The following is a 57,671-nucleotide window of genomic DNA, read 5'->3' as shown; positions in this document are numbered from 1 at the left end:
GCGCGCACAAGATCCATCGCACGGACGAGCCCGTCATCTGCCGGGAAGTCCTGTGCAACCGGGTAATCCGTCAGGTGCACGGAGCGCTCACCAGTCAGACCGCGCCAAATCACCTCTGTGGTCATCGGCAACAGTGGTGCAGCAACGCGACACAGGGTTTCCAACACGGTGTACAGGGTGTTGAATGCCTCCGGGTACTGGTCGTCACCAGCCCAGAAACGGTCGCGCGAGCGACGCACGTACCAGTTGGTGAGAACGTCGCAGAAGACGCGGATCTCGTCGCAGGCCGCGGAGATATCGCTAGCGGACAGTGAGGCATCGACAGCCTCGACGAGGTCCCTCGTCTTGGCCAGGATGAAGCGATCCAGGACGTCGTCGGAATCGACAGACCACGTGGCCTGCTTGGAGGAGTACAGACGCAGGAAGCTGTAGGCGTTCCACATCGGCAGCATCGCCTGGCGAACCCCCTCACGGATGCCCTGCTCCGTCACGATGAGGTTGCCACCGCGAAGAATTGGCGAACTCATGAGGAACCAGCGCATGGCATCAGAACCGTCTCGGTCGAAGACTTCCTTGACGTTCGGGTAGTTGCCCTTAGACTTACTCATCTTCAGGCCGTCGTTGCCGAGCACGATACCGTGGGCGACGACGCGCTTGTAGGCAGGGCGATCAAACAAGGCGGTTGCGAGCACGTGGAGGGTGTAGAACCAACCGCGGGACTGGCCGGAGTATTCCACAATAAAGTCGGCCGGCGAGTGAGTATCGAACCATTCCTTGTTCTCAAACGGGTAATGCTTCTGCGCGAACGGCATGGAGCCAGACTCAAACCAGCAGTCAAGAACCTCCGGCACGCGGCGCATCGTGGACTTTCCGGTCGGATCATCCGGGTTCGGGCGCGTGAGCTCATCGATGTACGGGCGGTGCAGGCTCGTCGGCCGGACACCAAAGTCCCGCTCCAGCTCATCCAGCGAACCGTAGACATCCACACGTGGGTACTCGTCATTATCGGAAACCCACACCGGGATCGGTGAACCCCAGTAGCGGTTACGCGAGATGTTCCAGTCGCGGGCTCCCTCCAGCCACTTGCCAAACTGGCCGTCGCGGATGTGCTCGGGGATCCACTCCACCTTCTCGTGGTTGAGCTCCACCATGCGATCGCGGAACTTCGTTACCTCAACAAACCAGCTGGGCAGAGCCATATAGATGAGCGGCTCGCCGGAACGCCAAGAGTGCGGGTAGCTGTGGACGATCGTCTGGTGACGGACAACACGGCCGATGTGCTTCAGGTCGCGGATGATGTTCTTGTTGGCATCAAAGATGAGCTGCCCCTGATACGGCGGCACCTGCTCCGTGAACTTACCGTCCATGTCGACGGGGATGACCAGTCCCACACCGTATTTCTTGCACGTATTCATATCGTCTTCACCGAAGGCGGGAGCCTGGTGGACGACACCGGTACCGTCCTCGGTGGTGACGTAGTCGGCCAGCAGTACGTGGAAGGCCTTCTCCGTATCCAGGAAGAAGTCGAAGAGCGGCTTATAGGTCAGCCCCTCGAGCTCCTTGCCCTCAAAGGTATCGACGACCTCCGCTGTACCGAGCTCCTTCTTGTAGGCAGACACGAGATCCTCAGCGAGGAGGAACTTCCGGCCGACGAATTCCTCTATTCCGTCTTTACCGACGGTGACGATAACGTAGCGGACGTCGGGATGCACGGCGAGGGCCAGGTTGGATGGAAGCGTCCAGGGGGTTGTCGTCCATGCGAGGAAGGAGACGTCGGAAAGCCGATCCAGAACCTGTGCGCCCGCGCTGCCTTCGTCAGCACCCGTGATCGGGAACGTGACGGTCAACGTGGGATCCTGGCGGTCCTTGTAGGAATCATCCAGGCGTGTCTCCTGGTTGGACAGTGGCGTGTGCTCGGCCCACGAGTACGGGAGAACACGGAAGCCCTGGTAAATGAGCCCTTTATCGTAAAGGGTCTTGAACGCCCACATGACGGACTCCATGAAGTTGAGGTCCATCGTCTTGTAGCCGTTATCGAAGTCGACCCAGCGGGCCTGGCGGGTGACGTATTCCTTCCACTCTTCCGTGTAGCGGAGGACAGACTCACCACAGTACTTGTTGAAGGCCTCGAGGCCCATGGCCTCGATCTCACCCTTGTCTTTGATGCCGAGCTGCTTTTCAGCCTCCAACTCAGCCGGCAGGCCGTGGCAGTCCCAGCCGAAGACACGACGGACAAGCTTGCCCTTCATTGTCTGGAAGCGGGGAACGATGTCTTTGACGTAGCCGGTGAGGAGGTGACCGTAGTGCGGCAGGCCGTTTGCAAAGGGCGGGCCGTCGTAGAAGACGTACTCCGGTGCGTCTTCACGGTTTTTGAGACTGGCTTGGAAGGTGTCGTCCTTGTCCCAGTACTCCAGAACATTTTCCTCCATGGTGGGGAAATTGCTGGTGCCCCCGGACAGGTCGACGCGCGGGTAAACATTTCCTACGTTGCTCTTCGCCGTCATAAGTGGATCACTCCTTAAAAACTGTCATTTTTTGTTAACGCAGGGACGCAACCTCGGTTGCGCGGTACCACCCTGCTTGAAGCGCATTGCACTTCCGCTCGAGTTTTTAAGGATCTGTATCGGCGATCTGATGTCCGCCCGGTTCTACTCAGTATCTCCCCCTGACGTTGCCGTGCTGGCGTGCCGTTACGGGGCGCTTTACTTTTCTTCCGGGAGCTCGCCGGTGATAGCCGGGTCATAGCCTTGGAACGAAACTATACCACCAAAACAGTTCCGCGCAGCAAAAAGTCCCCGCCCACAGAGTGGGAGGGGACGACGCTAACCGTTACCGGACACCACGCGACTCGCTTGACAGTCGCGCCACGTGGGGCGGAAAACACGCAACGAGCCAGATACGTATCACACCATCTGAATCACAACGGCACGCACGGTAGCGCGATGGCAGCGAGTACAGCATACTGCACTGGCTGCTGCAGCTAGAGGCTACTTATTGCCCTGCGGGTTACGCGGTGCGGAGGAGCCACGGCTCTGCAGCTCTTCCAGCTGGGATTCCAGGAGGGTCTTGAGGCGAGTGCGGTACTCGCGCTCGAAGGTACGCAGCTCTTCGATACGGTTCTCCAGAGCGGCCTGCTGGCTCTTGACAGTGGCCATGATCTCGGTGTGCTTACGCTCGGCATCGGCCTGGAGGGCGTTCGCCTTGTCCTGAGCCTTCCGGATCTGGTTTTCGGATTGAGTAGTGGCATCGCTGATGAGCCGGTCTGCCTTCTCCTGCGCCTCGCGAACCATCTTGTCGGAGCGCTGCTTGGCATCTGCCAGGGTGCGCTGCGAGGAGGAGTTCGCATCCGAGATGGTGGACTCTGCGGCGGCGCGGGCCTCGTCCAGCATGGACTGGCTTTCGGTGCGCGCGTCGTTGGTGAGGCGGTCGGCCATTTCCTGAGCAAGACCAAGAACGCGGGCTGCCTGCATGTGCGTCTCGGCGGATGCCTGACCCTCGACGGGAGCCTGCGTATCGGCGACTTTGGCGCTCTGCTGTGCGTTGCGTGCAGATGCTGCCTCGCGACGCGCCTTGTCCGCTTCCTCGCGGGCGCTTGCGGCCTGCTTCTGAGCCTGTTCGAGCTTTGCTTCGTACTCGGCGGCAACCTTGCGACGAATCTCTTCCTCGTCCACACGGGAGATAGAAGCGACGGAGGTGCTGCCAGCGGTGGCGGAGCCTGCTTCCTTCTGCAGGTCTTCTACGCGCTGGCGCAAAGCCTGATTTTCGTCCTGCAGGCGGGCGAGTTCGTCCTCAACGAGGTCGAGGAACTGATCAACCTCGTCTTCGTTGTAGCCGCGCTTGCCAATCGGCGGCTTGCTAAAGGCTATGTTGTGCACGTCAGCTGGAGTCAGCGGCATTGACGGATCCCTTCACTTACCTAGGTGGTTTCACCGGTTGCGGTGAGTGCAACCAACCGGGCTGCACATCAACTTGTACTTAATCTTAATTGTTTTTCTGTCACTAGTGTACCCATTTACCACGCAAGTCACACCTGAAACCCTCGGATTTTCTGGCGACCCACCTGCAGGGTTGACACAAAATACCAAGTCAGGGGGCGATTAAGCGACCGCAGCGGAGAGAAAGATTTCGATTACTTGGAGGATAAAAAATAGTACGAGAACGCTCATATCGAGGCCAATATTCCCCATCCGCAATGGCGGAATGAGTCGGCGAAGAGCCTTCACAGGCGGATCCGTCACGACAAAGAGCGGTTCGGATACAAGGGAAAACCAGCGTGGCGGACGGAAGTCGCGCGAGAATGAGCCAATCATTTCGATGATGATGCGGGCGACCAGAATCCACGTGTAGATCTGCACTACGAGAAGCAGTATGGAGGTAACAGTACTCACAGTTGTCCTACTCTATCTAAAACAGATGCCCCCGGCATGACCGGGGGCACGCAGCGTCAAAAGTGCTGGAAAGTGGATGACCGCCTAGCGGCGAGCGGCACGCTCCAAGTCCGCTACCGTAATATCCATTCCTTCAGGAATGATGGCGAACGTCTTCCGCCCGACTTTTTCCATCGTGCCGCGTGCGTTGAAGACGAGGCCGGCGGCGAAATCCACGATGCGACGTGCATCGGCGGTGTCCATGGCGGTCATGTCAAAAACGACGGCATCGCCATCGCGGAAAGGCTCACCAAGCTGCCGAGCTTCCTGGTACGAATTCAGGCGGACGGTGACAACGGAGGACTCATAGCGCGGCTGGCTGTAGCCACTGTAGGAACGCCCGTAGCGGCTCTCCTGCTTGTAATCCTCTCCGCCGCGGGGGGAGCCGTAATACTCGTCCTCAGCTACGTAATCTTCTGCGGGACCAAACCCGAAGAATTCCTTGAATTTCTGAACGTTTGTCATGTGTGTGATCCTTCCTTCGCGCACCTGACGTTGCTGTGTAAGTGTTGTGGTTTGTTGGTTTTTACGGTATTTGACGTGGCCCCAAAATGTCGGTTCCGACACGCACAAGAGTCGAGCCATTTTTGATTGCCACTTCAAGGTCAGCCGACATCCCAGCGGAGAACTCGAGGGGGTGTCCCGCACGGGCATCGAGATCCTGCTTGACGTCCAAAGCGGTGGCGAAAGCCTCGTCCGCATCGCTGGCGACAGGAGGCACGCACATCAACCCGACAAGTCTCAGGTGAGTACTACCCTCGATGGCTTCGACCAGGAACGGGACATCTGCGGCAATCACGCCACCACGGGATTCGTCGCCATCAAGCGACAGCTGCACATAGACATCGAGAGTCTCCGTTGTGCGATCGCCACGGTCCAGGGCGAGCTGCATTCCGCGATCGAGCGCTTGCACAAGAGTCAGACTGTCCACAGACTGAACGGCAGATGCCCAGCGGGCTACTGAATTAGCCTTCTTCGTCTGTACCTGTCCGAGCATATGGAAAGCCATGGACGGAAATTCCGCCGCCTTCTTTTTGGCCTCCTGGTCGCGGTTCTCCCCCACCGCTTCAATCCCCAGTGAATGGAGGATCTCGACATCGGAGGCAGGGTGGAATTTAGTCACGGGAAGGAGGCGAACCTCGTCGGTTCTACCCGCGGCTGCCTTTGCTTCCGCGATTCGCTGGCGCACCCGCTGGAGCCCAGCGGCTATCTCGTCTTCCCGAGCCATGTTCTCGTTCCTTCAACCTTTCATCCTATGGCGCGTACTCACCGTGTTGGCGTGCTCACCGTGTCGGCGGAATCACCGAGTGGCGCGCGCTATCCGTTGTTTCCTTCGCTATCTGCGGGGAGGAAGATGATGGAGGCCTGTCGGCCTGTCCGCCCGTCCCGTCGATAGCTGAAAAAGTCTGTGTCTTCAATGGTGCACCGCGGATCTGTGTTCACCGCGACGACTCCTAGGCCGTACAACTGGCGAACAATGCCGACTCGCAGATCCACGCTCGGCGTGTGATTCACTGTCGTCGAAGCGCTCCCTGGCAGGTGTTTCTCGACGTCTGCGACCATTTCTTGAGGAAGCTCGTAGTGCCTGCCCGAGGCAGCGGGCCCAATCCATGCGTGCATCGTCGCGGGAGTGGCTCCCAAGCTCACCATTTGCTCCACGGTTTTTTTGACGATCCCGTTGCGGGCACCAAGGCGACCCGCATGGACAGCAGCCACGATGCCGTGGTCGGCGTCTGACAGCAACACCGGCACACAATCCGCGGTGAGTACGACCAGAGCCAGATCCCGCTCAGTTGTGACGATGGCATCCGTCAGTTCAACGGGCGTAGGAGTGGTTGCCTCCACCACCGTGACGGTCGGCGAATGAACCTGCTCCATGTAGACGAAGCGTTCGAGGGGCAGACCGATGACATCGGCCACGTGGGCGCGGTTGCGCGCCACTAAGGTCGGGTCGTCGCCGACGTGGTCGCCGAGGTTGAGCCCCTCGTACGGCGCCTTCGAAAACCCTCCGCCTCGCGTCGTGAAGAAGATCCTCACAGGTCGCTCGGCTGTGTTCGTGTTCGCCATGTCCATACTGTCACCGGTTTTCTGTCTCTGGACTCTGCGCCATTGTTGCTTTTCGACGGCTACGCGTGAGCGATCACCGCTGTACCCGCTCCTCTAGCGGAGGAACCCCGGCACATCGAGGTCGTCGTCGCCGTCGTCGAGGTCATCGTAGCCACGGCCGCGGTAGCTGCGGGGGGCCTCGTCACGCCCGGTGAACAGACCACGGCTTTCACCATGCTCGGCGGGGCGCTCACGCTCCCGTTCATCAGCGAGACGGTGACGGGAGGTCTGGTCATCGTGGGTGTAGCGACCTCCGAACAGTGAATCCGAGTCGCTGGGGGCTGGGGTGACATCACCGGAATAGCTATGAGCCGAGCGCTCTTCCTCGCTCGCGGCAGAGCTGGAAGCCGCCTCCGCGTGGCCGCCGGGGATCTCCTCTGCCTTTTTCTTTGCATCGTCGGTATTGTTCTTGTTGTCAAAACCGGTGGCGATGACCGTGACGCGGATTTCGTCGCCGAGGTTGTCATCGATGATGGCACCGAAGATGGTCTGAACGTCTTCATCCGCCTTCTCCGCAATGAGTCGGCCAGCCTCATTCACCTCGTGGAGGCCCATGTCCGAGCCACCAGCGAAGGACACGACGAGGCCGTGCGCTCCCTCGATAGTGGACTCCAGGAGCGGGGACTCAATTGCTTGCATGGAGGCTGTGACCGCGCGGTTTTCGCCGCGTGCGGAGCCGATGCCCATGAGGGCGGAACCGGCATCGCTCATAACGGCGCGAACGTCGGCGAAGTCGACGTTGATGATGCCCGGGGTGGTAATGATGCGGGTGATGCCGTCAACACCATTGAAGAGCACCTCGTCTGCGGCGCGGAATGCGTCGAGCATGGAGAGGTTCTCGTCGCCGAGCTGCAGCAGCCGGTCATTCGGAATAACGATGAGCGTGTCACACACTTCACGCAGGGCCTCGATACCTTCCATCGCCTGCTTGGTGCGGGCGCGTCCCTCGAAGGTGAATGGGCGAGTAACCACGCCAACGGTGAGTGCGCCTTGCTTCTTTGCAATATTCGCCACGACAGGAGCCGCACCAGTACCGGTTCCACCACCCTCACCAGCGGTAACGAACACCATATCCGCACCTTTGAGAATCTCCTCGATGTCATTCTTGTGATCCTCAGCGGAGGTACGCCCCACTTCGGGGTTCGCACCAGCACCGAGGCCACGGGTAGCGGCGCGACCGATCTCGAGCTTGACATCGGCATCGGAGAACATGAGGGCTTGCGAGTCGGTGTTGATGGCAATGAATTCAACACCTTTCAACCCCTCCTCAATCATGCGGTTGACCGCGTTCACACCGCCGCCGCCGACACCGACGACCTTAATGACGGCGAGGTAGTTATCTGGTGAGGTCATAATGGGTAGCTCGCCTTTCTGTGACAAAAATTTCGTGTGCAAGGTCTTCTTTGGAGACCCCGGTTAAAGGTTCCTTCCAATTTTCAACCACAGCGACCAAAATGTGTTCTACCACGTACGCGGCGTGTCTCCACCCTCTACTTGAGGTTTAGGGTTTATGGTGGATTGTTATCCCCGCTCTCCTGCTCGTCGAAGCCGGTTTTGGCTCCCGATGAGGAGCTAGTCGACGGTTACAAGCTGCGGGTTCGAGACATTGAAGCGCTCGCCCGGACGAGCCAACACCAGTTCGGTAGCAACCGCCTTGTTGTGCGCCTGCTCGGCCGACCCCCAATAAACACTGCGACCGTCGAGAAGCTCCAGGGTGATTTCGTACTGGCTTGGGGCCTGCACGCGAGCAACCTCCTTCCGCACCCCCTCCGGAAGCGCCCCCACGACGGCGAGACACGCCGAGAACACCGCTGGATCATCTACCGATGCCCCGGAAATCTCCACCGTGCCGAGAGGTGCCTCGTCGATGACGAAGGGTACACCGTCCGCATTGACGAGCGTCGTACCCTCCGCAGTCTTGACATAGGCTACCGCCTGCTGCTCAATGACCGCGACGGAGACCGTGGATGGCCACTTCTTGCTCACTGTAGCGGTTTTCACCCACGGCAGAGCCACGACCTGGCGGGCCGCCGAGGGGGCATCCACAGACACCAGCTGCTCCCCCACCATCACACCCGAGGCCTGCTGAATTTCCTCCACGGACGCGTGCTCCGCACCGCGCACGTCGATGCTTTTTACCGCGAACCACGGCGCAAAGAAAACCAGCCCGCACACGATGGCCACCATAGCCACGATGGCCCCCAAGCCGATGAGTAGCTTCCGCACGCCGAATTGTCCTCGTTTCTTCTTAGTCAGCTAGTTCTTCCAGGCTGCGGATAATTTCCGCCCCTAGCATCGTCACAGATCCCGCACCCATCGTCAGGACGATATCGCCGGGCTTTGCCACCCGCGCCACTGCCGCCGGGGCATCGTTGAAGCCCGGAACATATTCACCGGTACTGTCAATCTTTTCTGCTACAAGCGCGCCGGTCACACCCTCCACAGGCTCTTCGCGGGCACCGTAAATGTCTAGAACGATCGCGTGATCAGCCAGCGACAGGGCTGCGCCGAATTCTTCGGCGAACTTCAGTGTCCGTGAGTACAGGTGCGGCTGGAAGCAGACGATCACGCGCGGACGCTCGTCATCTGGCTTTCCTGCAGCGCGAGCCTCCCCCACGGCCTTCGCTTTGCACGCACGAAGGACAGCAGCAACCTCCGTCGGGTGGTGGGCATAATCGTCGTACACCTTCACCCCGGCAAGAGGCCCACGTTCCACAGTCCCCTTCAGCTCGAAGCGACGGCGCACACCGGTGAAGTCACTGATACCAGCAGCAAGCTGGTTAAGAGTAGTCGCGTCGAAGGTACCGTTTTCCCGCTTGGAAGCAAGGAACGTGGCACCCAACGCTGCAGCTGCGTTTAGAACCATGTGCGTGCCTGGGGTACGGACGGTGACCTCAACGGGAACGACATCGCCTCCAGGCACATGCACGTGCATCGTCGCGACTGAACCGTAAGCAGTGAGCGTGACCTCGTCAACCGCAACGAGCGGGGTAATAGTCGGATTTTCCACAAGGGTTGCAGCAAAGCCGTACCCGTACACGGTCCCCGGCGCTGTGCGCGCCAGCGCCAAGGCATGCTCATCCTCCACGCACGCCACGAGCTCGCCTCCGTTTTCTGCTACGACAGCGGCGAACGAGTCGAAGACCTCGAAGTACTTTTCCGGTGTCTTGAAAAAATCGAGGTGGTCTGGCTCGATGTTCGTCACGACGGCTACATCGGGGGCATAGCTGAGGAGCGACGCATCCGATTCGTCTGCCTCCGCGACAAAGGCGCGTCCCGTGCCGTCGTGCGCATTCGTGCCTGCCTTGTTGAGCTGCCCACCAATCGCAAAACTCGGGTCGAGCCCGGCTTGTTGCATGGCGACAACAGCCATCGACGTCGTCGATGTCTTGCCATGCGTACCAGCCAGCAGCACCTGGATCCGGTCCTTCATCAACTCCGCCAACAAGTCACTCCGGCGAATGACGGGGATCCCGAGCTCACGCGCTGCGACGAGCTCGGGGTTGTCCTTCGGGATAGCTGCAAACGACGTGACGACAACGTTTGGACGTTCGCCGGAGAGGGTGAGGTTGTCGGCGGAGTGACCGTCGGCAATCACGGCTCCCATGGAACGCAGTGCGAGAACGACGCGGGAGGATTTAGCATCCGATCCCGTAACGACCGCTCCTCTCGACAGCAGGATGCGGGCGAGCCCACTCATTCCTGCACCGCCGATGCCGACCATGTGTACGCGGTGGAGATCCACTTATTTGCCCTTCCTAAAGCTCCGTGCCTTAGCGATTACCCGCTCGGCGATGTCATTGGAGGCATGGCCCAGAGTGCTCTGGCGCGTCGCCTCCTTCATAGATTCTAGAATCTCGGCGTCGTTAAGGATAGCGAGCACCTGCGATGCGAGCGTGTCACTAGTCAGTTCGGCATCAGCGATAATCGTGGCTCCTCCTGTGGCAACCACCGGGGCGGCGTTGAGCGCCTGTTCACCATTGCCGTGTGGAAGCGGGACGTAGATAGCGGGGATGCCCGCAGCGGTGACCTCAGCCACCGTCATCGCTCCCGCACGACATACGACGAGGTCTGCCAGCGCGTAGGCGAGGTCCATGTCCTTGATGAACGGAACGGAGGTATACGACTCGTGCTCGGCCGGCTCATCATTTTTCGGCCCGTAGGCGTGAAGCACCTGAATACCTTCGGCGGTGATGGCCTCCACTGCCCCGGCAAGAGCACGGTTCAGGCTCAGCGCGCCCTGCGATCCGCCGGTAACAAAGAGCGTGCGTTTGGCGGGATCCAGACCCCACTTCTCGCATGCCCGGGACTTCCGCTCAGCCTGGGTCTTCTCGTCCCCCGGGTACAGCCGGCGGGCAATCGGCACACCAACTACATCTCCCTTCACACCGGAACCGCTCACGGCCGTGAGCCCAATCCCGCCCAGGGCGATGCCCAGTTTGTTTGCCATGCCAGCACGGGCATTCGCCTCGTGGACAAAAAAGGGAATACTATTCAGGCGTGCGGCGATATACGCCGGTGCAGCGACATAACCCCCAAAGCCGATGAGGCAATCAGCCTCAACGTCAGCGAGAATCTTCTGCGTTTCCCGCACCGCGCGGACAACGTTGAAGGGAAGCTTGGCTAGCGTGGTGTTCACTTTGCGGGGAACGGGTACCGGCCGAATCATCCGCAGATCAAATCCACGTTCCGGGACAATATCCTTTTCCAGCCCTTTTTTCGACCCCAGCGCCGTCACGCGCGCCCCATGGTCATCGCGGAGTACCTCCGCCACGGCAAGAGCCGGTTCAATGTGTCCTGCTGTTCCGCCACCCGCGACCACGATTGACAGCGGATCGTGTGCTTTACTCACCTTGTTCTCCTTGAATCTCGTCCGTGCGCGCGGTATCGCTCCGTCGTATACGGGCGCTCTTGACGCCCGTCAGACGGCCGTTTTCTTTCCACTGGATGAAAGTCGTGTCTCAGCGCCGATGTCGATGCTCGCTCATGTGGGCGTGGCCGACGTGGTCTCGTCCCCGCCGGACGCTGTGCCACGGAACCTCGTTCACGCCGCTTTTCCAGCTGCTCTTCCGACGGCAGGGTGGCGCGCCGCGCTCCCAACATGCCGTCGTTCGGCGATGGCTCCGGCAAACGCAATAGACGGTCGATCGTCGGGAAGCCGTTGTACTGCATGGAGGAAATGGCCTCCGGTTCGTGGCGCGCACAGGAAACAACGAGGCCTAACGCCCCCAGCGTGATCACCGTCGCCGTACCTCCCGAAGACAACAGGGGTAACTGGACACCTGTCACAGGGAACATACCGATCACGTAGCCGATGTTAAAAAACGCCTGGAAGACGATACCAGCCACCAAGGTGGCGGACATGAGGGCCATGAACGGCTTCGTATTCCGCATTGCAGTGCGAAAACCGTAGACCGCGAGCACGGCGAACAAGCCGATGACAATGATGCCACCCCAGAGACCCAATTCCTCACCTATGACGGCGAAGACGAAGTCGTTTTTCGCCTCGGGGAGGTAGTACCACTTGGCGCGCGACTGTCCCAAGCCGAGCCCTAGGAGCCCACCGTCTCCAAGCGAAAGGAAACCCTGGTACGTCTGAAATGCACTCGTCCGAGTCTCGTCGAAATGCCCCGTCAGAGCATCCATGTAGGTACTAATGCGCTCCGCACGGTACCCCGACCCAAAAATGAGCAGCACAGCCAAGAGGAACATCGCAAGTCCGCCGCCTGCTGCGATCCACACCCAGCTCATCCCGGTGAAAAAGAGCAACGCGACAACAATCAGCACGGTTGTCGCCGTCATACCAAAGTCGCCCTGACTCATGATGAGAACGCACGTAATGAATGACACTCCGAGAAATACCCACTGCCGAACGTGGAGGTTTTTCCCTGGCGCAGTGCACCCGGCAAGGTAATGGGCGCCCCAAATGGCGATGGCCACACGTGCAAGCTCACTCGGCTGGAAGGACACCGGCCCCAGGCGCAACCACGACTGGGAGCCGACCTCTTCAGCACCCGTTCCCACGATGAGCACGGCGATGAGCAAAATGATCGAAACCACCATGAGCAGCGGAGAAAACCGCCGCACCCAATCGAGGGGCAGCTTCATGGCCAGCCACATCACGATGAGTCCCAGGATGACGTAAATGGTCTGGCGAACTGCAGAGCTCCACACGGTGGAGTCTTCAGCAACGACCGACCACGTAGTCGTCGTGGAGTATGCGACAACGAGACCAAGAGCAGTGAGCAGGCCAATAGTCACCATGAGCACTCCGTAGTCCATGAGTGGCTTGGCGTGTTGCGCACGCCACCAGGTCACCAGAGGCCCGTCCGAGGTCGCCCGCGTCGGTGCCGACCCATTACGATTCATCGCGGACTCCGTTGCTTTCGGTACGTGGGAAGTACTCCCTGGCTAATTCGGTGAAAATGTCCCCGCGCTCTGCCATCCCGGCATACATGTCAAGCGACGCAGCTGCGGGTGCGAGCATGACGGTGTCACCAGACTCGGCGACTCGAGTGACAAATTCGATCGCTTCGCGCATCGCGCCATACTTGTCTGTCGAATCAGAAACGAAGACAGGAAGATCCGGTCGTACCCGCGCTAGCCCGGCACGCAGAAGTTCTCGATCAAGTCCGAGTAACGCTGCAGCCTTCATATGCGGTGCGTTTTCGTTCAGGAAATCATCGATGTGCGCGCCTTTCAGCTGCCCACCGCCGATCCAGATGTAGCGGTCCACGCCCTTGAGCGCCATTGTGGCGGCGTGCGGGTTTGTTGCTTTTGAGTTGTCTACGAATGTCACGCCTGCACCCGTGTGCGTTACCGCACCCCGGTGAGCGGACACGGAGTATGTCGAGAGAGCCGTCGCAATGTGTTCCGGCGATGCCCCGAGGGCGCGGGCAATGGCTGTCGCTGCCAGCGCATCGGAAATTCCGGCGAGCCCTGGCGGAGAAATGCCTTCGGCGGGAGCGATGGGGATACCGTCGGCGAAGGCATGATCGACAATAAAGCCATCGCGAACTCCGACCTGCCCTTCGGCCGGTTCGTGAAGCGTGAAACTCACAGCATCCGGCGCAAGCGCTCGGACCACAGGATCATCAGCGTTAACGAGAGGAATTCGAGCATGCAGTGCTTTTGCCTTCGCAGCTGCGTAGGCTTCGAAGCTACCGTGCCAGTCGAGGTGATCGTCGGCCAAGTTAAGAACTATTCCCACCTCTGGATGTAGCGTTGACGAATAGTGCAGCTGAAAACTAGACAGCTCCGCTACGAGAATGTCCACCCGCGGTTCGTGAGCAAGGGCATCCCCCACGGCGACACCGATGTTTCCTACCGGCAGGGCCTGCGGGTGTGCAGGATCATCACCGGCAAGCATGGCAGCTGCCATCCCTGTCGTTGTCGTCTTCCCGTTAGTTCCCGTGATCGCGACCCACGTGTGGGGCTTGCCAAAAGCTTCGGCCTGATCAAGCCGCCACGCAACCTCTACGTCCCCGATGACAGGAATTCCACTCTCGGCTGCGCGGACAAAAAGCTCAGAGGTTGGACGCCAACCCGGCGATGTGACAACAGTGCAGAAAGTGCGCACGTTATCCACCGCATAGTCCAATGGAACGAACGAGCACCCGATCTCCTCTGCGACGCGTTCACCCGCCTTCACATTGGAATCAGCGAGAGTTACGTCTGCCCCGCATCCACATAGCAGGCGCGCAATGCCCGAACCGGACACTCCCGCACCAGCGATGACGAGCGGTCCTCTAAGCTGCTCTGGAAGCGAGCCGACCCGTTTACTCATATCCACTGCACTTTCTGTTGGTTCGCTGGCGGTAGTACTTTATGTGACCCCAGTTTATTCACTCAGTCAGGGCAAGCGGGGATGCACCTCCCAGGGGCCACATAATTTCTATGAAGTCACAATATTCACAATTTTACCGCGTGTTACGGAGAACTAGGTAATAAAAAAGCGGTGCCGGGTTCGGCACCGCGAGTTATGTGGACACTTACATTGGCGCTGAGGTCAGCCAGTCACCATAGAAGGCCGCGAGACCCGCAATGCTTGCCATCGCAGAAAGCAGCCAGAAGCGGATAACCACGGTGGTTTCCGCCCAACCACCTGCCTCGAAATGGTGGTGGAAAGGAGCCATCCTGAACACGCGCTTCTTCGTGGCTTTGTAGCTCGCCACCTGAATCACGACGGAGGCAGCCTCTACGACGAACAACGCACCAATGATGATCATGAGCAGTTCGGTACGCGAGGTGACCGACAGTCCAGCCACAAGGCCACCGAGCGCTAGCGACCCCGTATCACCCATAAAGATCTTTGCCGGTGCCGCGTTCCACCATAGGAACCCGAGACACGCACCAAGTCCGGCAGCAGCCAAGACAGCGAGATCCAACGGATCACGCACCCGGTAGCACGAGGCCTCCACTGCCACCGAGCAGGAGTTACGGAACTGCCAGAAGGTGATCAAGGTATATGCGCCCATGACCATTGCAGTAGAGCCCGCAGCAAGACCATCGAGACCATCTGTCAGATTGACCGCGTTCGACCAGGCTGAAATGAGGATATACATGAAGGCCAGGAATACGGCGAAGCCGAGAGCACCAATGATGCCGCCATCGCCGAACGACAGATTGATTGTGGGGATGTCTCGCAGGAAACTCAGACTCGTGGATCCGGGGGTGAGACCGGACTCGTCAGGGAACTGAACGACGAGGACACCGAACAGGATGGCAGCTACGAACTGCCCAACCAACTTCGCAGTCTTGTTCAGGCCGAGGTTACGGTTCTTGTACAACTTGATGAAGTCATCTGCGAATCCCAGGAGCCCCATAGCGAGGGTGAGCCCAAGAACCAACAAACCAGATGCCGTAAACCCGCCATAGCCCATAATCGAGGCGTAGATGGATGTCACGACATAGGCGACGATGATCCCCAAGAGGATGGCGATTCCTCCCATTGTGGGAGTACCTCTCTTTGCCAAATGCCATTTGGGGCCGTCCTCCCTGATCTCTTGCCCCAGGCCCTCTGAGGAAAACTTCCTAATGAGGAACGGGGTGAACAAAATGGAGAACAAAAAGGCAATGACGCCACTAATAATGATCTGGGTCATGCGCGCTACTTCACCTCACGCGAATTGCTACTGGAGCTATCGGATAAATCTTGTGCACCGGCGGCCGCCGGGTCTGCGAGGATCGTGTGGGCGACAGCCCACAGGCCACACGCGTTGGAGGCCTTCACCAGAACTACGTCTCCTGGTTTCAGGTGCCTTAAAACTATATCCGCAGCCTCTTGTGTGGTTGAAACCACCTCTGTATTAACACCGTATCGGCGAGCCTCTAATGCCAATGCGCCCATCGCGGTGTTATCTCCAACCGCGACGAGATTATCGACATGGCGGTTGTACAGAACCTCGGCTAGCGCCGCATGTTCAGTCAAAGAATCGTCACCGAGCTCCCCCATCGACCCGAGAACGGCCCAAGAGTGGCAGTCCTCGCGGCCAGACGCGGTAAACGCGAGTGCGTCAATACCAGCCCGCATGGAGTCCGGGTTGGCATTGTACGAATCATTGATCACTGTGACGCCGTCCGCGCGGGTACGCACATCCATGCGGTACTCCGAAGAGGAAACATGTTCGCTCAGTGCATCGGCGATCGACTCACAGTCGAGCCCAGCGGCGTGACCAACCGCAGCAGCAGCGAGGGCGTTGTACACCTGGTGACGGCCGAAGACTCGCAGCTGGATGCGCCGGGCCTTCTCCCCCTCGATGCACAGTGTAAATGCTGCACGAGCCACGGCATCCAATTCCACATCTTCGGCACGGACCGTCGCCGGATTATCCATGCCGAAAGTCACGATCCGTGCAGAAGTCCGATTGCGCATGCCGATAACGAGCGGATCGTCAGCATTTAGCACTGCGACTCCGCCGTCTGCCGCTGGTGGAAGAGCTTCAACGAGTTCACCCTTTGCTTGAGCGATATTCTCCTTGGACCCAAACTCTCCGATGTGCGCGGTACCCACATTGAGGACAGCACCAATCCGCGGCGGGGCGATCCGGGCAAGGTGAGCGATGTTCCCAATAGCACGCGCAGACAGCTCGCTCACGAGATATGTCGTGTGCTCGCCTACTTTGAGTGCGGTATAGGGATGCCCCAGTTCGTTGTTAAAAGAGCCGGGTGGCGCCACGGTCTCTCCGGCTTGTCGCAGGACGCTCGCGATGAGATCCTTCGTCGATGTCTTACCTGCCGAACCGGTCACACCAATGACGGTAAGTCCATTTTCCTCAACAGCCTTCTTCGTGTGTGCGCGGGCTAGCTTCGACAGGGCGGTGATAACGGCCTGGCCTTCACCTGTATTGTCTGCCTCCAAGACGTAAGATGTAGCAGAGTCGCTTAACTCGTCAGCGTCAGAATTATCCACGAGGATGCCTGGTTGGCCGGTACGATGCCCTTCGAGGCAGGCAACCGCTCCCTGATCGACAGCGATACCGGCAAAGTCGTGGCCGTCTACGCGGGCACCGGGCAGGCAGATGAATAAGGAACCGGCAGAAACATTGCGGGAGTCAAATTCTACGGGCCCTGTGACCATCGTGTCTGGCTCCGCGCCGTCTACTAGTTCACCGCCGGTGATGGCAGCGATGTCGCCAAGGCGAAGTGGAATCATGATCCGTCCTTTTTCGGTCGTGTCGTACCGGTATTGTTCCGGTTTACCCAAGTCAGATTAGTAGGTATAGAACGCGGTGCCAGCCAACTAGCTTTCCTGCGCGCCGGTATCCGCCGCGAGGGCGCGACGGAGTTCTATCCGGTCATCAAAATCTCTCATCTCGCCTCCGACTAGCTGCCCCTGTTCGTGTCCCTTGCCAGCGACAATGATTGCGTCCCCAGCCTGCGATTTATTCACTGCAAGAGCAATAGCCTGGCCACGATCACCCACGTTACAGATTTCAACGCTGCGACGGCTCGGGTGCGAGACAACGAATTCCTTCGCTCCGTCTTCGATGGCCTTGCGGATGGTAGCCGGATCTTCCGACCGAGGGTTGTCATCCGTGATAATGACGACATCGGCACCGGCCACTGCTGCGGACCCCATGATCGGGCGCTTGCCATGGTCGCGGTCGCCGCCAGCGCCAAATACAGCGATAACACGGCCTTCTACTTCGTCGCGAACCGCCTTGATCGCTGCTTCAAGTGCTGCTGGTTTGTGAGCGTAGTCCACGACAGCTAACACGCCTTTGTCATTGTCAATTTTTTCCATCCGGCCTGGAACTTGGATGTTCGCCAACCCGGCGATAAACGTACGGACATCGAGATCCGTGAACGCAGCAGCAGCGATGGCAAGGCTCGCGTTAGCAACGTTGAAGACACCGGGAATGTGCAACGTCACGCGCTGCTTCTTCCCCTTGTACGCGACAGTGAACTGGGAGGTTCCGTCCGGCTCAGTCTCGATATCTGTAGCCATAAAGTTCGCCGGAGCCCCCTTCGTGGACACCGTCGTAGCTGCAGGACCGGCAAGTCGGGTGAGATCCACACCCCATTTATCGTCGACGCAGATAATAGACTTCTTCGCGCGCAGCGGAGAGCCGGGAACAAAAAGCTTTGCCTTTGTGTGGAAATAGTCTTCCATCGTCGGATGGAAATCCAGATGGTCTTGGGACAGGTTGGTAAACAGGGCAATATCGAAATCAACACCACCGACGCGCCCGAGAGCGATCGCGTGGGAACTGACCTCCATGACAACGTGTGTGACACCTGCATCCCTCATGGTAAGGAATAGTTCCTGCAGCGTCGGAGCCTCCGGTGTGGTCAGAGACGTGGGAACCTTCTTGCCAGCGATGCGTGTGCCTGTTGTCCCAATGAGCCCGACGGTGGCGCCAGCGGCAGCAAGCCCCGCTTCCATCATGTAGCTCGTCGTGGTTTTACCCGAGGTTCCTGTGATACCGATGACGGTCATGCATGCCGACGGGTTTCCGCATACGAGAGCACTCACAGCGCCGAGATGTGCCCGCAGGTCGTCGAAAACTATGACCGGACGGGTTTCGCCGGCCGTCTTCAGGATTTCGTAGCCAGGCTTGTCGGTAACAATCGCCGCTGCCTGAGAGGAACCCGCAAACTTAGCCCCATGGCTGCGTGTACCTGCAACGGCGGCAAACAAACCATCGGGACGGGCATCGGCACCGTTGATAGCAATGTGGGACACCTCGAGGTCTGGAGACCCCTGGCGAAGGTGTAGTTCTCCAGCGCACTCGGTCGCAATGCGTTCGATTGTCACAGCCACTTGGTTTACGTTCCTTTTCTTACTACTTATCTCAGTCCGACGTACCAGTATGCCCCCTTGGCACGCGGATTAAAAACTACGTGCAACGGGCGTTCACTATTGCCCGTTACGGTACTTGCAATACGTGCGGCTCGCCCGGTGGAACGGGGGTGACGTTGTCTCGCTCAATGAGCCAGGAGGCGATGTCCTTGAAGAGTGGCGCGGCCGTCTGTCCACCACCACCGTGAACGCCTCGCTCTGGATCGTCCAACATCAACGCGATCACAAATCTCGGATCATTGGACGGTGCGATGCCGGCAAAAGTAATCCAATAGTCCGAGTTGGAGTACGCGTGGGTCACAGGGTCAACCTGCTGCGCAGTGCCAGTTTTTCCGGATACCTGATATCCGGGGATAGCCGCATCAGGTGCGGTACCCCGGTTGACACCCGTCGGGTCACTCTGCGTCACTGCCTGGAACATGTCCAGCACCGTTGCAGCGGTATGCTTACTCACAACCCGCGTGCGCGCTGGTTCGGGCTGGTCTATGACTGTTCCGTCTGGTGCCGTCACCGAATCGATGATTCGCGGCTCGATCCTTTCACCACCGTTAGCAATGGCTTGATACACACTCGCCATTTGCAACAGAGTCCAACTCATTCCCTGACCGATAGGCAGATTGGCGAAGGTACCTCCGCTCCACTGCTCGCGGGCGGGGAGCAGACCGGCTGATTCCGTTGGAAGCTCGATCCCCGTCGGTTTTCCGATGCCAAATTTATCAAGGTACTGTGCGTATGTATCCTCGCCCACAAGTTGGGCGATCATCAGGGTACCCACGTTGGAGGATTTACCGAAGATACCGGTTGTGGTGTAGTTCACGTTGCCGTGATCCCACGCGTCGCGGACGGTGACACCCGCCATGTTGATAGACCCAGGCACAGTATGCACTGTGTCCGGTTGCGTCACGCCTTCTTCAATCGCCGCTGCGGCGGTGATAATTTTGGCTACCGATCCGGGCTCGAAGGGGTTACTGATGGTCGTGTTGCCAAACGTGCGTTCCTTTTTCAGCTGCTTCTCGATGTCGCCGGTGGGGTCAATCGTGTCCGAATTTGCCATCGCCAAAACGTGGCCAGTCTTTACATCCAGAACGACAGCTTCCGCCCCCTTGGCTTTCGACATCTCCTTAGCCTGCTGCACCTGCGATTGCACATATGTCTGCAGATCCAGGTCGAGCGTCAGACTGATGTTCGCGCCGTCAGCGACGGGAGTGACATCTCGTAGTGTGCCCGGGATGGACTCGCCGGACACAGCGACGTCCTGGGTCTTCTTTCCGTCTTTTCCGCCAAGGACTGCGTCCTGGGATACCTCGAGGCCGAACTGTCCCGAGCCATCGGTATCCACCTTGCCAATCACGTTGGCTCCGATCGCGCCGTTGGGATACTGACGGATGTCCTGGTGGTCTGCGGCGATACCAAAGAAGGTATCGCGCACCTTCGCGGCGACGTCCGGATCAACATTCCGGACGAGAACTTCGTAGTTGGAGTCCGCCAGCAATTTCTTCTTGATGTCTTCTTCTTTGATATCAGTGGCATTGGCTGCGGATTCTTCCACCATTTTGGGGATTTCACGAGCCATCTCATCAATGCGTTCTTCCGCCTTCTGGACCGCGAGATCATGAAGTTGATCGTTGGTGTACTTTTCGTACTGACCGGACTCAATGAGTTTGCCACGCATATACACGGGCAATTCCTTGCGCAGGATGTTCGGCGAAACGGTGAGCGTGCTCGCTTTCATGGTGTACGCCAGTTCCTTGCCAGTCCGATCCACCACACTACCGCGCCGTGCAGGATCGATATACGTCCTCGTCCGTTGCTCCTCCGCCTGCATGGCAAGCCGTGGCCCCCACACAACCTGCACGAGTGCCAATCGACCGACGAGAGCGATCGCGAGGACAGCCGCGACAATGTTGATGATCTTCACGCGGGAGGTCAGCATTGCCGACGCACTTCTGGTTGCGCTTCGTTGGCTATTCGACGGCCTCGACTGCATCCTCACTCCTTTTGCGTGCCCTTAACTCCTAACTACCGCACAGCCTAGCTGTAGGCGGACGCGTTGGCTGTAGGCACGCACGACAATTACCTCTGATTGGGATCGTACGGTGCAAGACCTGCATTCGAACGAAGCAAGGGTTTGTTCGTCTCCTGGGGAACTTGAACCACCGAATCCGTGATCTCATCCATTCCTTCGGGCGAACTCGATGCCCTGCTGGAACGCACTGGCGCGTCGTTTACGTCGGTAAGCGGGCGGGATTCCGCCGGGTTAGCGGGACGCTGCTCGATGACAGCCCCCGCCTCATCGGTGGTCAAAATCCCCGGCTCGGTGGCTACTACAGCCCCGGTCGACTGCGCGTGGCGTGCGATTTCAGCACCGCTGCGGAGCTCCTCCAGGTTTCGGTTTGCCGTCTCTAACTCACGCGATAGCGTCGTATCCTGCTGTGCGAGACGGTTCAAATCGAAGGACTGCTGCGTTGCGATTCCCGACAACCACACCGAGATTGCTACGCCTACAGCGAGGAACACCGATAGCAACACTACGAAGCGGACGGTGTTGGTATCCGCCTTTTCGTGTACGATCCGGCGTCCCCGGTACGAGGTGATCTGCTTGGATCCCAGCCTCCGACCAAACGAGTGCTCCGGCTTGGTGACAGGCGAATGACCGAACCGACGCGCCGGCACGGGCTGCGTCGCCGGTCGGAACTTACTCGGCGATTTGGGAACTGCGGTGCGAGAGCGCAGCTCATCACGGTGATCTACCAGGGTTCCGGCGGGCCGCCGCGTTACACTACGCTGCTGGCGCGCCGTCGAGCGCCGACTTCTCGTGCTGGGTCGTGTGCGAAGCGTCATGACCTGTCTCCATTCAGAACACGTTGAGCTGCCCGTACCCTCACGGACGCGGCTCGCGGATTCTGGTCGATTTCTTTCTTGGATGCTTTCTCTGAACCCCGTGTCACAAGAGCGAAATGGGGTTCGGTGCCGGGAAGATCCACCGGCAACCCTGGCGGATTCGTGGACGTGGTCAGCTTGGCCAACGCTTTTTTGACTATTTTGTCTTCCAACGACTGATAACTCATGAACACCATTACTCCGCCGACATGCAAAGCATCGGCGGTGACGGGAATCACTTGTTCCAGCGCGCGAAGCTCTTGGTTCACCTCCACGCGCAGCGCTTGGAAGGTGCGCTTTGCGGGATGCCCGCCGTGACGGCGAGCTGGTGCGGGAATCGTGTCGTACAAGAGTTCAACGAGACGCCCGGAGCGCGTAAACGGTTCCTTTTCTCGCTCCCGAATCACTGCCGACGCAATCTTGCCGGCGAATTTCTCTTCGCCGTACGTTTTCAGTACTCGCGCCAAGTCTCCGTGTGAATAGGTGTTGAGTACGTCGGCCGCAGTGATGCCCCTGCTCGGGTCCATCCGCATGTCCAGTGGAGCATCTATCTTGTAAGCAAATCCACGTTCCTCTTGATCCAATTGCATGGAGCTGACACCCAAGTCAAAAAGCGCCCCGGAGATACCATCCGCCGCGGCCTCCTGGCACAGTGGATGGGAGGAGCATGAGGCCGCCTCCATCCATTCATCGAAGCGCACATTGAGACCAACAAAGCGGTCGCCGAAAGGCGCTAGACGTGCTGTAGCATCCTTGAGCGCCTGTGCATCCCGGTCGACTCCGATGACACGCGCGTTGGGATCGGTTGCCAGCAAGTGCTCCGTGTGTCCACCCGCGCCCAGCGTTCCGTCTACGGCGATTCCGGTTGCCCCATCCACTGCTATTCCGCGCCGAAGAAGCTCAACCATTCTGTCTCTCAGAACGGGAACATGACCGTGATTTTCTTGCAGATCGCGCTCGCGTTGATTCGTGGAAAGGATCGGCGTGGCACGCTCGGTATCCACGTCCGTGTGATTGTTCATGCGCCACTCCCCTCCTTCCAGTGAGCCCTTTATCCGTCGACGCGTGTTCATGGTTTTCCGGCGACGCACAATGCGTCACCAGTGAGTTGAGTGCGTACAGAGCCCTGCCCGAGTGCGGGCCCGCTCTGATATCGGGGAAGTACATCAGAACGAAGCCCCGCCCACTCGAGCAGAGTTCCTGCACGCGCTACGCGCTTACGGGAAGCCCCCTTGTTACAGAAGGCCACCCAAGACCTCATCTTCAGCAGCCGAGAAATCGGCTTCTGTTTCAGCCTGGTAGTCGACCCAGGACTGTGCATCCCAGATCTCGAGGAAGTCTACGGAGCCGATAACTACGCATTCCTTTGTCAGGCCCGCGTACTTCCGGTGTGCCGGAGACAGGGTGATTCGGCCTTGCCCGTCTGGACGTTGCTCGTCCGCACTCGCAGCCAGGTTACGAATGAACGCGCGCGCTTCTGGTTTCGTGCGCGACACTCGTGCCGCCTTACGAGCTCGTTGCTCGAACTCCTCCTTGGGGTAAATGGCCAAACTGTGATCCTGCCCTTTCGTCACCACAAGCCCGCCAGCCAAGTCATCTCTGAACTTTGCCGGTAGCGTGAGGCGACCTTTATCGTCCATCTTGGGGGTGTAAGTACCAAGAAACATCTCGGTTACTCCCTTCCCCACTCAGATGAGCGGTCAGTCAGTATCTCAGCTGTATCCGTTTTCCTCGCGGTAGATAAACAAGGGACACGTCCCTCCTTTCCCTACCAACACCGTCCACCCTACCCCACTTTCCCCCACTTTCAACCACCACGGACGATAAATTTTCCTCAGGAATAATATTTTCGCACGTCAAAGCCAATAAAAAAGGTGGTGACTTTTCCCTAGAGGCACTCACTTTCACCCCCTTTTCACCCCTCACCGTGATAACTTAAGCCCCCTCAAGCCGTCAATAACCCCATCAGTCACACGCGTAGAACCCGAAAATACTAAAAACCCCACGACACACCACCGCGTGGAGCGAAGTGGGGGTCGCCAGTGGGGCAAAGTGGGGGACACGAGTGGGGCGAAGTGGGGACATAAAGAAAGCCGGCACCCAACTGTAGGGGTTACCGGCTCTAGTTAGAGAGAAATCAGCGTTCGAACCTGCGACGGAAATTGTCTTCCATCTGGCTTCCGATTCCTCGGTCCGACTTCACAGCGCGGACTTTCTGGCGTGAACTCTTGAGGTTTTGTGTCTGGCCGCCAACCTTTCCGCCACCATTAAGCATCCACAGAGACGCACCAAACATCACGAGGAAGCCAACAATACTCAAGGCGATGAACCACATACTCTCCGAAGCGAGAGCAACGCCACCAACGAGAAGCACAATGCCCACCACAACGAGAGCAATGCCACGGAGGCTAAAACCCGGCTGACCAGAGCCCATACGGCCGGCAGAACGCATAGACGAACCAAACTTTGGGTCGTCAGCTTCGAGCAGGCGCTCCATTTCGCGGAGCGTTGCCTTTTCCTTATCTGTCAGTGCCACGTGTCCTCCCTTAGAAAAGTGGTATGTGACCTCAGCACGACAGCACCCACCGGGCGACGATCAACCCGGTAAACATCCCATCGAGCCTCTTCACTTTTTACTAACGAACATACATCGGAAAATGTTCCCTCAACATGGTCGCTAGCTACTTTCCATCTTACGGCGTTCTACGCTGCGGGGGAAAGCCACCCCCGCTCCCGCTCTGCGAAGTCAATAAACTCCGAAACATGTGCCAAAAGCCTTCGCACACAGATAGGAGAAACGTCCTTGTCAAGCCCGTTTAGCACTCTCGACCGAACGGCAGAATAAGGCTCAAAAATCTGCGCCTGAGCTTCCCCCGCCTCATCCACAGATGCAAGTTTTTCCCACACGCTCACCCCGGCGCGTTTCCGTTTCCGCTGAGACAGGGGGCTAATTCGGGAGCCGGCAATACGCAACGCCGCTTGATACCCCTGTTCAAGCGCATCCGAATAGCGACCATCCTGGTACGCTTTCTCCGCAGCAAGGAGCAAACCGTGCGCCTTCGCCATAAAGACCGCGGACGGATCTTGACGCTTTATTGCGCCAACGGTAGCCGATACAACATTTCCTGCCATCATGTTCCTCCTTACTTAACAACCAATGCTTAATGTATGCCTGCGAGACCACGACATAGCAACACCTTTAGAACAGTTGTTCTAATTAGACCCAATTCGCCAAACTCGCCCGCACAACGATCCAACCCGTGACAAACTGAAGAGGTACACCGTTTTCTCCGGGAAAGTAGCCACTGTCATGTCTTTTATAGGCAAGCCGTCTGCTGCACTGGTTTCCTGGCTCGTAGCTAATCTCGGCCCGGGCGCGTCTCCACAACCCCCTGCCAGACTCGATGGGCCAGACCCTGCTCAAGCCGTGGTCCGGCCCCTTTCTATCGAGAGATTCCTCAGCAAGGTGGAGGAATATGTGGCCATCTACATGGCCGCTATGCGGTACGATTCTCGTCTCCGTGCTTCACGTATTGCCGCTTGGGAGCACGACAGCACACTCGACGGTTTCCATGCATTTGAGGCCGTCGACCCCCGTTATCCTGATGTCCCACTCGGGGTGTGCTACGGCCATAATGCCGATTGGGACAGCTGGTGGCATCGGGAGATAGCACGGGGGGTACGTACCCGCCATCCCGTCGGCATCGACGCCTCGTGGCTGATGCACAACTACTTTGAGGTATCCGAGATTCATGTCCGGGACGAAGCGCAATCCGCCGGCATCGGGAGGAAACTCCTGCGCACACTCATCGACAGCACTGATCGTCCGTGCGTCGTTCTTTCCACTCCTGAGGTGCCACACGAAGCTAACCGAGCCTTCTCTTTATACCGCTCACCAGAGTTCGGCTTTCGAGACCTGCTCCGTCACTTTTACTTCTACGGCGATAACCGCCCCTTCGCTGTTTTGTACACGCAGCGGGAACCGTAACGGCTTTCGCTGGGAGGCGGCCGGTATCGTTGAAGTGCGCCCACAGCACAGGGCGCGAGGTTCGCTGATTTCGCGCGTAAGGAGATCCCGTGGCTTTTGAACTAGCATCCGTCCAGGCAGGCGTTACCAAAAACCTGCAGGAATTCTTGGCATCCCACCGGCCCCACGTCAGCGCCATAGGATCACACGTCGACGTGGCATCTGAAGCACTGAGTGACTTCGTGGTCTCCGGCGGCAAGCGTGTTCGCCCCCTCTATGCCTGGGCCGGGTACGTCGGCGGTGGTGGCGACGAATCTAACACCGCCGTTCAGCGCGCATGTTCTTCGCTCGAGTTCATCCAGGCGTGCGCTCTCATCCATGATGACATCATCGATGCCTCAGATACCCGTCGTGGCAATCCCACTGTTCATCGCCGGATGGAAACGTACCTCCGCGATTACCCTGGCTTCTCTGGCCCAACGGAGAGAGCCGCAGAGTTTGGAACCTCCGTAGCCATCCTCATTGGAGACTTAGCACTCGTCTGGGCAGAGGATATGTTCATGGAGTCCGGGGTCGAGCTCAGCGACCTTATGCGAGCCCGACCAGCATGGAACGCCATGCGAGCCGAGGTTATCGGTGGTCAGATCCTAGATATCAGTGCCGAGGCCGTGGGAGAAACAAGCGAGGACACGGCTCGCCGTGTCAACATCTACAAGACAGCCTCCTACACGATCACCCGGCCTCTTCAGATCGGTGGCCTCCTCGCTGGTGTTGATGACTCCACTCTGGAAGCGTTTGCAGGTTACGGTCGCAACTTGGGGATCGCTTTTCAGCTTCGCGATGATCTCCTCGGTGTTTTCGGTGATCCCTCGGTAACGGGAAAGCCAGCAGGCGATGACCTGCGCGAAGGAAAGCGCACGGAGTTGCTGGCTGTCGCCGTCGACAAGCTCAACGGAACCCCCGAGGCGCAGTACCTCCTCGATAATGTTGGCACAACATCCGACCCTGCGACGATAGCCCGACTCGCCGACATCATCCGCGCTTCCGGCGCGGCCGATGACATGGAACGCCGTATCGCTACGCTTCGTGACACTGGCCTTTCGTGCCTCGACACCGCTGCAATCTCGGATGATGCCACAACGATCCTCAAAGAACTCGCCATCAAGACCACGCAGCGTACCAAATGACCTCAGCCGAAAAGACGCTTACCAGTCTCAGCAACGCTGCGCCCAGCCCACTCCTGCTTGGTACAGCGGGATCCGTTCTCATTGCCCTCGGCAGTTTCGGTGCTGGTGCAATTCGCTACAAAGGTGGCATTCTCCGCGCGTTGCACCTCGACTTTTTGTCCTTTGGACATGGCGCATCCTTCTCCAACATTGTCCTGTGGTGTGGCCTCGTCCTATTCGTCCTCGCATGGTGCATCGCTGGGATGCGGCTGCACCATATTCGTCTCCGGCCGCTCCTTGTCTGGTGGACCGCACCACTGCTCCTCGCAGCCCCGATCCTTTCCCGCGATGTCTACTCCTACCTCATGCAGGGAGCTATGCTGCGCGATGGATTCAACCCCTACACCCAAGGTGCTGCCGTCAATCCCGGCCCCTTCCTCCTCGAGGTCTCCCACGATTGGCGAAACACAACCACGCCCTACGGGCCACTCCACCTGTGGATCGGTGAGGGCATCACTCGAATTGTGGGTGAAAATGTCACGCTCGGCGTAATCTGCTACAAGCTTCTCTCCCTCGGAGGGTTTGCGCTCATTGCCTGGTGCGTGCCACGTATCGCGCGTCGCATCGGTGGCGACCCGCGTCTCGCGGTCTGGCTCGGGGTGCTTAATCCCGTGATGGTTTTTCACATGGTCGGCGGGATGCACAACGAATCCGTCATGGTGGGCCTCGTCAGTCTCGGCATTTTGTGGGCAGTGACGGAACGCCCCTGGCACATTGTGGCAGCTGTTGCAGTGATTTCCGTCTCCGTTTCGCTTAAGGCTACTGCCGTCATCGCATTGCCATTCGTCGTCTGGATGGCAGTGCGGTGCCTGCACAACCGCTACGGCATTCATCCCGCTATCGCCTTCGTCGGCTCCGGCATTGTCCTTGCCGCAGAGACCGTTGGCACAGTCGCTCTCGTCACAATAGCTTCCGGTACTAGTTGGGAATGGGTCTCGCAGATCACCGGAAACGCGAAGGTCATCAACCCCCTTGCGCTCCCGTCCCTCTTGGCCGGCTTCGTCACTCCAATCGGGCGCCTCATCGACCCAGATTTTTCATACAACGCGGTTCTGGGAGGCATCCGCACCGTCACCAGCCTCCTCATGCTCATAGGCCTTGTCATCGCGTGGTGGTACTTCCGCAGGTCAACTCGTGACAATGTGCGGGGCACGGTTGCCGCCTATGCCTCCCTCATGGTGTTCAACTCCGTCACGCTGCCCTGGTATTACGCCAGTGCCCTCTCTCTTGTGGGGGCGATCAAGCCACCCCGTCGACTCATCCAGTTCACCATCGCTGCATCGCTAACCGTCAGTCTCTCATTCGCAGGTTCCGGAAACCATCATCTGTATAACGGCTGGATCATGGTCCCGGTCATCTTCTGCTCTGCGATCGTCGCAATCGTTATCGAAAGGGCGCAACGCAGTAACGCCTATGCGCGGACGAAACACTCCGCTGTTGCGGGGGTTAGGCGGGTGTAGTTGAGCTACTGGGCGTCCCCGGTTGACGTGCGCGGGGTATCACCGGTGGCTCGCTGGCTCCTTCGACGAGGCACGACACAGTTTTAGGAGCAGTGGTTTTTCCCCTCGGTTTTCCAGCACACAGTACGACTCCCCTACGAAGCCCCCTCTTTTGCAGCCCGCGATGGGGCGATGACCACCATCTTCCCCGCGTGGCTGCGCCTGCGGCTCTCTTATAGCCTCGCGGGTACGGCCCCGCATGTGGTGCGTGCGTCTGCGACTCTGACCCCACGGCTGTTCCTCCGCTCCAAGAATTCACAGAAAACACCGCATAGATACCGAATCGACACGGTATTAACATCGATTCGGAACCGGATCGATGCGTAACCGGATCGATTCGGAACCGGTTCGATGCGGTTACGGATCGAAACAGAGCCGGAGCGCACGAAATTGTCACGTTACCGGTACGGGGACAAAGTTATGTGGCTGCGCACGCGGTGACAGACCATCCCTTGTGCTGGCCACGAATGGGCTTCATACGTGTGTATAGAAGAGGTGGCCGTTCCTATTACGGCCACCGTCTATTCCCATGCATTGACGGGTGTCGCTCTCCCCCACAGGTTGTAGCGAGGGGGTTGACACCCCGTGTTCTTAAAAGGCCATGGCCTGCGCACGGCGAAGGACTTCGCGGGCGAGGTGACCATGGAAGGCATCGACAGGACGACCGGGAAGGGTCTCGTCTTCGGTGAAGAAGTAGCGGAGAATATCCTCATCGTTGTAGCCACCGTCTGCTAACACGGTGATTGCTCCGGTGACGTGCTTGTTAAGAGTGTCATCGCCGTTGAAGAAACGCTTGGGAATACACAGCTGTTTGCCGGACTTGACGGCGATCACCTTGTGATCTTTGAGCAGCTGCTTCACACGGCTGAAGGGGACATTGAGAAGGTCGGCTACCTCGTCAAGAGTGTAGAGGGGTTCGCCTTCCGGCAGGACGTTTTCAGAAACTGGTACTGAACTCACACCCCTAACGTACCTTATGTCCGCCCCTAAATGGCATGGGGGGACCGATATAAGCAATACTTGAGGCATGAATGGCCCTCGCAATGGAGAACTACTTGACGGTCGCTACCGCGTTGAACGCCCGATCGCACGTGGTGGAATGTCCACGGTCTACCGCTGCGTCGACACGCGCCTGGGGCGAAACGTGGCTGCAAAAGTGCTCTCCCCCGAGTTGTCCGCTGACCCGGCCGCCCGTTCGCACTTTAAGCGCGAGGCAAGGGCGATGGCACAGCTCAGTCACCCGTGCCTGGTCAACGTGTACGACACGGGCTCCGACGGGGCGTACGACTTCCTCATCATGGAGCTCATCACCGGAGGCACCCTCCGCGAGCTCACGGCTGAGCGCGGGCCAATGCCCCCGCATGCTGCCACCGCTGTCATGATTCCTGTGCTGACGGCCCTGTCCCTCGCCCACCGAGCCGGAATGGTGCACCGGGACATCAAACCCGACAACATCCTGATCAACGGCGACCACCAGGTCAAACTGTCGGATTTCGGGCTCGTCCGGGCAGCGTCGACAAGCGTCACGGGTTCCCACAAGATCACGGGGACGGTAGCCTACCTCAGCCCCGAACAAGTCACCGGTGAGCCGATCGGCCCGGCCTCCGACGTGTACTCCGCAGGCATCGTCTTGTTCGAGCTGCTCACCGGACGCACGCCTTTCTCCGGCGACGATGTATACGAGCATGCCCGAGCCCGCGTCACCGGGATCGTCCCGCCCCCGAGCACGCTTATCGACGGTGTCCCCCACCTCTTTGATCATCTCATCGCCACTGCGACGGCGAGGGAACCAGAAGAACGGTTCAGCGATGCGCAGGAGTTCCTCGATGCGCTCGAGGATGTCGCCCGCGAACTGCAACTACCTGAATACGAGGTGCCTGTCCCGCAGAACACCGCCGCCAAACGCGCAGGATCGAATCTCACGGTCGCCACCGATGTCCTCACCCGGACGGGTCATGAGACCGCAGTTCTCCCGACAGTCACTGCCCCGGCACAAAACCCCGAAACTGCTGTCATGCCCGCCAGCCAGGAGCACAATCAGCTTGCCGATTACGTGCAGGCCCCAGAGCCTGCCAGCCAACCCGAACCGGAGACGCAGCCGGAACCTGTAAGTAACCGCTCCACAGGCCGATTCATCGTGTGGTTTGTTGTCGTCGTGCTCATCGCCGCAGCCGTCGGCGTTGGTGGCTGGTGGTTCGGTTCGGGGCGCTATGGCGAGCTGCCGGACATTACGGGTCTCAACCAGGATGCGGCATACGCGCAGATCGATAACGCCGGCTTTGAGCCGGTCGTCATCGAGGTTTATGACAACAATGTGCCCAAAGGCCAAGCCACGGGAACTGACCCGCTCACAGGCGAACGGGAGGTTCGGGGTCGCTCCGTTGTCCTCTATGTATCGCTCGGCAAGCCCACGATTCCCGCGCTCCCGAGCTCGCAGAGCCCCGGGGAATACGAGCAGCAGCTGAAGAGCCGGACTCTGACACCTGTCATGGGCGAAGAGACCTACTCCGATACCGTACCCGAGGGACTCGTCGCTGCAGTTAATCCCCAGCCTGGCACGGAGGTAGCCGTCGGGTCGTCGGTGACCATCCACCTGTCCAAAGGCAAGAAGCCCGTCACTATCCCTGACCTCGTAGGAAAAAAGCTGGAGGATGCCATCGACGCTTTGAAGAAGGCTGGACTTGACCTCGGCGAGACAACGAAACAGTTTTCCGCAGATGTCGCCGGCGGCTCCGTCATCGCGTCCTCCCCGAAGGCTAACGAAACCACCGGCTCCGGCTCCTCCGTCGACCTCGTCGTGTCAAATGCCCTCACAGTCCCCGATGTCACGGGCAAGACCGTCGCGGAGGGGATTGAGACCCTCAAAAAGGCCGGATTTGAAGGAACCGCCGATTCTCAATCCGGCATCATTGAAGCGGTGTATCCCAAGCCAGGAACCCGAGTGGAGCAGCAGGACAACAAAGTCGACCTTGTCGTCTCCGACAAGGTGCGCGTCCCAGACCTGACGGGTCTGTCACGCGAAGAGATCGACAAGACACTGCGTTCCCTCGGGCTTTCCGCCAAGCTGTATGGGATCTCCGGCGGAAAAGCCTACAAACAAACACCAACGGAGGGTACAAGCGTCGAAAAGCAAGATACCCTCCGTGTGTGGTTGAAGTAGGCGTCAGCCAGCGATCCTACGTGTGGTTGCGAAGCATCTCCGCAACAAGGAAGGCGAGCTCGAGCGACTGCTGCGTATTCAGACGGGGGTCGCACGCCGACTCGTAGCGACCGGGGAGATCGACGTCCGTAATATCCTCCGCACCACCGAGGCACTCGGTCACGTCCTCGCCGGTCAGCTCGATGTGGATGCCACCTGGGTGCGTGCCCAACGAGCGGTGCACTTCGAAGAAGCCCTGAACCTCATCAATGACCTTGTCAAAGTGACGCGTCTTGTAGCCGTTGGAGGAGGTGAACGTGTTCCCGTGCATCGGGTCGGACTGCCAGATCACCTTGTGACCGCTTTCCTCGACAGCCTTCACGATCGGAGGAAGCACAGTACGGACGTTTTCGTAGCCCATGCGAGCGACCATCGTCAGGCGACCGGGCTCGAAGTTCGGATCAAGTCGCTCCGCGTAGGCCACGGCCTCCTCCGGGGTGCACCCGGGGCCGATCTTGATCCCAACGGGGTTAGCAATGAGGCGCGCGAAAGCGACGTGGAAATCCTCAAGCCCACGCGTGCGCTCGCCCACCCATAGCTGGTGTGCTGACAGATCGAACAGCTCCAGTTCGCCCGTTTCAGGGTTGTTACTCAGACGCAGCATTGCGCGCTCGTAATCCACCAGCAGCCCCTCGTGCGAACAGAAGATATCCGCAGCGTTCAGCGTCGAATCGGACACACCACAGGCATCCATGAAGTTCAGGCCGTGCTCAATTTCCATAGCGAGGGCCTCGTAGCGGGCACCTGCCGGGGAATTCTGCACAAACTCACGGTTCCACTCGTGCAAACGGTGCAGATCAGCCGTACCCGAGTGCGTCAGCGCACGGATGAGGTTCATCGCCGCCGATGCGTTGGCGTACGCACGGATCATGCGGGCGGGGTCGTGCTTGCGTGCCTCCGGTGTAGCTTCAATACCGTTGACGATATCGCCACGGTAGTTGGGCAGACCATTGGAATCCAGGTCTTGGGAACGGGGCTTGGCGTACTGACCGGCAATACGGCCCATCTTCACCACGGGCGTGGAGGCTCCGTAGGTGAGCACCACGGCCATCTGAAGGAGGGTCTTAATATTTGCCTTGATGTGCGGTTCCGTGTTCGTTTCGAACGTCTCCGCACAATCACCGCCTTGCAGCAGGAAAGCGCGACCAAGCGCGACATCACGCAATTGCTTCTTCAGTGTGCGAATTTCCGGCGCCACGACAACGGGAGGCACCGACTCCAAAATCTTCCTCACGTGGGAGGCAACACGACTATCCCAGGTCGGTTGCTGTTTGGCGGGGCGCGAAATGACATCCTCAAACTGTTCCCTAATGCCGTCTGGCAGCGGGGGAAGATCTGGCAACTCGTCTACTGGGAGGTCTACAGTCCAACTCATTCATTAATTCCTAGCACGTCCGAAGAATTACTACCACTTCCGCCCCATTTTGTCCCACTGGGCGGACTAAACTGCGGAGTTTCGGGCAGACAACGGGAGAACTGCCATGCACGCGTTGAATTTCGCGAGATTGTGGCGCGCGTCCACGAGAGCATCGTGGTTGCCCTGTGGCACCTCGGGCAGGCGCGGACGGCCAGCCATTTCCCAATACTGCTTCAGCTCGTACGTAAACCGCGGCATGTCCCCCGGCAGGTCTTTCATCTCACCGAATAATTGAGCCAAGACAATGTGATCGTAATCCCCCACCCACGCCCACATCTGCGGACGGGACCCATCGGAATGAACAAAGCGATAAACCTCATCAGTAATTTGGGCAAGTGGTTTCCACGCAGCATCATCCTGTGGTGGGAGCTTGGGAAGCACCTGGGCACGCACAAAATGACCAGCTCGATCCGCATTGAACTCGGTTGAGACGGCGTAATATTCACGGCCATCTTCGGCGACAATGCCGATTGAGATCAATTCGATGGTCGAGCCATCTTCTATAAATTCTGTGTCATAAAAGTAGCGCACGCAGGCTTTGTCCAGATTCTACAACGGCGACACCAACAGGTTTTCATGGGGAAAACCCCTAGGTGGCCTAGGTAAACATTCCAACCCCCAATGTAATCCCCCCAATGCCATGCGTGCGCGATATGTGATTCACAACACACGGTAATCGGGGGTACTGCCTAGCGACGCGATCCGTTTTTCCGCAGTGGCATACTGCTTCGCACTGCCGTGGGCGCTCCTTCCCCACAGCCGTCAGCACGACCCGGAAAACCGCACACCGCGCCCTACGCGCGGGGCTCTGCCCCCTCCGGGTACCCCTTGCCCGCTGCGAGGGATTTCTTCACATCAGCTGCGTACACATCCACATAATCGGTGCCCACTGCTTCTGCAAGAACATGCATGACGTGATCCACGACGGCACGCTGCGCCTCGTAGCTACCCGGCTCGAGCCCCTTGGCGGACGCGAATGCATCTGCATCGATGGGCTCACACACAACAACCTCGACCTTTGCCGGGCGGAGGAACCAGGATCCGATGGGGTTAGCGCGACCAGAGCCTCGCATCGCGATGGGAATGATCGTCTCGCCTGTCTCGAAAGCGATCTTCGCAACACCACGCTTACCCTTATAGACCCGGCCGTCAGGGCTGCGGGTTCCCTCCGGGTAGATGCCGAAGAGATCACCTTTCGCCAGCACGTTCCGCGCGGCCTCGACAGCGGCGTCGCTAGCTGCAGAGGAGTTCCTGTCCACAGGAATCTGACCAACCGAGGTGAAGAACCACTTCTGGATCTTCCCAACCAGTCCCTCGCCAACAAAGTACTCCTTCTTCGCCAGGAAAGTGATCTGACGGGGGCACAACAACGGCAGGAAGAACGAGTCCACCACAGACTGGTGCGAGGAGGCTAAAATCGCGGGCCCTGTAGCGGGGATACGCTCAGCATGGTAAATCTTCGGACGGTTGTACACGTACAAAAACGGCCCAAGAATAGATTTAAACAGCGAATACCACTTGTTATGCATGAAACAATCCTAAATTAGATGGGATCTACGGTTACACAACGGCCTCGCGGGCGAGGTCGGATACACCGATCATACCCGCCGCAGAGCCCAATTCCGCGGTCTTCAGTCTCGCAAGTCTCCTAAAACCGGCACCGACAATGGACTCCGAGTACACTTCCTGCGCCTTATCCAGGTACAACGTGGCCTCGTCTGCGACGCCCCCGGCGATAACGATGAGTTCCGGATCGAGGACATCAGAGACGATGCTCAACCCATGCCCCAACCACATTGCGAAGTTGTTCACCACGGCGAGAGCCGCCGGATCGCCTCGTTTCGCTGCCGCCATAATGACGCGACCGCTGAGTTTTTCAGGCTCGTCACGGTAGGCCCTAGCGAGCTCCGACTCCTCAAACTGCGCACATCCAATCACCTCACGCGCAGTTTCCTCCAAGGCCGTACCAGAGCAGTAACGTTCCAGGCACCCGTTCTTGCCACAGGAACATGAACGCCCACCGGGCACCACAACGAGGTGCCCGAACTCCGGAGCAACACCGAACGCACCGCGGTAAATGTTCCCGTCAACCATCAAGGTGGCACCGATTCCCGTTCCGATGGCGAACAGTACCCATGTGCGCGCCTGCATAGCGGCACCGAATCGATATTCTCCCCACGCCGCAGAGTTTGCATCGTGCTCGATGCGCACGGGGATGCCAAGCTTGCTTTCAAGCCGCTCACGCACGGGGGCGTTGCGCCACGGGACGTGCGGGCCGTAGGAGACTGTTTCTAGATCCGGGTCGATAAAGCCGGCGATAGCCAAACCACACGCCTCGATATCCCACGATGCTCGCAGTTTGTTGGCAACATGCACGATTCCTCTCTCCATCATGTCCTCGGACGAAGGTGTGGGAATCTGCGCTGAATCGAGGATAGTGCCGTTGCGATCTACCACTGCCCCTCTAAGATTCGTTCCTCCAATGTCAAACCCCAGAGTGAGGGGAGCTTTCGTACTCATCATTGGTAGGTGAACCTCCAGAGTTTCCTCTTTGCGCGAATGTAAAAGTCGATTATAGCGCCAAGACGTGCTGAGCTATTTTTCCTATCTTCTCCCAACTCCATTCTCGTTCCACATATTCCCGGCCGGCTCGCCCCAGCCGCGCACGGAGTTCCGAATCACCTAATAGCTCCTTCAATTGCGCCGTGAGCTCCTCTGGTGAGTGGGCAACGAATCCGGTGTCTTCAGTGATCGTTTCGGGTGCACCACCGGACGCACCCGCAATGACAGGTATCCCGCACGCCTGCGCCTCCAGGTAGACGATCCCAAGGCCTTCCACATCGAGGCCGCCAAGCCGTGTGCGGGCAGGCATAGCGAAGACATCAGCGGAGCGAATGTACTCGACCATGGCAGAACGATCTACCCGCCCAGTAAAGGTCACTGGAAGCCCGTCGGCGAGTCGTTCGAGACGATTCGAGTCCGGCCCTTCCCCAACGATGATGAGGCGCACGGGAAAAATATGAGCGAGAGAGGAGACCGATCGGATGAGCCAATCCTGCCCCTTTCGCTGCACGAGACGCGAAACACAAACAACCCACAGCTCGCCTGCGTGGTCATACCCCAGCCCCGGGGTGAACCGGTGGATGTCAACGCCTGACGGCATGCGAACGTAGCGCGTGGATGACGAAAGAGCTGGTTCCAACTGAGCCCGGGTGTACTCGGAAATGTAGGTGACAACATCGACATCGGCGGAAATTTTCCGCACGAGCTGACGGGCACCTGGGATGAGCGTCCACCCGACTTCGTGGCCATGGGTAGAGGCGACGATTTTCTTGGCACCCGCCGTGCGTGCAACGTTGGCTAGCAGGCCTAGTGGCGCTGCTGCTCCGAACCACACCACGTCGATTCTGTACGCCGTGATGATGCGCGCCATCGAACGGACGACAGACGGAGTGGGAAGCAAGACCGTTTGCCTCATTCGGTGAACGGTGTAGGGCACACTCGAGTCGTATTTTCTCGCTTCTCTCTCATCCTGTGTAGAGGTCAACACATGGACAGTCGAGGGATCAAGAAGCGACACGAAATCCCGCACATAGCTCTGAATCCCGCCGACTGTGGGCGGGAAATCGTTCGTGACAACGAGAACGTTAGACATGCGCTAGTAGCGCCGGTAGCCGTAAATCGGCGCGTTATCGATCGGCACAACTTGGACGGGGATACCGTAATCGGATGCATGGACGATCATGCCATTGCCGGCGTACATCCCTACGTGGCTCGCGCCCGCGTAATACCCAACGATGTCGCCGGGCTGCAATTCCTCGCGAGAGATTGGTGTCCCGCCAGCCATCTGCGCGCTTGAGGTCCTGGGAATCGTGATTCCCTGCTGCTGATAAGCCCAGTACATAAGTCCCGAGCAGTCAAAGGCACCTGGTCCGATCCCACCCCACTCGTAAGGCGAACCGATTTTGCTCATTGCGGCCTCAAGGGCCGCCATTCCCACCGGGTTAGTGCCGGTAATGCCGTCAAGCGAATAGGCCACTGGCCCGTCCTTCTCAATCCACACCTGGCGGTCCACAGGACTCAGAGCGTCGACGCGAGCCCGAATTTCATCAGTGCGGACTTTGAGAGCTTCGCGTTCCTTTTCCAGATCCTGTTGCTTCTTACGCAGCTGCTCGATCTCGAAGCGAGCAGTGGCCTCAGCCGATTCGACGTCAGCAAACTGATCTGCCGCGAGGCGGGTCTGGCGCGCAGCATCCTTCGCTTGATTTTCTGCTTTATCGCGCAAGGCGTTGAGATAGGAACGCTTCTCGATAACTTCTTGGGGGTTGTCCGAGAACCAGAGTTTGGCAACGATGTCCCCGTTTCCCACCTTGTAGCGCGTCAGCGCCACCTGGTTGACGGATTCGCGCTTGCGGTCAGCCTCGGCTTTCAAGGCTTCAGCGTGTGCACGAGCTTCGGCGCGACGAGCTTGGTGCTCCTCAACACGCCGTTCCTCATCTTCAAGGGTTACCTGCGTCGCTTCAATCTGCTCGTTATGGGCTTCAACATCCCGGGAGGTGGCTTCCAGGTCGTCGATGATCTGCTGCACATCCGCTGGATCCGCCGCTGCACGCGGGGCATCCATTGGTGGCACAACGAGAAATCCCCCAAGTACCATGGCCGTTACGCGGGTGGGTAGTGAAAGCTGGCGATGCGAACGCGCGCGATGTTTCCCCTTGCGTCGTCCGCTTCCTGTGCTGCACCTAAGGTCATCCACGAAGTTCACCGCACTCTTTCTTCCCTCGAGTAACCACTGCTCGAGAAGATTCTAGCTATGTTTTCTCTAATCCCGCATAACGCGACGTTGTAGCACGTATACAGGATGAACTATATACGTTTCCGCACTTAGCCAGCCGGGGCGAAAGAGAATTGAGATACCTAAAGTTACAGTTGTGACGTGCGTGAATATCTTCACAGGCAACAGAAAGGCGCGTTCAAACCATCGATTGACCACGACCCCACCATCACCCAAAATACAAAAGAAAGAGATCCCCCAAAAGCCCCCTGCTACCCGAAGGCAACAGGGGGCTCCTAAAAGCTTTTTTAGAACCGAACTGCAGAGTGGAACGGCATGTAGTCAATAGACGTCTCAGAAAGCGGGGTGCCATAGTTGAGAGCGTGTATGACGGTCCCGTGACCGGTGTAGATACCGACATGGGATGCACCGGCATAGAAGGCGATAATATCGCCGGGCTGAAGCTGGTCACGGGACACCGGGGTGCCCTGAGCAGCCTGCGCATAAGAGGTGCGCGGAATTTGCTTGCCCACCTGCGCATACGCCCAGGTAGTCAGGCCCGAGCAGTCGAAAGCATTGGGGCCAGTTGCACCGTACTGGTACGGCGAACCAAGCTTGGTTGCTGCAGCATCGACGATCTGATTGCCCACAGGCTTTGCCGGCGGAGCAGCAGGAGCGTTGACAGTGGCGGAGTAGTCAACAGTGGCAGCCTGCTGGTTCAGGGAAGGAACCCAATCGGTGATTCCGGGCACCTGGTTGATGTTCGGAACGTTCTCCAGACCCTGCACCTCGAAGGTGATGTTGCTGTTCGGTACGGTAACCTGAGCGGCAGTTGCAGGCTGGGTGATGACGGCCGTCGCACCGACGGCGAGCGCCGAAGCAGCTGAACCGTAACGTACAGCTTTATTCGATGCCTTAGTGTGCTTACCCACGGATGTTTTCTCCAAATTTCTCTTGGGCCCACTGAAAGCCGATTCAATCAGCTTCCAGCTTGCGACGGTCATCCTGGCGGATGACATCCTTCAGGATCCCGTAGCGGGGCTTCGGTTCGTTTGGCGCAAGTGGAAAGGGCATACCCAAACCCACAAAACGCTTTGGTCTCAATTAGGTTACAAAATGGTCACAAACTAACGCAACCCGAAACGCCAACGGCGATGATTTTTACAAACACCCGGCAATAAAAACACTCCTCCAACCACCAAGTAACACTAACCACTTCCACCCCACCACACCCCTAGCCCATGCCCTGAACTGGCATTTACCAGAATTAGCACCGTAGATCCGGTTATGACAACCAACCCTCTTTTATGTGTCATTCCTCACTTTATGGACATCGTGCGGAATATCCCACACACCGCATTCTTGTTAACATTCTCGTTACCTTAGGGCCTCCCACGGCAGTCTCCCCTGCCGTTTGTCTAGGTTTCCCCTTAGCCTCCTGCGTACCATCCACCTGTCCCCTCAGCCACTTCTGCCTCCTAGCCGGCAACCGTAGGCCTGATTCGGCAACCGCCCGCCCAATCCGGCAGCCCTCCCCTTTAGTCAGCGGCTATCCCCTTAGTCGGCTGACTTAGCCGTCCACCTATCGTTCATTGCCCCCGTTGCTTCCTGCAGACCCCGGGGGCAGCCTGAAGGCACCTGTGCCTGAAGGATTTCAATTTGTCGCAGAGTCACCTTTGTCTAGGAGGCTTCTATTCTCGAGGAGCCTTTCAAAATACGAGACTCTTCGTGCTCTATATATATACAGTGGCGGTATGTGTTTTCCGCCGTGGACTAGATGGGATCATCCGTTACAGACATAAAAAGGAGCCCTCGTCACAGAGTGACGAGGGCTCTGGCCTTAGTAGCGAACTACTGGCAGTGTGCCAAGCGCTGAGTGCTACTTAGAGTCGCCGCGACGAAGCACGTTGCGGGAGTCGCCTTCCTCGGCGGCCCTACGGTTGAGCTCAGACAGAGTCTCGAACCGCTCGCGATCGTTCGCTTCCTCGATCTCCTTAGCCTTCGCTGCGATCTCCGGGCTGTCAGCCTTGAGCCAGGAGCCACGACCCGGGCGACCGGAGTAGCCCAGCTGGCTGGCGCGCTTCGGCACAGCAGCACCCTGGTACTCCAGCGGGATCTGGTGACCGTGCTCATCGGTCGGGCCAAGCGGCTGGTGCAGCTCAACGAAGCTGCCCTCAGGCGTCTGGTAAATGACACCAGTCTCCACGCCGTGCTCCAGAACCTTGCGGTCGGAGCGCTGCAGGCCGATGCAGATACGGTAGGTGACGAAGTAGATCACCGGGGGCAGAACCACGAAGCCGATGCGACCAAACCAGGTCATGGCGTTCAGCGAAATCTGCGCGAAGTGAGCGAAGAGGTCGTTGGCACCAGACAGGGTCATAAGGAACCACGCGGCGATTGCGACAACACCGAGCGAGGTGCGCACAGGCACATCGCGGGGGCGCTGCAGGATGTTGTGGTGTGCATCGTCGCCGGTGAATGCCTTCTCAATCCAGGGGTAGCTGAACAGAACGACAACCAGGATGCCAGCAACGAGAGCGACCCAGAACACAGCCGGAATGGTATAGGAACCAAGATACAGCTCCCACGGCGGCATGATACGAGCCAAACCATCTGTCCACAGCATGTAAATATCAGGCTGCGAACCGGCGGAAACCTGTGACGGGTTGTACGGCCCCAGGTTCCAAATCGGGTTAATGGTGAAGATACCGGCGAACAGGGCGAGAACACCGAAGGTGAACAGGCCCATGGAGATAGCCTTGGTACCGAATACGGGCAGAATACGGACGCCGATGACGTTGTTCTCCGTGCGGCCGGGGCCCGGGTACTGCGTGTGCTTCTGGAACCATACAAGTGCAACGTGAGCTGCGATCAGGGCAAGGATAATGCCAGGAACGAGCAGGACGTGTGCGATGTAGAAGCGGTCCAGCATCAGATCAGATGGGAAGTCTCCACCGAAGATGAACCAGTGTGTCCACGTACCGATGATCGGGATGGACAGAATAATCGCGGACATGATTCGCAGGCCGACACCGGAGAGCAGATCGTCCGGGAGGGAGTAACCCATGAAGCCCTCAACCATGCAGAGGAGGAGCAGGGTCACACCGATGAGCCAGTTGGCCTCACGGGGACGACGGAATGCACCGGTGAAGAAGATGCGGAACATGTGGACGAAGATGGCAACGCTGAAGAGCAGAGCAGCCCAGTGGTGCATCTGGCGGATGAAGAGGCCGCCACGAACCTCGAAGGAGAGGTTCAGCGCTGTCTCGTAGGCGCGAGACATCTCGACACCGTTAAGCGGTGCATAAGCACCGTCGTAGATGACCTTCGTAATGGAAGGATCGAAGAACAGTGCGAGGTAGATACCGGTCAGCAGCAGGACGATGAAAGCGTACAGCGCAATCTCGCCGAGCATGAATGACCAGTGGGTGGGGAACACCTTATTGATGTTCGTGCGGATAAACCCGGCGGCACCGTAGCGTTCGTCGACGTTACGAGCACGGGTAGCTAGCTTGTTACTCATGACTCACGCTCCCAGAAGGCCGGGCCAACCGGCTCGCTGAAGTTCCTCGTAGCAACGAGGTAGCCTTCCTCGTCCACCGTGATCGGCAGCTGAGGCAGGGCACGTGCGGCAGGACCAAACACAGGCTTGCCGTAGTGCAAGGCATCGAATTGTGACTGGTGGCACGGGCACAGGATGCGGTTTGTCTGAGCCTCGTAGAGGGAGGTCGGGCAACCGATGTGCGTGCAGATCTTGGAGTAGGCGTAGTAATCACCGAAGTGGTAATCCTCCTGCCCTTCACGCTCGACGACGCGGTTGGCATCTTCGCTACGAAGGCGAATCAGCATAACTGCGTTACGCGGGCCGTGGATCGAGTGCATGTGCTCCTCGTACACGTCCTTGGTCTTGTCGCCGTGGCGGATAACTGCCTCCGGCAGGAGCGGGAAGACCGTCTCCATGCCACCAGCAGCGAGATCCTCCGGACGAACGCGAACCAGGCGAGCCAGGCCGTTGGTGTGGTAGTTGCCGTGCTCATCCTTCTCGGCCGCGATACCAGTGTCGCGACCCAGGTAGATCTTCTCTACCTCGGGGGTGTCGAGCAGGGACCAACCAGAGGTCCACAGCGTGCCGTCACCCTGAATGCCAAGCTTGCCGGGCTTCCACGGATTCTTGATCATGCCACCGAGCGGAGCAATGATCGAAATACCCGCGAGGACTGCTCCGGTGCCGAAGAGGCCCTTGAGTACCTTTCGACGGCCGAGGGAGGAGGTCTCCCACGAATCGTTAAGCAGGGCGGTCAGGGTGCGCTGGTCAACTTCATCTGACGGACCATCGTGGCGCTCCTGCACCGCGATTTCCTCGGGGATGAAACGCTTAATGTACAGCGCGGTGGCGATAGCCAGGGAAATGATGGACAGACCCATCGTTACACCGAGCAACGGTGTGTAGAAGGTGTACCACCACATACCCTCCTGACCGAGGCCCTTGTACTCCCACGGCCAGAAGAGGTAGATCGCGAGGAAAGCAAGTGCGCAAATAATGCCGAGCACCAGCCAGAAACCGACGGTGCGCGATGCGCGCTTCTCAGCCGGATCATTCGTGATCGGGAAGCGTTCCTTGCGGTATGCAATGGTGACGCCATCCATCTCCGTGCCCAGGCGAGCCAGGTCTTCCTGCGACATGTTCTTCAGATCTTCAGAACTGTACTGATTATTTACTGTGTGACTCATGAGCGGCTTCCAATCCACATCGTGAAGCAGACAAGAACTGTGATGCCGACGATCCACATAACCATGCCCTCAGTTACCGGGCCGAGACCACCAATGGTCCAACCACCGGGATTCGGGGTTTCCTTAGCTGCCTTAATGTAAGCGATGATGTCCTTCTTCTCGTTCTCACTCAGCTGGCGATCAGAGAATTTGGGCATATTCTGCGGGCCGGTCAGCATGGCCTGGTAGAGCTCCTGCTCGTTGGCAGGGTCAAGACCAGGTGCGTACTTACCGGAGGAAAGCGCTCCGCCACGACCAGTGAAGTTGTGGCAGGAGGCACAGTTCATACGGAACAGTTCCGAACCGCGGGCGACATCCTCGGGGTGGATCTCACCCTCGGTGGTCGAAGCGCCACGGAGAGATTCCATAGCGATCGAGCCGTCCTCGTTGCGCTTCAGCTCGGGGCCACCACCGTTAGCGGCCACGAAAGCAGCGAGAGCCATCGTCTGAGATTCGTTAAATTTAGCGGGCTTGCGGGCAGCCTGTGCCTCGTTGCGGAGCATCGGCATGCGGCCAGAGTGAACCTGGAAATAGGCTGCACCCTCGCCAACACCGATCAGTGAAGGTCCGCGATCCGCGACACCCTGGAGGTTAGCTCCGTGGCAGTAGACGCAGGAGGTCTCGTAGAGGGACTTACCCTCTACGATGAGGGCCTGCTGATCCTGCTTAGCGGTAGCAACCTGAGCATCGGGAGTCAGGGCACTGGCGAGCAAGCCAGCGCTGGAGAGACCGACGGTAAGGGCAAGGCCACCAGCGGCGGTGCGCCTCATCTTCCGACGGCCCCTAACCTTTTTCGCCTTCTCGGCAGCAGCCGAGTCGGCGTTTCGTGGTGTGGTATCCATCATTTCCCTTTTAACTCGTATGGAAAGTGAATGGCTGTAGGCCGAAATCGCGTCTACGGTTGGCGAGCCTCCCGCAGACCTCAAACGACCAATACGGCCTACTGAATGAAGTAAATAGTGGTGAACAGACCAATCCAGACAACGTCAACGAAGTGCCAGTAGTAGGACACCACCATTGCGGCCGTTGCCTGGGCCGGAGTGAACTTGGCTAGCGATACACGCGTCAAAACCACTACGAAGGCGAGGACGCCAGCCAACACGTGAGCTGCGTGGAAGCCCGTGGTGATGAAGAACACCGAGCCGTAAACGCTGCTCTGGATGGTGAGTCCGTGGCCAACGAGCGTTATGTACTCTTTCATCTGGCCAACAAGGAAGATCGTTCCCATGAGAGCCGAGAGAAGGTACCAACGACGAAGACCAAAGACGTCTCCTCGTTCAGCGGCGAACACGCCCATCTGCGCGGTGAACGAACTTGCCACCAGGATGACCGTGATTGACAGGGCAAACGGCACGTTCAGGTGAGCCGGGCCGTAATCCCATGTACCGCTCTTAAGGCCGTTTGCTCGCGAGACGAAGTACATCGCGAACAAACCAGCAAAGAACATTAACTCTTGAGACAGGAACACAACGGTGCCGACGCTGACCATATTCGGACGGTTCAGCGCCGCAACACGCCGTGGTGCTGCCGTATTATTTCCAACTGCGCTTGTCACAACCATTAGTATTGTCGATTCCGGCCCCTAATTCGACCCGCTCCACCCTCCCATATCGGGCCAATCACAACGAAAGTTGCATACCTGGTTGACGCGCAGGACTCCTCCCCTTCATCTTTTTCGGCGGGGAACTTTTTCCTCCCGTCTCCGACCTCTATATTCCCCCTGCTAGACGGAAGAAGTGGAATCTTATTTTTCTCCACCCCACCGCTCTCCCCATCCACCGAGCAAAAAGTCTGCCAAAAACGCCGGGAATTCTCCCAATTTCACTGTGACATTTCTCACACCGTCGAAACCGGCCAAAAGCCGCCTCTCAAACTTTTGTTTACCCCACACCGACCTGCAGTTTTCCCTGGAAAAGCAAGCCGGTTCACCCCCATATAAATTTTTTCGCGCCACGGGGAACTATTTCCTTTTTCATACGACAAAACCCCCGCCGGAGGGCGGGGGTCTGAAACCTAAGGAGTTCGTCCGCTTTTGCGGATTGTACCTAGCCTTCGCTAAGAGGGACTAGTGGCTTTCCTTCGGGATGCCGTACTGCAGGTTCAACTTGAACACCGTGAAGATCAGGAGCACGGCACCAAGAACGATGAGCCAGTAGTGCATGTAGATGATGCCAAGTCCGAGAACGAGGATCGAACCAGACATTGCGATCGGCCAGATGGAGCTCGTGGAGAAGAAGCCGTACAGGCCGGCACCGTCTTCCGTCTCTGCGTCCTCCCAATCCTCCGGGAGAACGTCCTGGCGAGCTTCCGTGAAGTGGAAGTAGGCGCCAAGCATAAGAGTCATCAGTGCGGATACGACCAGAGCAGTGCCACCACCCCATTCGATTCCGGTGTGGTAGCCGGCGTCCTCAACGTACATAACGGCGAGGAAGTAGATGATGGACATAACCACCAGGAAGATGGTCAAACCGTAGAAAATACGTGCTGTGCTTTTCATTTCTTCTACAGACCTTTCCTATTTGTTTGCCGCGTAATCGAAAGTGTTGGACTCAATGCCACGGGTTCCATCGCGCTCAGTGAGGAACGGGCGGGTACTGGTGGAGTACGGATCTTCACCAATCGCCTTAAGAGCCTCGGAGTTCGGAGCCTCGGGGTTCGCAGTGCGGTACTCAAGGTACTGCTTGAACTTCTCGGGACTGACAACGCGAACCTCAAAGTTCATCATGGCGTGGTAGGTACCACACATCTCAGCGCAGCGACCAACGAATGCGCCCTCCTCCTCGATCTTTTCGATCTGGAAGCGGTTCACCGAGTTGTTAGCCTCGGGGTTAGCGTAGACGTCGCGTTTGAACAGGAACTCAGGAACCCAGAAGGAGTGCGATACGTCCGCAGAAGCGAGACGGAACTCGAGCGGGGTCTGGCTCGGGAGCACGAGAACCGGAACCTCGTTGGATGCACCAACGGTCTCGATCTTGTTGAAGTGGAGGTAGGAGCGATCATCGCGGGACTTGCCGTGAACCGGGCCACCCCACTGGTACTCTTCGCCGTTCGGAAGGTGCTTCGTCTTGATGTTGCCGTCGGCGTCGCGCTCGTAAGCGGACTCCTCAGCTGCCTTCGTCCTAGCCTCATCGGTTCCGACGTAGTCCTGACCGGTCGGGGAAAGGTCAGCTGCAACGTTGGCGTAGCCGAACTTCCAGTTCCACTGGAAGCCAGTGATATCCACCGTCACCTTCGGGTTTTTATCCAGAGCGTTGACCTGATCCTGAGCCTGCACCGTGAAGAAGAACAGCACAGAGACGATGGTGATCGGGATAATTGTCAGGACGATTTCCAGCGGGATATTGTACTGCAGCTGCTTCGGGAGCTCACCCTTACCGGCCTTCTTTGCGCGCTTGGCGGTGTTAAAGAAAACGTTCCACAACATCAACGCCCACATAATGATGCCGATCGTCCAGGCGGTTACCCAAACCCAGACCCAGAAGTTTCCGACCTCGGTCGCCTCCGGCGTAATGCCCTCTGGCCAGCCCATGCGCAGGAATTTTCCTACAGCGCCACCAGGAGGAGTTACATCACAACCAGCGAGCGCAAGGCCGCTGGCACCGAGCATTCCAGCCAGCAGCATGTTGCGGCCAAAACCGCGCTTCTTTCGCTGTTCCACGTGTGTCTGCCTTCCTATGTACAAAACTCATAGAACTCTCAAAGGTTCATTTCTATCTATGCAGCGTATCGCAAATGGAAACAGAATCCACACCGTTTACAGGGTGGATTCGGTATCAATCGAAAGTACGTTTTCGCTCTTCACACGGCACGGCGCTGCATGTTTACCGCCTCCGCCACGGCTACCCGAGCCTCAACCGTGACCCAGGTCACAAATGTCTCGCCGATCGTCTACCCATGAACGGGTGTAGCCCAAAGGTTGAAGGTGTAGCCCCAAGGTTGGTTTTGGCTACCTACAAGCAATTCTGCACCATTCCAACCCCACATTCCAGACATCTGACCCCACTTCGATTCCGCAGCGCCCCCTCCCTCGCGCCGATATCCGGGCACCGTCCCACAGGATCCTTGCCCCTACCTCCCGTAGGCAGAGATCCGTGAGGAGAACCTCGTGGTGCGTAATGTGACGGCGCGGCGTGTGACGGCACGACACGTGACGGCGCGACACTGGCGGCGCGACACTGGCGGCGCGCGTGTAAGGGAATAGTCAGTTGCACGGACGAGCCGGACGCTGAGGAGAGGGAAGCTAAAGCCTCTCCCGCGTCACGGGTAGACTTTCCCTACAGTTCGGCAGCCGGTCCCACAACGTACCGCTGCCACCCCCCTCGCCGGTAAATAGGTGAGGTAAGAAAGCTTCGATTAATTGTTAAAGGAGATCTCAACCGCATGTGTGGACTTTTGGGTTTACTTGTCCCGTCTGGGAACTCAAGCGAGTTAGTGCCGGCGGTAGAGCGGGCGCTTCCCTGCATGTATCACCGTGGGCCCGACGCAGTCGGAACCTGGAACGACGACCACGTGGTATTCGGATTCAACCGGCTCTCCATCATCGATCTCGCACACTCGCACCAGCCGCTGCAGTGGGGCCCAGAAGATAACCCGACGCGGTACACAATGACCTTCAACGGCGAGATCTACAACTACATCGAGTTGCGGGAAGAGCTCTCTGCTTTGGGTTATACCTTTAATACTGAAGGTGACGGAGAACCGATTGTCGTCGGCTACCACCACTGGGGTGAAGATGTTGTCACTCATCTGCGTGGCATGTTCGCCATCGTCATCTGGGATTCGGAAAAGCAGACCGTGTTCGCTGCCCGCGACCAGTTTGGCATCAAGCCGCTGTACATCGCACAGACTGAAGTCGGCACTGTCTTTTCATCTGAGAAGAAATCCATCCTCGAGATGGCTCCGGAGCTGGGACTCGATCTTTCCCTCGATCGGCGAGCCCTGGAACACTACGTTGACCTCCAGTACGTGCCGGAGCCCGAAAGCCTCCATGCCAATATCCGTCGCGTGGAGTCGGGTTGTTCCGTCACCTTGTCGGTTACTGATTCCGCTATCAACCAACAGCGCCACTTCGAGCCGAAGTTCAACGTCACTCCTGTGCCTGCCGGTGAAGAGCAGAAACTTTTTGATTCGATCGCGAAGGCGCTGGAAGACAGTGTCGAGAAGCACATGCGCGCTGACGTTACTGTCGGGTCTTTCCTCTCCGGTGGCATCGACTCCACCGCGATCGCTGCTCTTGCAAAGCGCCACAACCCGAACCTGCTCACCTTTACCACCGGGTTCGAACGGGAAGGCTATTCAGAAGTTGATGTTGCTGCGGAATCTGCCGAAGCGATTGGCGTTGAGCATATCGTCAAGATTGTTTCGCCGGAAGAGTACGCAGAGGCCTTCCCGCGCATCATCTGGTACCTCGATGACCCTGTCGCCGACCCCTCGCTCGTGCCGCTGTATTTTGTTGCAGCCGAGGCTCGCAAGCACGTTAAAGTGGTCCTGTCAGGCGAAGGCTCGGACGAGTTGTTCGGTGGCTACACCATCTACAAGGAGCCCCTTTCTCTCAAGCCATTCGAGTACGTCCCGGGTCCTCTCCTTAAGGGTCTGCGCGCAGTGGGTAAAGCGTTGCCGGATGGAGTCCGTGGCAAGTCACTCCTTCTCCGTGGCACCCAGCCGATGGAGACGCGCTACTACGGCAACGCGCGCTCCTTTAACTTCGAACAGATCAAGCGCGTCATGCCCTGGGCGAAGCCGGAGTGGGATCACCGCGAGGTGACCGCGCCGATTTACGCCAAGTCCCGTGACATGGATCCGGTAGCCCGGATGCAGCACCTTGATTTGTTCACGTGGCTGCGGGGCGACATCCTTGTTAAGGCCGACAAGATCACGATGGCCAATTCGCTGGAGTTGCGTGTCCCGTTCCTTGACCGGGAGGTGTTCCGCGTTGCCGAGCACATTCCGCACACGCTGAAGGTCTCGCACGGAACGACGAAGTATGCGTTGCGCCAGGCACTCAAACAGATCGTTCCTGCGCACGTTCTCAACAGGAAGAAGCTGGGCTTCCCGGTACCGATGAAGTACTGGCTGGCAGGCGACGAGCTGTACGGGTGGGCAAAGGAACAGATCACGGCATCGCAAACCGATCATCTCTTTGATAAGTCTGCGGTTCTTGCCATGTTGGAGGAGCACCGGCGTGGCGAGGCCGAACACTCCCGCCGTCTCTGGACGATCATTTCATTCATGATCTGGCACGGAATTTTCGTCGAAAAGCGAATCGACCCAGGTGTAGAGCGCCGCGAGTACCCCGTAGAACTCTAAACAGAATGGAAAATGCCCCTGGTGGACGTACACCAGGGGCATTGTGTTTGGCTACGCGTAACGAGTGGTTTCGTTACCAGAGCGTGGAGTTAGTGGAAGGAGTCACCACATGCACACGTCGAGGTTGCGTTTGGGTTATCGATGGTGAACCCCTGCGCCTCAATCGTATCGGCGTAATCGATAGTGGAACCGGCAAGGTACGGGGCGCTCATACGATCAACAGCAAGCTTCACACCGCCGAACTCGTCGACAGTATCACCATCGAGCTCGCGGTCGTCGAAGAACAGCTGGTAGCGAAGACCCGAGCAGCCACCGGGCTGAACTGCGATGCGGAGGCGGAGATCGTCACGACCTTCCTGGTCGATGAGTGCTTTTGCCTTAGCAGCGGCAGCGTCGGTGAGGGTAACCCCCGTGGTAGACGGTGCAGTCATAGTTTTTCTCCTCTTTAAAAGTCTTGGACTACAGAGCCTGAGCAGCCATAGTGCCGGGCACCAATGTGGCAGGCCCGCAAACCCAAACGTTTTCGTGTCACCTACCGTAACACGTCCGTCAATCCCCCTATTCCGCGCCGTCGGCAATAGAGGCCCTGGAAGACTACCACCGGTACGAGCCCACGTTAGCCCGGACAGGTGTGACCTAGTAGCCTTATGTTTCGTGAGTTCATCGAAGTACCTAAACCTCCTCCGGAACAAGAAGACCAACACGGAGGCTCAGACCGATCTGCCCGCCGACGCGGATAAGCAGAAAGATTCTGCCCCCTCGGATACACCCGCCAAGCCGAAGAAGAAGGGGAAACAGGCCCCGAACCCCAAGGCTTTCACCCCGAAGAAGGGGCACGCAACGCCGAAGCGCAAGGACGTTGAGCGTGAGCGTGGCATCAATACCGGCCCCGTGGACGCGCCTGCCTCCTACTCCGAAATGCGACGCCGCCGTAAGGAAATGAAGGCCTCCATGACTAAGGAGGAGTACAAGGCGTACAAGCAGAAGGAGCGCGCTCAGCGCAACGCTCGCAACAAGGAAATCCAGGACAAGATGGATGCCGGCGAGGAACAGTATCTGCTCGAGCGCGACCGCGGCCCCGAGCGTCGTTTCCTGCGCGATTGGGTTGATTCCCGGCATATGCTGAGCTCTTGGCTCATGCCTGTGATGCTCGTTCTCCTGGTATTCATGTTTATCGGCCTGCGCCAGCCGATGATCTCCAACACCGCATCGATCGTTGGCATGATCATCATGCTGATCTTCCTCATCGAGGGCATCTACCAGGGGCGCAAGGCCACCCGCGCGGTGCGGGAGCACTTCCCCAACTCCACGCTGAAGGGCTGGACGCTGGGGTTCTACGCCTGGACTCGCGCCTCGCAGCCTCGCCGCCTACGCACCCCGAAGCCGCAGGTTGAGGCCGGGACCAACATCGACTAATGATCACGCTGGTGCTTGGTGGGGCGCGTTCGGGAAAGTCCGTCTTCGCTGAACGGCTTGCCGCGCAGCGCGCTTCGCGCCCTGACACGGTGACATACGTGGCCACAGCGCGCCCGCTCATCTCGCCGGACCCCGATTTTGACGAGCGAATCCGTGCGCATCGCGCCCGCCGCCCGAGCCCGTGGCACACGGAGGACGAGGAGGATCTCGTCCCCTATCTTGCGCACCCCTCCGGGCTGTCGCTTGTCGACGATCTGGGGACCTGGCTTACTCACCGCTTTGACGTCACCTCGTGGGACGAGCCTCCGCAGCAGGCGATCGATGAACTTATTGCTGCGCTGACGGCTCTGCCCTCCACTTCGGATATCATTCTCGTTTCCCCAGAGGTGGGGCTGTCGGTTGTGCCGGAGCATCGCTCAGCACGATTGTTCCGCGATACCTGCGGGCTGATGAATTCCCGGGTAGCAGAGTGCGCGCACGAGGTTTTCTTCGTTGCTGCCGGTCTGCCGCTCAAACTCAAACCGGCCACCCCACTGACTTAGGATTGATTGCATGGAATCAACGGATTTCTTTTCTCACGTGCCTGATCTGTCCGCCGCTGCCCGCGCGAAGGCGTGGAAAGTACAGAGCCAGCTGACCAAACCACCGGGCTCGCTCGGCCGCCTGGAAGAGATCGGTGCCTGGATGGCCTCAGTACAGGACGCGGTTCCTCCCCGCGCCATTAAGAAGCCCCGCGTCGTGGTGTTTGCTGGTGATCATGGCATTGCCGCTCGCGGTGTGAGCAATTTTGACCCGATCGTGTCGATCCAGACATTCGACAATATCGCGGAGGGCGGTGCCGGCGTGTGCGCGCTGGCTGCAACACACGGGGTGGAAATCCGCCTGGTCGATATCTCCCTCGACCGGGAATCCACGGACCCGCACCACGTACGCCGGTCCAGCGGGGCGATCGACGTGGAGGATGCGATGAGCGAGGACGAACTCGCCGCAGCGTTGAACGCCGGAATAGACATCGCCAACGAGGAAATAGACGGGGGCGCCGACATCCTCATCCCCGGCGATCTCGGCATCGGCAACACGACCATCGCCGCCGCCCTCATCGGCGCGTACACACGAACCGAGCCGGTAAAGGTCACCGGGCGCGGCTCAGGAATTGACGACGCGACCTGGAAGCCCAAGGTCGCCGCCGTCCGCGATGCCATGTTCCGCGCCCGCCCCTTCGGGCGTGATCCGTTTAAGGTGCTGGCGGCCATCGGCTCCCCTGACATCGCTGCTATGGCAGCCTTTATGGCCCAGGCTGCTTCTCGACGCATTCCTGTCATCCTCGACGGTGCAATCGTTACGGCCGCTGGCCTGTGGGCAAACCGCCTGGCTCCCGGCGCGTCATCGTTCTGGATTGCCGGCCACCGCTCTCCCGAACCCGCCCACGGCTACGCACTGCGAGAGCTCGAACTCACGCCCATCCTCGATCTGGGGATGCGCCTGGGCGAGGGTTCCGGTGCAGTGGAGGCACTCCCCCATATTCGCGCCGCAGTCAACATTTTCCACCACATGGCAACGTTCGCCGACGCTGGTGTGAACACGGCCTTCCACAGCTAGGAGGCGTGCATAAAAGGTGAGTGGCAAAGCAGGTCCCGGCGATAACCCCGCGCGTTCAGGTCACGTGTCTGTTGTGTGGGAGGCTATCTCTACGGCACTCAGCTGGATGACGGTCTTCCCCTTCGCTGGGGCGCGGACCTTCGATCGCACGACGGGTGCGCGCGCCATGGCGGCGCTCCCCGTCGCCGGAATCGTTATCGGCGTATGCAGCGCTGTCCTCTTTTTTGCGCTGCGTCACTCACCACTTCTTGCCGCGGCACTTGCGCTTGCCGTTGCTGAGCTCTGCACTCGCTTCATGCATGCCGACGCGCTTGCCGATGTTGCCGACGCACTGGGCTCCTACGCCCAGCCGGACAAGGCTCGCGAGATCCTTCACGATTCGCGTTCTGGTGCCTTCGCCATCGGAGCGCTCGCCATGGTGTACATCGTGCAATTCGCCGCCTTCGCATCCGTGCCGTCGCCGTGGTTCGTCTTCTTCTCGTTATGGGCCGGTCGCATCGCAGGCCAGGTTCCAGCGACCGGTGGCTTTGCACCGTTTTCAGAATCCGGATTCGGTGGCCTCATCATCGGCACAGTCCACTGGTGGTGGATCGCCGTATGGTGGGCGATTCTCAGTGGCTTTTCGCTCGCCGTTGCGGGTCCATGGATTGCTCTGGCATCCGCCATTGCGCTCGCTTTAAGCTACTGGTTCAGTACGCACATGTCCCGGCGTTTCGACGGTCTCAACGGCGACTGCGTGGGCTCCTGTGTTCTCCTTGGCACCACGGCTACTGCCGCCCTCGCTGCTATTTTCAGCTCTCTGTAACACATACATCCCGCCTTCGCTTCCTCCTGGACGCCTACAGGCACACTCCGACCCGCATTTTCGGTGTCGGCACAGATGGCAACTACACTCTGGCACGTGCGATGGTTAGTGGTTGCACCGCTTTCGGTGCTCTTGGGGTACGTGTTGAGCCGCGCATCGGTGCCGGCAGCGTGGATCATTGGACCGCTGGTAGTGTCAGCGGCCTGCGCTTTGCTGACTAAAAAGGAGCTTCCCCTTAACCGCTATCTGTTTCGGTTTTCCCGCGGCACGATCGGAATCCTCGCTGCTCTTCCCCTCGTCACCGTCGGCTGGCGGGAGTTCGTGACGTACCTGCTGCCAGGGCTATTTACCGCTACCTTTACCATCCTGTTGGCCATTATTGGCGGAACCATCATGGGAAAAACGCACAAGCAAATCGGGCTTGAATCCGGCATTATGTCGATGCTCGCAGGGGGTGCATCCGTCATGCCCATCATCGCCAAAGAAGTAGGAGCTGACTACCGCTACGTCGCGCTCAACCAGTACCTCCGCTTGCTTACCGTGTCTGTCTCTTTGCCGCTCGTGGCGGGCTGGCTCATGACAACGGAGAGCGCCCCCGCTGGACACCCTGCTCCACCCGAGCCCGCAGGTTGGGTCGGCCTCGCGATCATTATTGCCGTGGCGATGGGTGCGGAGTCCGTTGCTCGTTTCCTCCATATCCCTTCCCCCTCGATCATTGGGCCGATCCTCGTGATGATCATCGTCGCGTCTGCGATCCCGGATTCGGTCTCCTTGTATCCACCAGAAGTGATGCGGATCATCGCTTTCCTCGTCGTCGGATGGATGTGCGGAGGCTCCCTCTCCCTCACCTCCCTGAAGACGTTCTCTGCTCTCCTCCCGATTACGCTCACATTCGTCGGTGTCCTCATTGGTGCATGTGCTCTCATCGCGTGGCCCCTCACGGAATGGCTAGACATCACGTACTTTGAAGCCTATCTCGCAACCACCCCGGGGGCTCTAGACACGGTTCTGGCGCTTACATCAGAGAGCGGATCCGGTGCGGTCGTCGTCACTATGCAGGTGATTCGGCTGCTCTGCATTGTGGTTTTTGCCGGCTACCTGCCCCAATTTCTCCGTCTCTACCGGCGTTTTGTGCGATAAAAAAGTGGTACCCAAAAACGGGTACCACTTTCATCGCTCTTCGCGTGCAACTAGCTCACTCTCTCCCGGCCAGATCGAACGAGATCGTGTGAGTGGGTGCAACTGCTAGGCGAGCTGATCCATCCATCCGTGGGTATCGTCAATATCGCCATGCTGGATTCCGGTCAGGTGCTCGCGAAGCTGCATCGTGACCTTGCCTGCCTCTCCGTTGTTGACGGTAAAGGAGCCGTGGGCGCTCTTGACCTCGCCGACGGGCGTGATGACAGCAGCCGTGCCGCAGGCGAAGGACTCCACCATGGCACCGGACTTCACGTCGTTTTCCCAATCGTCTTTGGAGATCCGTCGCTCATCGGTGTCGTAGCCAAGGTCGCGGGCGACCTGCAACAGCGAGTCGCGTGTCACGCCGGGCAGCAGCGAACCGGAAAGAGCGGGGGTGACAACGGAGGTCTTGTCGCCATCGGAGTACACGAACATGAGGTTCATGCCGCCCATTTCTTCGATGTATGTACGTTCGGTCGCATCCAACCACACAACCTGATCGCAGCCCTTCTCTTCTGCCTGCGATTGTGCGAGCAGGGAGCCTGCGTAGTTGCCAGCAAACTTGGCGGCTCCAGTCCCGCCGGGGGCGGCGCGGACGTAGTCCTCGCAGAGCCACACGGAGACAGGCTTAACGCCACCGGAGAAGTAGGCGCCAGCGGGTGAGGCGATGAGCACATAGCGGTATGCGTTGGCCGGGTGGACGCCGAGGGAGTTTTGCGTGGAGATCATGAAGGGGCGCAGGTAGAGGGATTCTTCGCCACCTGCGGCGGGTACCCAGCGCTTGTCGATTTCGACGATTTGGCGCAGGGACTCGATGAATACGTCCTCCGGCAGCTCCGGCATGGCCAAACGCTGTGCGGATCGCTGGAACCTGCGTGCGTTCTGCTCAGGACGGAAGGTGTAGACGTGGCCGTCAGCGTGACGGTAGGCCTTGAGGCCCTCAAAGATCGCCTGCCCGTAGTGGAAAACGGTGCAGGCAGGCTCGAGGGAAATCGGCTCGTACGGGCGGACCTGAGCATCGTGCCAACCTTTGTCTTCCGACCAGTCGATGGTGACCATATGATCGGTGAAGAAGTTACCAAATCCGGGCTTTTCCAAGACCTTAGCGATCTCTTCGTCGGTTGCCGGATGAGGGTTCTGGTGAATTGTAAAGGAAAGTGAAGCCATAGCCACACAATACACCCCTTCCCGCCTAATGGGAACCATCCTTCACATAGTGAGACAAAAATCCGGCACGGGTAATGATCCTTCCTGGTAGCCACCGACACTTTGTACACTGGCTACAACCGGACCGGTTCACCCGTCCACTCATTTTCCCATTTTCGCACAAATATTGGAGGAGTACAGATGGCTAAGGTCACTTTCCCGCAGGGGCACATTGTTTCCGTCGCGGCAGGAAAGAAGATTCCAAAAGATGTTGAAGTAGTTGTCACCGGCTTATTTGCAGATGACGCAACAAAGACCAAGAAGAGGGACGAAATCACCTCCGCTCTCGTTGCAGTTGGACACGCTGGGAAATGGGGCCGTACCCGCACAGTCGCCACCAAGGAACACCTTGTTGTGGGGGTGGGGCTAGGCAAGCGCGCCGAGTTCACCCAGGACAAACTTCGTCAGGCCGCTGCCATCGGCGCTAAGCACCTAGGAGATGCAACCCGCGCCGCTACCACACTTGCCACTATCCCTGTCGAAGCCTCCGCCGAGGTTTCCAACGCGGCCGCCGTCGCCGAGGGATTCATCCTCGGTTCTTACTCGTTCGACGGGCTAAAGACTGCTCCGGATACGCACACCGACTGTGAAGTCACCATCGTCGGTGGCACCAAGAAGGACATAGCTGCAGCCTCCGTCCGCGCACGCGCCGTCGTACTCACCCGCGACCTGGTGAACACCCCCTCCTCACACCTTTACCCGGAAACCTACGCGGCCAGGGTAAAGAAGCTGGCTAAAAACCTCAGTGTTGAGATCCTCGAACCGGAAGAACTGGAAAAGCGAGGGTTTGGCGGAATCCTCGCCGTCGGCGGTGGCTCCTCACGCTCGCCCCGCATGGTGTCCGTTTCCTATAAGGCAGGAAAAGGTCTCCCGAGCATCGGTCTCATAGGCAAAGGCATCACATTCGACACCGGCGGTATCTCCATCAAGCCGTCGGCGGGAATGGATGACATGATTTCCGACATGGGTGGGTCAGCAGCCGTATTCGCCACGGTTCTCGCGGCAGCAGAGCTGGAGCTCACCATCAACGTCACTGCATACCTCCCCCTGGCAGAAAACATGCCTGGTGGCGCAGCCTACCGCCCCGGCGATGTCATCACCCACTTTGGTGGACTCACCAGCGAGATCCGCAACACCGACGCAGAGGGGCGCCTGGTGCTTGCCGACGGCCTCGCCTACGCCTCCACTAAAGGTCACGATTACCTCATCGACGTTGCTACACTCACCGGCGCGCAGATCGTCGCACTCGGCAACCGCACAGCGGGTGTCATGGGGACGGAGGACTTCCGCGACCTCATTGCAGAAACCGGGCGCGCTGTTGGTGAGGATGCCTGGGCGATGCCGATTACGGAGGAAGTCCGGTCAACGATGGACTCGGATGTCGCCGATGTGCGCAACATGGGTGAACGACCGGGTGGCATGCTCTCAGCGGCCGCCTACCTCGAGCACTTTGTGCCGAAGGACACTCCGTGGGCGCACATTGACATCGCTGGCCCGTCCTACAACACAGGGGCCTCCTGGGGCTACACCCCAAAGCGTGGCACAGGCGTCCCCGTCCGCACGCTTGTAGCGACGCTGGAAAGGCTAGCAAAGAATAAGAAGTAAGTATGCCCGCTCAGGTCGCGCCCGTCTGGGCGCGACCTTTTTTATTCCCCGTCGGGCGAATCTTGTTGGAGCTTCGCCTTCCGTTCGCGGTACTCCAGACGTTTACGGATGAGACGATCCTTTTCAATTCGATCCCGCATCCGCTGCGGATAACCTGCCTCCTCCACATCGTAAATGTCGATCCCCAGCCTTTTCGCAACCACATCGATCCCCTTGGGCCCACCGATCTTTCTCCGAATATGGTCTCCCCCTTCGTCGACAAGCACAATAGACATCTCGTTAACGAACGTCTCGGGTTCGATGAACCCCTCTACATACCCCCTCGGTGCTGCCCAACGCTCGAGAGCGACTAGATCAGGCTCACGAATTGTGCTACCGGGAGCCCGTTTCACGCGCTTATCCGTAGCCTTTTTCTTACCCTTTGAAAGAAAGCCAAACACACTACGACTTTAACCGATACAGGGTCTGACAAACCAGACTGCCGCCAGAACCGCGCAAGCGCTGTGCATAAGCCGAATCCTATGCAGAACAAACCACCGCACTACACCCTCCTAGGGGTAGATGCCGGGTGTATACAAGGGATTTGCACGAACGCCGGTGTGTGCACGGGGTGGGGCTATAGGCTTACAATGGTGAAAACGCGTAGGACTACAGCTCAAGGAGTATGACGAAAATGGCCACTTCTGTGGAGATGCCCGAGCTGGGCGAATCAGTAACCGAAGGCACCATCACCACGTGGTTGAAGGAGGTTGGTGACACCGTCGAGGTAGACGAACCGTTACTCGAGGTCTCCACCGACAAGGTAGACACCGAAATCCCCTCACCCGTTGCAGGCGTACTCATTAAGGTACTCGCCGAAGAAGACGATACCGTCGAGGTAGGCGACATTATTTGCGAGATCGGCGAAGAGGGCGAGGAGCCCGCCGAGAAGGACGATGCGCCCACTGAGGAGCCGGAAGAGGAAGAAGAGCCCGCCAAGGAGGAGA

Annotated in this window: 50 protein-coding genes (1 of these 50 running past the window's edge); 12 read left to right on the top strand and 38 right to left on the bottom strand. The window is 58.5% G+C overall.

Going from position 1 to position 57,671, the window contains the following annotated elements; translation table 11 throughout:
• From ileS to HMPREF3044_RS02280, 21 genes are all read right to left on the bottom strand, one after another.
• Positions 1-2,504 carry the 5' portion of an isoleucine--tRNA ligase gene (ileS, locus tag HMPREF3044_RS02380; RefSeq protein WP_005389487.1) on the bottom strand. Its footprint begins 670 nt before the window's first position, so the window shows 2,504 of its 3,174 coding nt (coding positions 1-2,504); the start codon lies at positions 2,502-2,504; its stop codon lies beyond the left edge, outside the window.
• Positions 2,505-2,987: 483 nt separating this feature from the next.
• Positions 2,988-3,896, bottom strand: a complete 909-nt coding sequence (locus HMPREF3044_RS02375) for a DivIVA-like cell division protein Wag31 (protein WP_005389486.1) — start codon at positions 3,894-3,896, stop codon at positions 2,988-2,990.
• A 201-nt stretch (positions 3,897-4,097) separates the two neighbouring features.
• The gene (locus HMPREF3044_RS02370) at positions 4,098-4,388 is read right to left on the bottom strand and encodes a YggT family protein (protein ID WP_005389485.1); all 291 of its coding nucleotides are present in this window, start codon (positions 4,386-4,388) and stop codon (positions 4,098-4,100) included.
• 84 nt (positions 4,389-4,472) lie between these two features.
• Complete coding sequence (locus tag HMPREF3044_RS02365) at positions 4,473-4,892, bottom strand: cell division protein SepF (protein ID WP_005389484.1); 420 nt, start codon at positions 4,890-4,892, stop codon at positions 4,473-4,475.
• 61 nt (positions 4,893-4,953) lie between these two features.
• Positions 4,954-5,655: a YggS family pyridoxal phosphate-dependent enzyme gene (locus HMPREF3044_RS02360; protein ID WP_070739127.1), complete on the bottom strand. Its 702-nt coding sequence runs from the start codon at positions 5,653-5,655 to the stop codon at positions 4,954-4,956.
• Positions 5,656-5,744: 89 nt separating this feature from the next.
• Positions 5,745-6,494, bottom strand: coding sequence for a peptidoglycan editing factor PgeF (gene pgeF / locus HMPREF3044_RS02355; RefSeq protein ID WP_371326108.1), 750 nt, complete (start codon positions 6,492-6,494; stop codon positions 5,745-5,747).
• A 93-nt stretch (positions 6,495-6,587) separates the two neighbouring features.
• The gene (gene ftsZ, locus HMPREF3044_RS02350; protein WP_005389481.1) at positions 6,588-7,886 is read right to left on the bottom strand and encodes a cell division protein FtsZ; all 1,299 of its coding nucleotides are present in this window, start codon (positions 7,884-7,886) and stop codon (positions 6,588-6,590) included.
• Between the two features lie 219 nt (positions 7,887-8,105).
• Positions 8,106-8,759 (bottom strand): cell division protein FtsQ/DivIB, encoded by a 654-nt coding sequence (locus HMPREF3044_RS02345; protein ID WP_070739123.1) that lies wholly within the window; start codon positions 8,757-8,759, stop codon positions 8,106-8,108.
• A gap of 22 nt (positions 8,760-8,781) precedes the next feature.
• The gene (gene murC / locus HMPREF3044_RS02340) at positions 8,782-10,257 is read right to left on the bottom strand and encodes a UDP-N-acetylmuramate--L-alanine ligase (RefSeq protein ID WP_070739210.1); all 1,476 of its coding nucleotides are present in this window, start codon (positions 10,255-10,257) and stop codon (positions 8,782-8,784) included.
• A gap of 21 nt (positions 10,258-10,278) precedes the next feature.
• Positions 10,279-11,385: an undecaprenyldiphospho-muramoylpentapeptide beta-N-acetylglucosaminyltransferase gene (murG, locus tag HMPREF3044_RS02335; RefSeq protein ID WP_005389477.1), complete on the bottom strand. Its 1,107-nt coding sequence runs from the start codon at positions 11,383-11,385 to the stop codon at positions 10,279-10,281.
• Entirely contained in the window at positions 11,382-12,902 is a 1,521-nt protein-coding gene (locus HMPREF3044_RS02330; protein ID WP_070739121.1) for a peptidoglycan glycosyltransferase FtsW, read from the bottom strand. Before HMPREF3044_RS02330 ends, murG begins: the two co-directional genes overlap by 4 nt.
• Positions 12,892-14,319: a UDP-N-acetylmuramoyl-L-alanine--D-glutamate ligase gene (gene murD / locus HMPREF3044_RS02325; RefSeq protein ID WP_005395517.1), complete on the bottom strand. Its 1,428-nt coding sequence runs from the start codon at positions 14,317-14,319 to the stop codon at positions 12,892-12,894. The genes HMPREF3044_RS02330 and murD overlap by 11 nt, the downstream gene beginning before the upstream one ends.
• Positions 14,320-14,524: 205 nt before the next feature.
• Complete coding sequence (mraY, locus tag HMPREF3044_RS02320; RefSeq protein ID WP_005389470.1) at positions 14,525-15,637, bottom strand: phospho-N-acetylmuramoyl-pentapeptide-transferase; 1,113 nt, start codon at positions 15,635-15,637, stop codon at positions 14,525-14,527.
• A gap of 5 nt (positions 15,638-15,642) precedes the next feature.
• Positions 15,643-17,187, bottom strand: a complete 1,545-nt coding sequence (gene murF / locus HMPREF3044_RS02315; protein ID WP_005389468.1) for a UDP-N-acetylmuramoyl-tripeptide--D-alanyl-D-alanine ligase — start codon at positions 17,185-17,187, stop codon at positions 15,643-15,645.
• Positions 17,188-17,274: 87 nt separating this feature from the next.
• Positions 17,275-18,798 carry a UDP-N-acetylmuramoyl-L-alanyl-D-glutamate--2,6-diaminopimelate ligase gene (locus tag HMPREF3044_RS02310; protein WP_005395515.1) on the bottom strand — a complete coding sequence of 508 codons (1,524 nt, stop codon included), beginning with the start codon at positions 18,796-18,798 and terminating at the stop codon, positions 17,275-17,277.
• A 106-nt stretch (positions 18,799-18,904) separates the two neighbouring features.
• Positions 18,905-20,770 (bottom strand): peptidoglycan D,D-transpeptidase FtsI family protein, encoded by a 1,866-nt coding sequence (locus HMPREF3044_RS02305; protein WP_005389464.1) that lies wholly within the window; start codon positions 20,768-20,770, stop codon positions 18,905-18,907.
• Positions 20,771-20,910: 140 nt separating this feature from the next.
• Entirely contained in the window at positions 20,911-21,678 is a 768-nt protein-coding gene (locus tag HMPREF3044_RS02300; RefSeq protein WP_231286035.1) for a cell division protein FtsL, read from the bottom strand.
• Positions 21,675-22,625 (bottom strand): 16S rRNA (cytosine(1402)-N(4))-methyltransferase RsmH, encoded by a 951-nt coding sequence (rsmH, locus tag HMPREF3044_RS02295; RefSeq protein WP_246820858.1) that lies wholly within the window; start codon positions 22,623-22,625, stop codon positions 21,675-21,677. The genes HMPREF3044_RS02300 and rsmH overlap by 4 nt, the downstream gene beginning before the upstream one ends.
• Positions 22,626-22,952: 327 nt before the next feature.
• A complete protein-coding gene (gene mraZ / locus HMPREF3044_RS02290; protein WP_005389459.1) occupies positions 22,953-23,384 on the bottom strand; it encodes a division/cell wall cluster transcriptional repressor MraZ in 432 nt (143 codons plus the stop codon).
• 470 nt (positions 23,385-23,854) lie between these two features.
• Complete coding sequence (locus HMPREF3044_RS02285) at positions 23,855-24,253, bottom strand: DUF3040 domain-containing protein (RefSeq protein ID WP_005395499.1); 399 nt, start codon at positions 24,251-24,253, stop codon at positions 23,855-23,857.
• Positions 24,254-24,420: 167 nt separating this feature from the next.
• Entirely contained in the window at positions 24,421-24,852 is a 432-nt protein-coding gene (locus HMPREF3044_RS02280) for an SAV_6107 family HEPN domain-containing protein (RefSeq protein ID WP_005389454.1), read from the bottom strand.
• A 175-nt stretch (positions 24,853-25,027) separates the two neighbouring features.
• Between HMPREF3044_RS02280 and HMPREF3044_RS02275 the strand changes: the two genes are divergently transcribed.
• From HMPREF3044_RS02275 to HMPREF3044_RS02265, 3 genes are all read left to right on the top strand, one after another.
• Positions 25,028-25,705 (top strand): GNAT family N-acetyltransferase, encoded by a 678-nt coding sequence (locus tag HMPREF3044_RS02275; protein WP_005389453.1) that lies wholly within the window; start codon positions 25,028-25,030, stop codon positions 25,703-25,705.
• 89 nt (positions 25,706-25,794) lie between these two features.
• Positions 25,795-26,871 (top strand): polyprenyl synthetase family protein, encoded by a 1,077-nt coding sequence (locus HMPREF3044_RS02270; protein WP_005389451.1) that lies wholly within the window; start codon positions 25,795-25,797, stop codon positions 26,869-26,871.
• Positions 26,868-28,370: an alpha-(1->6)-mannopyranosyltransferase A gene (locus HMPREF3044_RS02265; RefSeq protein WP_005395497.1), complete on the top strand. Its 1,503-nt coding sequence runs from the start codon at positions 26,868-26,870 to the stop codon at positions 28,368-28,370. Before HMPREF3044_RS02270 ends, HMPREF3044_RS02265 begins: the two co-directional genes overlap by 4 nt.
• Before the next feature lie 630 nt (positions 28,371-29,000).
• On the opposite strand, the gene HMPREF3044_RS02260 is transcribed toward HMPREF3044_RS02265, so the two are convergent.
• Positions 29,001-29,369 carry an Rv2175c family DNA-binding protein gene (locus HMPREF3044_RS02260; RefSeq protein ID WP_246820848.1) on the bottom strand — a complete coding sequence of 123 codons (369 nt, stop codon included), beginning with the start codon at positions 29,367-29,369 and terminating at the stop codon, positions 29,001-29,003.
• Positions 29,370-29,436: 67 nt separating this feature from the next.
• Between HMPREF3044_RS02260 and pknB the strand changes: the two genes are divergently transcribed.
• The gene (gene pknB, locus HMPREF3044_RS02255) at positions 29,437-31,569 is read left to right on the top strand and encodes a Stk1 family PASTA domain-containing Ser/Thr kinase (protein WP_070739115.1); all 2,133 of its coding nucleotides are present in this window, start codon (positions 29,437-29,439) and stop codon (positions 31,567-31,569) included.
• A gap of 16 nt (positions 31,570-31,585) precedes the next feature.
• On the opposite strand, the gene HMPREF3044_RS02250 is transcribed toward pknB, so the two are convergent.
• From HMPREF3044_RS02250 to HMPREF3044_RS02190, 13 genes are all read right to left on the bottom strand, one after another.
• Complete coding sequence (locus tag HMPREF3044_RS02250) at positions 31,586-32,983, bottom strand: class II 3-deoxy-7-phosphoheptulonate synthase (protein ID WP_005389444.1); 1,398 nt, start codon at positions 32,981-32,983, stop codon at positions 31,586-31,588.
• Positions 32,984-33,049: 66 nt separating this feature from the next.
• Positions 33,050-33,556 carry a polyadenylate-specific 3'-exoribonuclease AS gene (locus HMPREF3044_RS02245; RefSeq protein WP_005389443.1) on the bottom strand — a complete coding sequence of 169 codons (507 nt, stop codon included), beginning with the start codon at positions 33,554-33,556 and terminating at the stop codon, positions 33,050-33,052.
• Between the two features lie 263 nt (positions 33,557-33,819).
• Entirely contained in the window at positions 33,820-34,554 is a 735-nt protein-coding gene (locus tag HMPREF3044_RS02240; protein WP_005389442.1) for a lysophospholipid acyltransferase family protein, read from the bottom strand.
• A gap of 31 nt (positions 34,555-34,585) precedes the next feature.
• Complete coding sequence (locus tag HMPREF3044_RS02235; RefSeq protein WP_005395491.1) at positions 34,586-35,548, bottom strand: ROK family protein; 963 nt, start codon at positions 35,546-35,548, stop codon at positions 34,586-34,588.
• 49 nt (positions 35,549-35,597) lie between these two features.
• Positions 35,598-36,680 carry a glycosyltransferase family 4 protein gene (locus tag HMPREF3044_RS02230; RefSeq protein ID WP_005395490.1) on the bottom strand — a complete coding sequence of 361 codons (1,083 nt, stop codon included), beginning with the start codon at positions 36,678-36,680 and terminating at the stop codon, positions 35,598-35,600.
• Positions 36,681-36,683: 3 nt separating this feature from the next.
• A complete protein-coding gene (locus HMPREF3044_RS02225; RefSeq protein WP_005389439.1) occupies positions 36,684-37,649 on the bottom strand; it encodes an NlpC/P60 family protein in 966 nt (321 codons plus the stop codon).
• 458 nt (positions 37,650-38,107) lie between these two features.
• Positions 38,108-38,731: a C40 family peptidase gene (locus tag HMPREF3044_RS02220; RefSeq protein WP_034989501.1), complete on the bottom strand. Its 624-nt coding sequence runs from the start codon at positions 38,729-38,731 to the stop codon at positions 38,108-38,110.
• A 947-nt stretch (positions 38,732-39,678) separates the two neighbouring features.
• Positions 39,679-41,322 carry a cytochrome bc1 complex cytochrome b subunit gene (locus HMPREF3044_RS02215; protein WP_005395484.1) on the bottom strand — a complete coding sequence of 548 codons (1,644 nt, stop codon included), beginning with the start codon at positions 41,320-41,322 and terminating at the stop codon, positions 39,679-39,681.
• Positions 41,319-42,530, bottom strand: coding sequence for a cytochrome bc1 complex Rieske iron-sulfur subunit (locus tag HMPREF3044_RS02210; RefSeq protein ID WP_005389434.1), 1,212 nt, complete (start codon positions 42,528-42,530; stop codon positions 41,319-41,321). The genes HMPREF3044_RS02215 and HMPREF3044_RS02210 overlap by 4 nt, the downstream gene beginning before the upstream one ends.
• Positions 42,527-43,411 (bottom strand): cytochrome bc1 complex diheme cytochrome c subunit, encoded by an 885-nt coding sequence (locus HMPREF3044_RS02205; protein WP_034989499.1) that lies wholly within the window; start codon positions 43,409-43,411, stop codon positions 42,527-42,529. Before HMPREF3044_RS02205 ends, HMPREF3044_RS02210 begins: the two co-directional genes overlap by 4 nt.
• 98 nt (positions 43,412-43,509) lie before the next feature.
• Complete coding sequence (locus HMPREF3044_RS02200; RefSeq protein ID WP_141759623.1) at positions 43,510-44,124, bottom strand: aa3-type cytochrome oxidase subunit III; 615 nt, start codon at positions 44,122-44,124, stop codon at positions 43,510-43,512.
• 510 nt (positions 44,125-44,634) lie between these two features.
• Positions 44,635-45,066 (bottom strand): aa3-type cytochrome oxidase subunit IV, encoded by a 432-nt coding sequence (locus HMPREF3044_RS02195; protein ID WP_005389430.1) that lies wholly within the window; start codon positions 45,064-45,066, stop codon positions 44,635-44,637.
• A gap of 18 nt (positions 45,067-45,084) precedes the next feature.
• Positions 45,085-46,227 carry an aa3-type cytochrome oxidase subunit II gene (locus HMPREF3044_RS02190; RefSeq protein WP_034989460.1) on the bottom strand — a complete coding sequence of 381 codons (1,143 nt, stop codon included), beginning with the start codon at positions 46,225-46,227 and terminating at the stop codon, positions 45,085-45,087.
• A 722-nt stretch (positions 46,228-46,949) separates the two neighbouring features.
• Here HMPREF3044_RS02190 and asnB point away from each other — a divergent pair.
• Positions 46,950-48,875, top strand: coding sequence for an asparagine synthase (glutamine-hydrolyzing) (gene asnB / locus HMPREF3044_RS02185; protein WP_034989458.1), 1,926 nt, complete (start codon positions 46,950-46,952; stop codon positions 48,873-48,875).
• An 89-nt stretch (positions 48,876-48,964) separates the two neighbouring features.
• Here the strand turns inward: asnB and erpA are convergent, their stop codons facing one another.
• On the bottom strand, positions 48,965-49,306 hold the full coding sequence (gene erpA, locus HMPREF3044_RS02180) for an iron-sulfur cluster insertion protein ErpA (RefSeq protein WP_005389426.1): 342 nt from the start codon (positions 49,304-49,306) through the stop codon (positions 48,965-48,967).
• 223 nt (positions 49,307-49,529) lie between these two features.
• Between erpA and HMPREF3044_RS02175 the strand changes: the two genes are divergently transcribed.
• From HMPREF3044_RS02175 to HMPREF3044_RS02155, 5 genes are all read left to right on the top strand, one after another.
• Positions 49,530-50,291 carry a DUF3043 domain-containing protein gene (locus tag HMPREF3044_RS02175; protein WP_070739113.1) on the top strand — a complete coding sequence of 254 codons (762 nt, stop codon included), beginning with the start codon at positions 49,530-49,532 and terminating at the stop codon, positions 50,289-50,291.
• Positions 50,291-50,833, top strand: a complete 543-nt coding sequence (locus tag HMPREF3044_RS02170) for a bifunctional adenosylcobinamide kinase/adenosylcobinamide-phosphate guanylyltransferase (RefSeq protein ID WP_005389424.1) — start codon at positions 50,291-50,293, stop codon at positions 50,831-50,833. The genes HMPREF3044_RS02175 and HMPREF3044_RS02170 overlap by 1 nt, the downstream gene beginning before the upstream one ends.
• A 10-nt stretch (positions 50,834-50,843) precedes the next feature.
• Positions 50,844-51,890, top strand: a complete 1,047-nt coding sequence (gene cobT, locus HMPREF3044_RS02165; RefSeq protein ID WP_005389422.1) for a nicotinate-nucleotide--dimethylbenzimidazole phosphoribosyltransferase — start codon at positions 50,844-50,846, stop codon at positions 51,888-51,890.
• Between the two features lie 16 nt (positions 51,891-51,906).
• The gene (locus tag HMPREF3044_RS02160) at positions 51,907-52,695 is read left to right on the top strand and encodes an adenosylcobinamide-GDP ribazoletransferase (protein ID WP_005389420.1); all 789 of its coding nucleotides are present in this window, start codon (positions 51,907-51,909) and stop codon (positions 52,693-52,695) included.
• A gap of 75 nt (positions 52,696-52,770) precedes the next feature.
• Positions 52,771-53,835: an AbrB family transcriptional regulator gene (locus HMPREF3044_RS02155; protein ID WP_005389418.1), complete on the top strand. Its 1,065-nt coding sequence runs from the start codon at positions 52,771-52,773 to the stop codon at positions 53,833-53,835.
• Between the two features lie 105 nt (positions 53,836-53,940).
• Here HMPREF3044_RS02155 and HMPREF3044_RS02150 read toward each other — a convergent pair whose 3' ends face one another.
• Entirely contained in the window at positions 53,941-55,041 is a 1,101-nt protein-coding gene (locus HMPREF3044_RS02150) for a branched-chain amino acid aminotransferase (protein WP_005389415.1), read from the bottom strand.
• A 180-nt stretch (positions 55,042-55,221) separates the two neighbouring features.
• On the opposite strand from HMPREF3044_RS02150, the gene HMPREF3044_RS02145 reads away from it, so the two are divergent.
• Positions 55,222-56,685: a leucyl aminopeptidase gene (locus tag HMPREF3044_RS02145; RefSeq protein ID WP_005395476.1), complete on the top strand. Its 1,464-nt coding sequence runs from the start codon at positions 55,222-55,224 to the stop codon at positions 56,683-56,685.
• 41 nt (positions 56,686-56,726) lie between these two features.
• Here the strand turns inward: HMPREF3044_RS02145 and HMPREF3044_RS02140 are convergent, their stop codons facing one another.
• Positions 56,727-57,125, bottom strand: coding sequence for an oxidoreductase (locus HMPREF3044_RS02140; RefSeq protein WP_070739111.1), 399 nt, complete (start codon positions 57,123-57,125; stop codon positions 56,727-56,729).
• A gap of 233 nt (positions 57,126-57,358) precedes the next feature.
• Between HMPREF3044_RS02140 and HMPREF3044_RS02135 the strand changes: the two genes are divergently transcribed.
• On the top strand, positions 57,359-57,671 hold a 313-nt coding region (locus HMPREF3044_RS02135), incomplete at its 3' end, for a biotin/lipoyl-containing protein (protein ID WP_305764099.1).

The organism is Corynebacterium sp. HMSC073D01 (genome assembly GCF_001815555.1).
Classification (GTDB): Bacteria; Actinomycetota; Actinomycetes; order Mycobacteriales; family Mycobacteriaceae; genus Corynebacterium; species Corynebacterium glucuronolyticum.
The sequence above is the reverse complement of the archived record's forward strand: the minus strand, read 5'-3'. Positions and strand labels throughout refer to the sequence as shown.

Coding starts and splice junctions, on each gene's coding strand:
- HMPREF3044_RS02170 (WP_005389424.1), top strand. CDS start 50,291: ATGATCACGCTGGTGCTTGGTGGGGCGCGTTCGGGAAAGTCCGTCTTC.
- HMPREF3044_RS02150 (WP_005389415.1), bottom strand. CDS start 55,041: ATGGCTTCACTTTCCTTTACAATTCACCAGAACCCTCATCCGGCAACC.
- murC (WP_070739210.1), bottom strand. CDS start 10,257: ATGGTCGGCATCGGCGGTGCAGGAATGAGTGGGCTCGCCCGCATCCTG.
- HMPREF3044_RS02215 (WP_005395484.1), bottom strand. CDS start 41,322: ATGAGTAACAAGCTAGCTACCCGTGCTCGTAACGTCGACGAACGCTAC.
- HMPREF3044_RS02210 (WP_005389434.1), bottom strand. CDS start 42,530: ATGAGTCACACAGTAAATAATCAGTACAGTTCTGAAGATCTGAAGAAC.
- HMPREF3044_RS02195 (WP_005389430.1), bottom strand. CDS start 45,066: ATGAAAAGCACAGCACGTATTTTCTACGGTTTGACCATCTTCCTGGTG.
- asnB (WP_034989458.1), top strand. CDS start 46,950: ATGTGTGGACTTTTGGGTTTACTTGTCCCGTCTGGGAACTCAAGCGAG.
- HMPREF3044_RS02300 (WP_231286035.1), bottom strand. CDS start 21,678: ATGACGCTTCGCACACGACCCAGCACGAGAAGTCGGCGCTCGACGGCG.
- HMPREF3044_RS02230 (WP_005395490.1), bottom strand. CDS start 36,680: ATGTCTAACGTTCTCGTTGTCACGAACGATTTCCCGCCCACAGTCGGC.
- HMPREF3044_RS02205 (WP_034989499.1), bottom strand. CDS start 43,411: ATGGATACCACACCACGAAACGCCGACTCGGCTGCTGCCGAGAAGGCG.
- HMPREF3044_RS02375 (WP_005389486.1), bottom strand. CDS start 3,896: ATGCCGCTGACTCCAGCTGACGTGCACAACATAGCCTTTAGCAAGCCG.
- murF (WP_005389468.1), bottom strand. CDS start 17,187: ATGATTCCACTTCGCCTTGGCGACATCGCTGCCATCACCGGCGGTGAA.
- HMPREF3044_RS02235 (WP_005395491.1), bottom strand. CDS start 35,548: ATGATGAGTACGAAAGCTCCCCTCACTCTGGGGTTTGACATTGGAGGA.
- HMPREF3044_RS02330 (WP_070739121.1), bottom strand. CDS start 12,902: ATGAATCGTAATGGGTCGGCACCGACGCGGGCGACCTCGGACGGGCCT.
- murD (WP_005395517.1), bottom strand. CDS start 14,319: ATGAGTAAACGGGTCGGCTCGCTTCCAGAGCAGCTTAGAGGACCGCTC.
- cobT (WP_005389422.1), top strand. CDS start 50,844: ATGGAATCAACGGATTTCTTTTCTCACGTGCCTGATCTGTCCGCCGCT.
- rsmH (WP_246820858.1), bottom strand. CDS start 22,625: ATGGTTGAGCTTCTTCGGCGCGGAATAGCAGTGGATGGGGCAACCGGA.
- HMPREF3044_RS02225 (WP_005389439.1), bottom strand. CDS start 37,649: ATGGATGCCCCGCGTGCAGCGGCGGATCCAGCGGATGTGCAGCAGATC.
- HMPREF3044_RS02360 (WP_070739127.1), bottom strand. CDS start 5,655: ATGGCTCGGGAAGACGAGATAGCCGCTGGGCTCCAGCGGGTGCGCCAG.
- HMPREF3044_RS02250 (WP_005389444.1), bottom strand. CDS start 32,983: ATGAGTTGGACTGTAGACCTCCCAGTAGACGAGTTGCCAGATCTTCCC.
- ftsZ (WP_005389481.1), bottom strand. CDS start 7,886: ATGACCTCACCAGATAACTACCTCGCCGTCATTAAGGTCGTCGGTGTC.
- mraY (WP_005389470.1), bottom strand. CDS start 15,637: ATGACCCAGATCATTATTAGTGGCGTCATTGCCTTTTTGTTCTCCATT.
- mraZ (WP_005389459.1), bottom strand. CDS start 23,384: ATGTTTCTTGGTACTTACACCCCCAAGATGGACGATAAAGGTCGCCTC.
- HMPREF3044_RS02145 (WP_005395476.1), top strand. CDS start 55,222: ATGGCTAAGGTCACTTTCCCGCAGGGGCACATTGTTTCCGTCGCGGCA.
- erpA (WP_005389426.1), bottom strand. CDS start 49,306: ATGACTGCACCGTCTACCACGGGGGTTACCCTCACCGACGCTGCCGCT.
- pgeF (WP_371326108.1), bottom strand. CDS start 6,494: ATGGCGAACACGAACACAGCCGAGCGACCTGTGAGGATCTTCTTCACG.
- HMPREF3044_RS02275 (WP_005389453.1), top strand. CDS start 25,028: ATGTCTTTTATAGGCAAGCCGTCTGCTGCACTGGTTTCCTGGCTCGTA.
- HMPREF3044_RS02280 (WP_005389454.1), bottom strand. CDS start 24,852: ATGATGGCAGGAAATGTTGTATCGGCTACCGTTGGCGCAATAAAGCGT.
- HMPREF3044_RS02265 (WP_005395497.1), top strand. CDS start 26,868: ATGACCTCAGCCGAAAAGACGCTTACCAGTCTCAGCAACGCTGCGCCC.
- HMPREF3044_RS02305 (WP_005389464.1), bottom strand. CDS start 20,770: ATGCTGACCTCCCGCGTGAAGATCATCAACATTGTCGCGGCTGTCCTC.
- HMPREF3044_RS02240 (WP_005389442.1), bottom strand. CDS start 34,554: ATGCATAACAAGTGGTATTCGCTGTTTAAATCTATTCTTGGGCCGTTT.
- HMPREF3044_RS02365 (WP_005389484.1), bottom strand. CDS start 4,892: ATGACAAACGTTCAGAAATTCAAGGAATTCTTCGGGTTTGGTCCCGCA.
- HMPREF3044_RS02155 (WP_005389418.1), top strand. CDS start 52,771: ATGGCAACTACACTCTGGCACGTGCGATGGTTAGTGGTTGCACCGCTT.
- pknB (WP_070739115.1), top strand. CDS start 29,437: ATGAATGGCCCTCGCAATGGAGAACTACTTGACGGTCGCTACCGCGTT.